Annotated in this window: 54 protein-coding genes (2 of these 54 cut by a window edge); 12 read left to right on the top strand and 42 right to left on the bottom strand. The window is 39.2% G+C overall.

The genetic code is table 11. The annotated features are described in order from the left end of the window. The 7 genes from A5816_RS00295 to A5816_RS00265 all read right to left on the bottom strand — a co-directional run. Nucleotides 1-51: the beginning of a pilin N-terminal domain-containing protein gene (locus A5816_RS00295; protein ID WP_086310439.1), read on the bottom strand. Its footprint begins 1,263 nt before the window's first position; 51 of the gene's 1,314 nt are visible here — the first part of the coding sequence; the start codon lies at nt 49-51; its stop codon lies beyond the left edge, outside the window. Continuing rightward, the gene (locus A5816_RS00290; protein ID WP_086310438.1) at nt 51-4,559 is read right to left on the bottom strand and encodes a SpaA isopeptide-forming pilin-related protein; all 4,509 of its coding nucleotides are present in this window, start codon (nt 4,557-4,559) and stop codon (nt 51-53) included. The genes A5816_RS00295 and A5816_RS00290 overlap by 1 nt, the downstream gene beginning before the upstream one ends. A gap of 300 nt (nt 4,560-4,859) precedes the next feature. Then, entirely contained in the window at nt 4,860-5,378 is a 519-nt protein-coding gene (locus A5816_RS00285) for a phosphatase PAP2 family protein (RefSeq protein WP_086310437.1), read from the bottom strand. Nucleotide 5,379: 1 nt separating this feature from the next. Next, entirely contained in the window at nt 5,380-6,000 is a 621-nt protein-coding gene (locus A5816_RS00280; RefSeq protein WP_086310436.1) for a YesL family protein, read from the bottom strand. After that, complete coding sequence (locus tag A5816_RS00275; RefSeq protein WP_002329578.1) at nt 5,997-6,851, bottom strand: carbohydrate ABC transporter permease; 855 nt, start codon at nt 6,849-6,851, stop codon at nt 5,997-5,999. The genes A5816_RS00280 and A5816_RS00275 overlap by 4 nt, the downstream gene beginning before the upstream one ends. Then, nucleotides 6,848-7,759, bottom strand: a complete 912-nt coding sequence (locus tag A5816_RS00270; RefSeq protein WP_086310435.1) for a carbohydrate ABC transporter permease — start codon at nt 7,757-7,759, stop codon at nt 6,848-6,850. The genes A5816_RS00275 and A5816_RS00270 overlap by 4 nt, the downstream gene beginning before the upstream one ends. Nucleotides 7,760-7,799: 40 nt before the next feature. Next, a complete protein-coding gene (locus A5816_RS00265) occupies nt 7,800-9,134 on the bottom strand; it encodes an ABC transporter substrate-binding protein (RefSeq protein ID WP_086310434.1) in 1,335 nt (444 codons plus the stop codon). A 207-nt stretch (nt 9,135-9,341) separates the two neighbouring features. On the opposite strand from A5816_RS00265, the gene A5816_RS00260 reads away from it, so the two are divergent. Next, nucleotides 9,342-10,172: a manganese catalase family protein gene (locus A5816_RS00260; protein ID WP_002286789.1), complete on the top strand. Its 831-nt coding sequence runs from the start codon at nt 9,342-9,344 to the stop codon at nt 10,170-10,172. 61 nt (nt 10,173-10,233) lie between these two features. On the opposite strand, the gene A5816_RS00255 is transcribed toward A5816_RS00260, so the two are convergent. After that, nucleotides 10,234-10,917 (bottom strand): helix-turn-helix transcriptional regulator, encoded by a 684-nt coding sequence (locus tag A5816_RS00255; protein ID WP_086310433.1) that lies wholly within the window; start codon nt 10,915-10,917, stop codon nt 10,234-10,236. Nucleotides 10,918-10,990: 73 nt separating this feature from the next. Between A5816_RS00255 and A5816_RS00250 the strand changes: the two genes are divergently transcribed. Further along, nucleotides 10,991-11,593 (top strand): flavin reductase, encoded by a 603-nt coding sequence (locus tag A5816_RS00250; protein ID WP_086310432.1) that lies wholly within the window; start codon nt 10,991-10,993, stop codon nt 11,591-11,593. Nucleotides 11,594-11,800: 207 nt separating this feature from the next. Here A5816_RS00250 and A5816_RS00245 read toward each other — a convergent pair whose 3' ends face one another. From A5816_RS00245 to A5816_RS00200, 9 genes are all read right to left on the bottom strand, one after another. Then, nucleotides 11,801-12,376 (bottom strand): SOS response-associated peptidase, encoded by a 576-nt coding sequence (locus A5816_RS00245; protein WP_010731963.1) that lies wholly within the window; start codon nt 12,374-12,376, stop codon nt 11,801-11,803. Between the two features lie 725 nt (nt 12,377-13,101). Then, nucleotides 13,102-13,683, bottom strand: a complete 582-nt coding sequence (locus tag A5816_RS00235; RefSeq protein ID WP_002314525.1) for a TetR/AcrR family transcriptional regulator — start codon at nt 13,681-13,683, stop codon at nt 13,102-13,104. Between the two features lie 182 nt (nt 13,684-13,865). Then, nucleotides 13,866-14,492, bottom strand: coding sequence for a cysteine hydrolase (locus A5816_RS00230; RefSeq protein ID WP_002286816.1), 627 nt, complete (start codon nt 14,490-14,492; stop codon nt 13,866-13,868). A 21-nt stretch (nt 14,493-14,513) separates the two neighbouring features. Then, a complete protein-coding gene (locus tag A5816_RS00225; protein ID WP_086310431.1) occupies nt 14,514-15,842 on the bottom strand; it encodes an FAD-containing oxidoreductase in 1,329 nt (442 codons plus the stop codon). Nucleotides 15,843-15,998: 156 nt separating this feature from the next. After that, nucleotides 15,999-16,400: an organic hydroperoxide resistance protein gene (locus A5816_RS00220; protein ID WP_002286825.1), complete on the bottom strand. Its 402-nt coding sequence runs from the start codon at nt 16,398-16,400 to the stop codon at nt 15,999-16,001. An 84-nt stretch (nt 16,401-16,484) separates the two neighbouring features. After that, nucleotides 16,485-16,691: a hypothetical protein gene (locus A5816_RS00215; RefSeq protein ID WP_002308156.1), complete on the bottom strand. Its 207-nt coding sequence runs from the start codon at nt 16,689-16,691 to the stop codon at nt 16,485-16,487. A 94-nt stretch (nt 16,692-16,785) separates the two neighbouring features. Beyond that, complete coding sequence (locus A5816_RS00210; protein WP_086310430.1) at nt 16,786-18,288, bottom strand: phosphomannomutase/phosphoglucomutase; 1,503 nt, start codon at nt 18,286-18,288, stop codon at nt 16,786-16,788. Between the two features lie 17 nt (nt 18,289-18,305). After that, nucleotides 18,306-18,761 carry an arginine repressor gene (locus tag A5816_RS00205; RefSeq protein ID WP_086310429.1) on the bottom strand — a complete coding sequence of 152 codons (456 nt, stop codon included), beginning with the start codon at nt 18,759-18,761 and terminating at the stop codon, nt 18,306-18,308. 97 nt (nt 18,762-18,858) lie between these two features. Further along, entirely contained in the window at nt 18,859-19,479 is a 621-nt protein-coding gene (locus tag A5816_RS00200) for a GyrI-like domain-containing protein (protein ID WP_086310428.1), read from the bottom strand. Nucleotides 19,480-19,699: 220 nt separating this feature from the next. Here A5816_RS00200 and A5816_RS00195 point away from each other — a divergent pair, with 220 nt between their 5' ends. Then, complete coding sequence (locus A5816_RS00195) at nt 19,700-21,073, top strand: MFS transporter (protein ID WP_086310427.1); 1,374 nt, start codon at nt 19,700-19,702, stop codon at nt 21,071-21,073. A 74-nt stretch (nt 21,074-21,147) separates the two neighbouring features. Then, on the top strand, nt 21,148-22,260 hold the full coding sequence (locus tag A5816_RS00190) for an FAD-binding oxidoreductase (protein ID WP_086310426.1): 1,113 nt from the start codon (nt 21,148-21,150) through the stop codon (nt 22,258-22,260). Between the two features lie 71 nt (nt 22,261-22,331). On the opposite strand, the gene A5816_RS00185 is transcribed toward A5816_RS00190, so the two are convergent. The 7 genes from A5816_RS00185 to A5816_RS00155 form a co-directional block, all read right to left on the bottom strand. Continuing rightward, on the bottom strand, nt 22,332-23,969 hold the full coding sequence (locus tag A5816_RS00185) for a phosphoenolpyruvate carboxykinase (ATP) (protein WP_086310425.1): 1,638 nt from the start codon (nt 23,967-23,969) through the stop codon (nt 22,332-22,334). Nucleotides 23,970-24,136: 167 nt separating this feature from the next. Beyond that, on the bottom strand, nt 24,137-24,745 hold the full coding sequence (locus A5816_RS00180) for a LysM peptidoglycan-binding domain-containing protein (protein WP_002314516.1): 609 nt from the start codon (nt 24,743-24,745) through the stop codon (nt 24,137-24,139). A 384-nt stretch (nt 24,746-25,129) separates the two neighbouring features. Next, nucleotides 25,130-26,281: a tRNA epoxyqueuosine(34) reductase QueG gene (gene queG / locus A5816_RS00175; protein ID WP_002374907.1), complete on the bottom strand. Its 1,152-nt coding sequence runs from the start codon at nt 26,279-26,281 to the stop codon at nt 25,130-25,132. 18 nt (nt 26,282-26,299) lie between these two features. Then, nucleotides 26,300-27,055 carry a hypothetical protein gene (locus A5816_RS00170; protein WP_086310424.1) on the bottom strand — a complete coding sequence of 252 codons (756 nt, stop codon included), beginning with the start codon at nt 27,053-27,055 and terminating at the stop codon, nt 26,300-26,302. A gap of 139 nt (nt 27,056-27,194) precedes the next feature. Beyond that, nucleotides 27,195-28,145 carry a metal ABC transporter substrate-binding protein gene (locus A5816_RS00165; protein WP_002374903.1) on the bottom strand — a complete coding sequence of 317 codons (951 nt, stop codon included), beginning with the start codon at nt 28,143-28,145 and terminating at the stop codon, nt 27,195-27,197. Beyond that, nucleotides 28,146-28,985, bottom strand: coding sequence for a metal ABC transporter permease (locus A5816_RS00160; protein ID WP_002308137.1), 840 nt, complete (start codon nt 28,983-28,985; stop codon nt 28,146-28,148). Continuing rightward, nucleotides 28,982-29,728: a metal ABC transporter ATP-binding protein gene (locus A5816_RS00155; RefSeq protein WP_010731952.1), complete on the bottom strand. Its 747-nt coding sequence runs from the start codon at nt 29,726-29,728 to the stop codon at nt 28,982-28,984. The genes A5816_RS00160 and A5816_RS00155 overlap by 4 nt, the downstream gene beginning before the upstream one ends. Nucleotides 29,729-29,966: 238 nt before the next feature. On the opposite strand from A5816_RS00155, the gene A5816_RS00150 reads away from it, so the two are divergent. Then, nucleotides 29,967-31,337, top strand: coding sequence for an amino acid permease (locus A5816_RS00150; protein ID WP_002314512.1), 1,371 nt, complete (start codon nt 29,967-29,969; stop codon nt 31,335-31,337). Nucleotides 31,338-31,387: 50 nt separating this feature from the next. Here A5816_RS00150 and A5816_RS00145 read toward each other — a convergent pair whose 3' ends face one another. The 4 genes from A5816_RS00145 to A5816_RS00135 form a co-directional block, all read right to left on the bottom strand. Further along, nucleotides 31,388-32,284, bottom strand: a complete 897-nt coding sequence (locus A5816_RS00145) for a LysM domain-containing protein (protein ID WP_086310423.1) — start codon at nt 32,282-32,284, stop codon at nt 31,388-31,390. Nucleotides 32,285-32,397: 113 nt separating this feature from the next. Beyond that, a complete protein-coding gene (locus A5816_RS16150) occupies nt 32,398-32,568 on the bottom strand; it encodes a hypothetical protein (protein ID WP_002291423.1) in 171 nt (56 codons plus the stop codon). Continuing rightward, complete coding sequence (locus A5816_RS00140; protein ID WP_086310422.1) at nt 32,565-33,242, bottom strand: NAD(P)H-dependent oxidoreductase; 678 nt, start codon at nt 33,240-33,242, stop codon at nt 32,565-32,567. The genes A5816_RS16150 and A5816_RS00140 overlap by 4 nt, the downstream gene beginning before the upstream one ends. Before the next feature lie 91 nt (nt 33,243-33,333). Next, entirely contained in the window at nt 33,334-34,239 is a 906-nt protein-coding gene (locus A5816_RS00135) for an AraC family transcriptional regulator (RefSeq protein ID WP_002312019.1), read from the bottom strand. Nucleotides 34,240-34,413: 174 nt separating this feature from the next. Between A5816_RS00135 and A5816_RS00130 the strand changes: the two genes are divergently transcribed. From A5816_RS00130 to A5816_RS00110, 5 genes are all read left to right on the top strand, one after another. Further along, complete coding sequence (locus A5816_RS00130; RefSeq protein ID WP_002374893.1) at nt 34,414-35,868, top strand: glycoside-pentoside-hexuronide (GPH):cation symporter; 1,455 nt, start codon at nt 34,414-34,416, stop codon at nt 35,866-35,868. A gap of 15 nt (nt 35,869-35,883) precedes the next feature. Beyond that, nucleotides 35,884-36,915 carry an aldose epimerase family protein gene (locus A5816_RS00125; RefSeq protein WP_086310421.1) on the top strand — a complete coding sequence of 344 codons (1,032 nt, stop codon included), beginning with the start codon at nt 35,884-35,886 and terminating at the stop codon, nt 36,913-36,915. 6 nt (nt 36,916-36,921) lie between these two features. Continuing rightward, entirely contained in the window at nt 36,922-38,109 is a 1,188-nt protein-coding gene (locus A5816_RS00120) for a galactokinase (RefSeq protein WP_002314506.1), read from the top strand. 153 nt (nt 38,110-38,262) lie between these two features. After that, nucleotides 38,263-39,645, top strand: coding sequence for a Y-family DNA polymerase (locus tag A5816_RS00115; RefSeq protein WP_086310420.1), 1,383 nt, complete (start codon nt 38,263-38,265; stop codon nt 39,643-39,645). Then, complete coding sequence (locus A5816_RS00110) at nt 39,617-40,003, top strand: hypothetical protein (protein ID WP_002314505.1); 387 nt, start codon at nt 39,617-39,619, stop codon at nt 40,001-40,003. The genes A5816_RS00115 and A5816_RS00110 overlap by 29 nt, the downstream gene beginning before the upstream one ends. A gap of 121 nt (nt 40,004-40,124) precedes the next feature. Here the strand turns inward: A5816_RS00110 and A5816_RS00105 are convergent, their stop codons facing one another. From A5816_RS00105 to efp, 14 genes are all read right to left on the bottom strand, one after another. Beyond that, nucleotides 40,125-40,793 carry a DUF421 domain-containing protein gene (locus A5816_RS00105; RefSeq protein WP_002308119.1) on the bottom strand — a complete coding sequence of 223 codons (669 nt, stop codon included), beginning with the start codon at nt 40,791-40,793 and terminating at the stop codon, nt 40,125-40,127. Nucleotides 40,794-41,314: 521 nt separating this feature from the next. Then, on the bottom strand, nt 41,315-42,694 hold the full coding sequence (locus tag A5816_RS00100; protein WP_002291406.1) for an FAD-dependent oxidoreductase: 1,380 nt from the start codon (nt 42,692-42,694) through the stop codon (nt 41,315-41,317). Nucleotides 42,695-42,867: 173 nt separating this feature from the next. Beyond that, nucleotides 42,868-44,037, bottom strand: a complete 1,170-nt coding sequence (locus tag A5816_RS00095) for a pyridoxal phosphate-dependent aminotransferase (protein WP_010731944.1) — start codon at nt 44,035-44,037, stop codon at nt 42,868-42,870. After that, nucleotides 44,012-45,163 carry a M20 family metallopeptidase gene (locus A5816_RS00090; RefSeq protein WP_086310419.1) on the bottom strand — a complete coding sequence of 384 codons (1,152 nt, stop codon included), beginning with the start codon at nt 45,161-45,163 and terminating at the stop codon, nt 44,012-44,014. The genes A5816_RS00095 and A5816_RS00090 overlap by 26 nt, the downstream gene beginning before the upstream one ends. Next, nucleotides 45,123-46,484 carry an aspartate kinase gene (locus A5816_RS00085; RefSeq protein WP_086310418.1) on the bottom strand — a complete coding sequence of 454 codons (1,362 nt, stop codon included), beginning with the start codon at nt 46,482-46,484 and terminating at the stop codon, nt 45,123-45,125. Before A5816_RS00085 ends, A5816_RS00090 begins: the two co-directional genes overlap by 41 nt. Further along, the gene (locus A5816_RS00080) at nt 46,481-47,482 is read right to left on the bottom strand and encodes an aspartate-semialdehyde dehydrogenase (RefSeq protein WP_010731941.1); all 1,002 of its coding nucleotides are present in this window, start codon (nt 47,480-47,482) and stop codon (nt 46,481-46,483) included. Before A5816_RS00080 ends, A5816_RS00085 begins: the two co-directional genes overlap by 4 nt. A gap of 15 nt (nt 47,483-47,497) precedes the next feature. Next, on the bottom strand, nt 47,498-48,193 hold the full coding sequence (dapD, locus tag A5816_RS00075; protein ID WP_010731940.1) for a 2,3,4,5-tetrahydropyridine-2,6-dicarboxylate N-acetyltransferase: 696 nt from the start codon (nt 48,191-48,193) through the stop codon (nt 47,498-47,500). Between the two features lie 5 nt (nt 48,194-48,198). Then, on the bottom strand, nt 48,199-48,915 hold the full coding sequence (gene dapB, locus A5816_RS00070; RefSeq protein ID WP_086310417.1) for a 4-hydroxy-tetrahydrodipicolinate reductase: 717 nt from the start codon (nt 48,913-48,915) through the stop codon (nt 48,199-48,201). Beyond that, nucleotides 48,912-49,793: a 4-hydroxy-tetrahydrodipicolinate synthase gene (dapA, locus tag A5816_RS00065; protein ID WP_086310416.1), complete on the bottom strand. Its 882-nt coding sequence runs from the start codon at nt 49,791-49,793 to the stop codon at nt 48,912-48,914. The genes dapB and dapA overlap by 4 nt, the downstream gene beginning before the upstream one ends. A gap of 2 nt (nt 49,794-49,795) precedes the next feature. Further along, nucleotides 49,796-50,596, bottom strand: a complete 801-nt coding sequence (gene dapF / locus A5816_RS00060; RefSeq protein ID WP_086310415.1) for a diaminopimelate epimerase — start codon at nt 50,594-50,596, stop codon at nt 49,796-49,798. Further along, complete coding sequence (lysA, locus tag A5816_RS00055; RefSeq protein ID WP_086310414.1) at nt 50,583-51,842, bottom strand: diaminopimelate decarboxylase; 1,260 nt, start codon at nt 51,840-51,842, stop codon at nt 50,583-50,585. The genes dapF and lysA overlap by 14 nt, the downstream gene beginning before the upstream one ends. Nucleotides 51,843-52,129: 287 nt before the next feature. Further along, nucleotides 52,130-54,025, bottom strand: coding sequence for an alkyl/aryl-sulfatase (locus tag A5816_RS00050; RefSeq protein WP_086310413.1), 1,896 nt, complete (start codon nt 54,023-54,025; stop codon nt 52,130-52,132). A gap of 127 nt (nt 54,026-54,152) precedes the next feature. Continuing rightward, nucleotides 54,153-54,920 carry a J domain-containing protein gene (locus A5816_RS00045; RefSeq protein WP_086310412.1) on the bottom strand — a complete coding sequence of 256 codons (768 nt, stop codon included), beginning with the start codon at nt 54,918-54,920 and terminating at the stop codon, nt 54,153-54,155. A 197-nt stretch (nt 54,921-55,117) separates the two neighbouring features. Then, on the bottom strand, nt 55,118-55,681 hold the full coding sequence (efp, locus tag A5816_RS00040) for an elongation factor P (RefSeq protein WP_002289434.1): 564 nt from the start codon (nt 55,679-55,681) through the stop codon (nt 55,118-55,120). A gap of 427 nt (nt 55,682-56,108) precedes the next feature. Between efp and A5816_RS00030 the strand changes: the two genes are divergently transcribed. Then, nucleotides 56,109-57,026 (top strand): PLP-dependent cysteine synthase family protein, encoded by a 918-nt coding sequence (locus tag A5816_RS00030; protein ID WP_086310411.1) that lies wholly within the window; start codon nt 56,109-56,111, stop codon nt 57,024-57,026. 12 nt (nt 57,027-57,038) lie between these two features. Next, nucleotides 57,039-57,671, top strand: the 5' portion of a protein-coding gene (locus A5816_RS00025) for a cystathionine gamma-synthase (protein WP_086310410.1). It continues 513 nt past the right edge of the window; only the first 633 of its 1,146 coding nucleotides appear in the window; it begins with the start codon at nt 57,039-57,041; the stop codon falls past the right edge of the window.

The following is a 57,671-nucleotide window of genomic DNA, read 5'->3' as shown; positions in this document are numbered from 1 at the left end:
AAATGGCAGTAAAACAAGTAATTGAAGCATCAAACACAACAGCTTTTTCATTACCTTGCCCCCTCCTTTTTAGATTGTCTGACATACAAACCATAGGCTGCACCGGCAAGTGCCACGAAGAATGCAGCAAGCAGGATATAGAATAATCGTCCGGATCCCCCTGTAGCAGGCAATGGATTTTCAGGATCATTCCCGACACTAAGCTGTAGCCTGATTCGGTTCGTATCCAAAAGTTCATATTCTAACTCTTGCTGCAGATCAGGAGTCTCTGCTTCTTCGTTTGGATAATAAGAGACCTCAACTTTTAGTGTCCCGGCTTCTTTTCCTGGAACGACCCGATCATTTTCCACTTCTGGTTCTTCTCGATAACTAATTTCTAAAATAAAGTAGCCTGGAAGTTTCCTGTAGCCGTCCGGCGACTTCACTTCCTTGATCCGATAGAATCCTTCCGTCAAATCCAAAGCATTGAATAGGGAAGAATCGTTTGGATCTGGTGCCAAGCCTCCGTCGATGAGTTCATAGTCTCCTGCATTATTTTGTTTCTCAATTGAAAATTCTGCGCCTTCAAGACGTCGACTACTCATACTGTCAACTTTCAAAAGTTCCAGATCGATTGGTGCTAGTTCATCTTCTAAGGTTACTTGTAATACACCATCGATGATGTCATAACCCTCCGGTAATGGAGCAGTTTCGTCTTCGATGACTGTCTCTCCAATAACAAATTTCCCTTCTTCGTTCAGGGCAAACTGGAATACTTGATCAGACAATTGATACCCATTTGGTGCAACAGATTCTGAGACCTCATATTCACCGATAGACAAGCGTAAAGGTTGACTGTATTCTAAATCGACATATTTCTCTACACCGACTGTATAAAGATAGAAGTAACCGATTCCAGATAAACGTTTCGATTCTTCGGGTTCTAACAGGTTGCCTGTGTATGCTCGGTACAGCGGGAAGGAAGAATCCCCTATTTTCCTGATATCAAAACCTGCACCATCTAAAGGATTGCCTTCATGATCTAATTTTCTAACTCGGATCTCCCGGTAATCAAACGTATTGTAAGCAGTGAATACCACCCATAATCGTCCCTCTTCGTCTGTTGAATAAGTGAGATATTGCCAGTTTGCTTCACCTGTTTGTCTAAGCTGGATGGTACCTGTCTCATTATCGTACAGTCGCAAGATCCATGTGTCGTTTTCGTCAGGTTCTTTGAAACCTTCTGGGCTTTTGTTTTCAACGATTTTGTATTCTGCATAGTTGGCATTTTCTTCATTGTCTATATGAATAAATGAATCTGGTTCTCCAATAGGATGAATGACTTTCTCACCCTCCACGAGCAAATATTCTCCATTTTCATTTACTGAATAGAACGTGAGCATTCCTTTCTCTTCGTCTGCTTCATTCGCACCAGAGATTCCTTTAGCTACCGGCGTTCCAATTTCAAGTCCGCTTCCATCGGTTTGATAAAGTTCAAACTCTGCCCCATTGATTGGCGTAGTGCTTCCTTCAATTAATTTATTGATGTTCATGTGGACTGGCTTGAATTCATTCCGCATTTCCAATTTGACATACAGCTCATCATAATCTGTTCCGTCTATGTTGGGCACTTGTACAACAGAAAGCTTGTGATACTCTCCTTCATAATAGGAATCTTGGTCTGTTCCTTCTGGTCCGCCAAACCTCGTTCCAGTTGTATTTTCGTCCACAAGCTCATAGTGCCCTAGCATCTCATCTTCGGAGGCTGCATATTTTTTGATCTGGAATTGATATGTCTCATCTACCAACTGATAACGTGGCGGTCCAGCGATCTCTCTGATCCAGAAAATATCACTGACAGCACCTGTTTCATCCCCCAGCACAGGGATCTTCGTTTCGAAGATTGCCATTCCATCCGCTGTAGTTCTACTTGTTTCGATTGGTTCGACCTCTCCAGCATCCGGATTTTGATCGTATAATGCAAATTCGACTCCTGCTAAAGGTTCCCCATTTTGCCCTGTTTTGCTAACTTGGAAATTACGGTCTTTGTGTTCATAACGAATAGAGGACGTTGGGAAATACATTCGACCAGAGGTGATATCGTTATCATAATCTTCCAGATTTTGGATATATGCCTGATTATTTACAGCATAGAAATTCCCGTCTTGTGCTCCTGCATCCAATTTTACTTGATAATTGATTCTGACCATTTCTCCTTCACCTAACGAGATTGGAGAAAATTTATAGGCTTGGTTTTCTCGCCCAACGTACGTTGTTGGTGTCGCTACTACTTCTGGTGGTGCTTGTCCATGACGCGCTTCATCCCATATTTCTGGCTCTTGGTACTTCATGCCGTTTTCTCCTGGATCTAGATGGTAAAACTGGATATCCGCCGATCTGCCAGCTCCAAACGGTGAAACATTAAATCCAGTTTCATCATAAAGTGTGGCTTGCTGGATCGTTTTCTTGAAGGTAGAGGAGATATCCTCTAAGGCTGTAATGATGTCATTCTTGTTGTTCGCATCGTAATAACGCGGTGTTGTGCCATCATCATTTAAATCAGCAATGTTTTTTAATACATTTCGTCCGATTGCATCGAGTCTCTGTCTGCCGGCAATACTTCCGTCGATTCCTAACCCAATGGAGAAAATACTAGGTGGGTTCTCTTGGTACTTGTTTTTCAGCCAATGATGATATGCAACAGTATTGATGGCTGACGACTTTTCTTGTGAAGTTGGACTACCGTTAGTATCATTGCTTGCGCTTCCTGTACCAACCCAGTGAATCGCTTTATTATCACCTTCTTTTACTTCTCCGTAACGGTATTCCACATTTGTCCCATTAACAGGACGGTCAAAGTCAGATGCGTAGGTAAGTGGATAAGCAAATCCAGCATTAGATGTATTCCCAGAAAAGGTTTCAAAGTTTTTGAACAAATCACCACGATCTACGGCAATCTTATCCCCCATGACACTCCAACTGCTCCAAGCTCCCCAAATACTTGTACGAGATCTTGTTTGGATCGGTGCATAACTGAAGGTGGGTGTTCCGTCTCCTACGACGATCAGGATCTTTTCTGGATTTCTATTTTCTCCGCCGTTATCCGCATACAATGTTTCATAACCATTTTTAAGTCCTAGTGTAAGCGGCGTTCCTCCGATTGGTGTACGATTCAGTGCTGTATTCTCACTACCTGTTAGACGATTGATGTCATTTGTCAACGGAAAGATGTCCGAACTGATTTGTTCCTGGTTATTGATGACTGTACTATTATGATAAAAATTCACCATACCGATCCGAATATCCATATTTGGGTCGGATAGCAGATTTTCACTAATTTCATTTACAGCTTCTATCAGTGCCGCATTTTTACTTTGTCCTCCGCCTTCCAGTGTCCCTTCATTCATACTAGCTGATTTATCTAGAACAAAAACGATATCGATTGGACTGATTTCTTGTTTCTCACTTCCAATCACATCTAGATAAACGTTATAAAGTGTCGTTGCATCTTCAGGATGTAAGTCAGCCGTTGGATTGTTAGAGGGAACTGGTTCTACCCATTTTTTGATATATGCCCCGTTATAATCCAAGTAACTGTTTTCAAAATTCCGTTCATCTCCCCAAAGCTGAACAGTTTGCGCTGGAACATTTACATCTTCTTCGCTTGCAGTTGATCCATTATCAGCCGCATAGTCGTAATTTCGCCAGTTCGCTCCCCCGATTGTGTAATCACTATCATCGATTAAGTTCTCTCCATCATATGGTGAGCCTTTTTCTCCCTGATAGCGTTCATTGCTTTGTGACCAATTTCCTAATACTTTCGTATAGTCATTCGTTGTAAATCGTGGATAGCGGTGCTGATCGTTTTCATCTATTCCGCTAGGATAGATATATTCATACGGATCTTGCGTAGCTGTTGGTCCAAGACGCTCTAAAATACCGTTGAATAACCGGCGTTGAATGCGTTGGAGTGCTTGACCGCTGGGCACGATTGGTGCGTCCAGCTCTTCCGTTTCATTTTCTTCGCTACGTTGATTTTCAGCGGAATCCTCTGTATCTGTTTCATTTTCTTGTAATTCTTGATTAGCTATTCTTTCATCGACCACCACTTGAAGAGGTAGTTCCCCTTCATTTACATCTGGAATCTTTTCTGTTTCAAAAACCAATGTGCCGGTCTCAGCTTCTTTTGAATAAAATTTTCCGACATACCATTCTTGACCATCGATTGTCTCGACTTTTAAGTCTTCTCCATCTTCATCGTAAGAGGAGAGACCTGTTCCCCGAGCGTTTTTTACAGTACCAATTCCGGCAGCAGCTGTATCGATTGCTAAACGTATTCTACCTTCGTTCGCACTCTCTTTCTTTTCAAAAGCCAGATGCCATTCAAACGTTTCTTCTTTTTCGATATACCTCCCTTCGATTTTTGCATAGTCCTCATCTAGAAATACCTCATCCTCCTTCACTTCTGTTGACTCAGCAGCTACATCCAATGCTGTCATATGATAGACAGACTGGAAATACGGTCCAAATAGCAGGCTGACAGCTGCTAACTGCAAAAGCTTCAATTTTACCCCTTTCACATTCTTATACTCCTTTCTAAACCATGTGCCTTCGTTCACAACAAACACCAAAAACAGCATCTATCTAATTATAATCTAATTTAATTTTAACTTTAAATCAAACGATATCCATTTTAGTTAAAAAACACCAATTATACAACACTTATTATCAAAATTAGATTATAAAGTTTTATAACGTTCTCATTTAACAGAACTTAAGTTATTAAGACAGGGAAATAATCCCCGACTGTTTACTTGAAAAACAAAAAAATAAAGCACGAATGCGTATTTACGCACTCATGCTTTATTCATGCAATTGATTCAGATAACGGCAGCACACAAGATACCGATAACACTACCTAAAATAGCTCCTCCTAAAACATCAGTAGGATAATGTAAAAGTAAAAAAATTCTTGAATAAGCGATCAAACAAGCAAATAGAAAAGCTAGTATTCCTGCAATACGACTTAACTCGAACAACGCTGCTACAGATAAAAAAGCAAGTGCCGTATGCCCTGAAGGAAAAGAAGAAGTCTTCGGTTTACTTGTGTAAAGGACAAGCCGACGATTTTTTTCATAGGGTCGTTTCCGCCTTGTCGTTTTTTTAATGAGAAGTAGTCCAACAAAAAAATAGATTAGACTGCCTATAAGAATAGCTAGACCATATTCTCTTGTATCAGGTACCAAAACTAAAACTGCAGCAAGGAGTAGCCAAATAAAACCGCCATTAGAGATATTACTGATAAACTTCAAAAAATTGATTTTCCGATTGTCCGTTTCTCGTTGTTTAGCAAACTTATTGATAATACTATCATCGATTTTAGCAATCAAACGCAGCATGTTATTCCTCCTTTTTAAGACCCTTTTCTTGCGTACGATGGATAAAAAGCAGGACTTGAAAATAAAACAAGAAGCTGAAACCTAATAAAGCAAGGTAGATTGGTCCTGCAAACCATAATGCAACCAGAAGTATCGACGTACCTGCTAAATAGAAAAGTGCACTTTTAAAATCATTAAAAAACAAGAAAAATGCTGCAATCCAAGAGACTTCTTTTTGATTTTCCAGTTGAAGCAAGATTTTGTAACTAAAAAGAACAGCACTTAATAGAAGCAAAAACAACGTAGTATACATCAATGTATAGCCAATTCCCCCACCCAAATAATGGAAAATCCGATAATCGATGAATAAAAGAAGAAAATAACTACTTGCTAAACTATCTTGCTTTCCATAAAGAGAAATATTCTCACGAAACTTCTTCCAGTATAATGAACTGAGCTTTTTCTCTTCATTTTTTTTGTAATAATAAATCATATACAGAACTGTTCGACCTGCTGTTCCTAATGTGAAAACAGGCAAGACGCACAGGAACCACAGTAGCTGTAACTGGATAAGACGTGGAATCCATTCAATGATTTCTAAGAAATAATCATTGGCTCTTTTACCAATCGACCGATTCATCATCCTTTTGATCCTCCTGTCAAATCCATTCCTTCAATGAAATAACGCTGTGCAAAAAAGAACAGCAAGATCGTCGGGATCAAGACAAGTGTTGCTCCTGCCATCAGATAATTCCATTGTGTCGTCGCTTGGTTCTGAAAAACTTGCAAGCCAATCTGCAACGTGTATTTTTCTTGATCTTGGATATATAACAGAGGACCTAAGAAATCATTCCAAGCCGCGTTGAAGGAATTGATTGCAATCGTGATCAAAGCAGGTTTCGTCAATGGAAGCATCAAATGACTCCAAATGTACAAATGATTCGCTCCGTCGATTTCAGCAGCTTCGATCAATTCATTATTGATCGATAAGTAAAATTGACGCATCAGAAATATATTGAACGCATTGCCGAAGAACGATGGAACGATCAGAGGCAAATAAGTACCTACCCAGCCGATCTTGGAGAATAATACATATTGAGGAATCATCGTTACAAACCCCGGGATCATCATCGTAGAAAGAACCAAAGCAAACATCAGCTTTTTCCCAGGAAAATCAAGCTTCGCAAATCCATAAGCAATAAAAGAATTCGAAAGGACATTACCGATCACTACCAACACAGTGATGAATAATGTATTTCTTGCATATCGCCAAAAAGGAAATGCGGCAATCGTATCCAGATAGTTTTCCCATACGATTTTTTCTGGGAAAAAGGTCGGAGGATAACGAACGATTTCTTCCATTGGTTTCAATGAAGTAAATACCATCCAAAGCAATGGAATGAGCAAAATAATTCCTATTATCGTCATAAGCACATAGCTTAGCATCTTTTTTGATTGCCGATTCACACTGGTCTTTTTAAAATAATCCATCATTTGCCGTCACCTCCAGAATAATAGACCCATTTAGGTGCAAGCTTCAAATTGACGAAGGTCAGAACCAAAACGATCAGAAATAGGATCATCGACATAGCCATCGCATATCCCATATCAAAAGCGACGAACGCCTTGTTCCACATATGCAGATTATAAAAAAGCAAGGAATTTGCAGGTCCACCTGTTCCATTCTTCGTCATGACATAAGCTTCTTGAAAAATTTGGAAAGAACCGATCGTAGAGGTGATCACATCGTAAAAAATAATAGGAGTGATTAATGGCAAAGTAATACTTTTGAACTTTCCCCAAACGCCTGCTCCATCGATTTCTGCTGATTCATATAAAGATCTAGGAACATTTTGTAATGTAGCTAAGTAAAGTAGCATTGCTCCTCCAGAGCTCCATATTTTCATCAAAATCAACGCAGGTTTCGTCCATTGTGGATCAAACAACCAAGCTGGTCCAGCGATATGGAACCAGCCCAGAAATGTGTTGATCAATCCTGCAGATGGAGAAAGCAGCTGCATCCATAAGATGTAGACTGCTACTCCTGATAAGACTGCCGGTAAATAGAAAACTGTACGGAATACACTGATTCCTTTGATTTTTTGATTGAGTACTGTGGCAAAAAACACACTGAAAATCGTCGTCAGCGGTACATTGAAGATGACGAAATAAACGGTGTTGTATAACGATTTCCAAAATAAATCATCATGAACGAACATTCTTTTGAAATTTGCTAGACCAATAAAATTCATCTTGGATGTCAAATTATAATCGGTGAAACTACCAATAACTGAAAAAAGCATAGGCCCTAGCATAAAGATTAAAAAACCGATAATAAAAGGCGAGATAAATAAATAGGCCCATCTTGCTTCTTTTTTCTTTCGGATAGATAAACGCTTCAAATTTTCTTGCCTCCTCTGTACCTAGACAGTCAAAAACGGATTATTGATTTTGCTTGACTAAGTTCTCTACTGCTTTTTGTGCATCTGCCAATCCTTCTTTTGCTGATTTTGTTCCTAAAAGAATCTGGTCGATCTGTTCATTCACTAATGTCGTATAATCCGGTGCATCTAAAGGAACTGGTGTGATCACCGTATTTTCAAAATTTTCGTCCGCCATTTGATAGATCATTTTCCCTTTGTCCGTTAGGTTGTCATTATTCACTAATTTCTCATTAGCTGTCTTGCTTGCCATGATATCAAAACTTTTTTCGCCGAATTTTTCTTGTACTTCTGGAGAAGAAAGATATTTGATGAATTCATAAGAGGCTTCAGGATCTTTTGCTCCGTATGGTACTTCTAAGACGAATCCGCCACCCCATGACCAATGACCTGAACCTTTCTCTTTTTCTGGAAGCTGCATCACGCCAAAATCAAAATCATCCGGTGCGTTTTCCATCAAGCTAGAGTAATAATTGATGTTTTGGGCGCGCATGGCTACTAATCCAGAAATAAATGGATCAGACACACCAGAACCAAATTCTGCTTCTAATTTGTTGATTGTATTTTTTCCATAATAATCTTGCCAGTCTTGGATCCATTCCAAGGCTTCCACTTTGTTTTTAGTATCAATCTTGACCTTTTCGTCCTTATCAAACCAACTAGTCCCGTTGTCTGCGTTTAATGCCCATACATCAGCACCTAAATTCCATAATGGATAAAAACCGATACGCGTAAACTCTTTTCCTTCTTTTTTATCTAGTTTACGTGCTGTTTCTTCTAATTCATCCCAAGTTGTCGGTAGATTTTGTTCGCTGATCCCAGCTTCTTTAAATAACTTTTTATTATAAAAAATGACTTGTGTATCTGTATTGAATGGGATGGCGTAAGGATCACCTTTATATTCTACTGTGTCCCAAAGCTGGGGATAAAAATCCTTAGAAGTGTCTTTATCTACATACTCGGAGAGATTAGTTGCTTGCTGTGCTTCTGCTCTTTGGGCAACGGAATTTATATCCTGTACAATAACATCAGGTGCATTTCCAGCCGTTATTGCAGATAAAGATTTGGTCCAAATATCCCCCCATGGCTGATACTTATAATTTACATGGATCTCGTCTTGTGATTGGTTGAAATCCTCAATGATTTCTTCGATGGCTTCTTTTCGTGCGCCCGACCCCCAAAAGGACCAGAAATCAATATTTTTTCTTCCATCACTTGTTTTTTCAGAAGAATTTGCTGCACTTGAGCTAGCATCGCTTGTATTACTTGATCCGCATCCTCCTAATAAAAACAATGCTGAACTTGCCAGCAATCCTGTAAACAATAATTTTTTCATATTTTACCTCCAAATTTTAATGTAACCGATGTCGGTTTTAATATAACGATATCATTTTGTTCTGAAAATAACAATTTATAAGGTATGATTCTCGAAAAATTATTAATGATACCAACACTTCATATAATTCGCGAGCGTTTTCTTTGAATTTTTTAATCTTTCGTAGCAGAATGAGAATGTATTAAAAATAGATTAGGAGGAATTTTGATGTTTAGACACCAGAAAGAATTGCAGTTTGAAGCAAAACCAGATCGTCCGAATCCATTAATCGCGAAATATCTGCAGGAGCTGATCGGCGGCCAATATGGCGAGATGAGTGTAGCTATGCAGTACCTGTTCCAAGGTTGGAGCTGCCGAGGAGAAGAAAAATATAAAGATATGCTGATGGACATTGCAACAGAAGAAATCGGCCACGTGGAAATGTTGGCGACAATGGTTGCTCGTTTATTAGAGGGTGCGCCTGTTGAAGATCAAGAAGCAGCGATGCAAAAAGATCCAACAATCGGTGCCATTATCTCTGGAATGAATCCACAGCACGCGATCGTAGCTGGCTTAGGACCTCGTCCTGCTGACAGCGTGGGCAATCCATGGAGCGGTGCCTATATCATTGCGAGTGGCAACTTGTTAGCAGACTTTAGAGCTAATTTAAATGCCGAATCACAAGGAAGACTTCAAGTAGCACGTATTTACGAAATGATCGATGATCGTGGCGTAAAAGATATGCTGTCTGTTCTCCTTGCAAGAGATAGTTATCATCAAAACCTATGGGAATGTGCAGTGAAAGAATTAGAAGAAAAAGAAGGTTCGATCTTAGTCCCAAGTACTTTCCCGCGTGACAAAGAACGAAAAGACATTGCTTATGACTTCTATAACTTCTCAGAGGGAGACCAAAGTAGTGAAGGTTCTTGGGCTAGTGGCAAAGCACTGGATGGCGAAGGCGAATATCAATGGTTGAAAGAGCCTAAGATCGAAGGCGCTGCACCAAAATTAGAACCAGTAACACCAAAAATGTATGGGACACCTCCATTCAAGAAATAAGAAAAAAAGGTTGTGACAAGATTTTTGTCACAACCTTTTTATTGTATTAGAAACGACTTTCCTATTGGCTCGATTCAAATTTCTTGAAAAATAAATTCCCTTCAGCAGTTAAGCGAACACCTCTGTTTTCTGGATTCAATGTGATATATTCTTTCTCTTTACACCATCGGAAAAACGCGTTCCCGAGATTTCCTCCTAAATGAAATGTTCGTTCTGTCCAATCTAAGCAAGGCTTCACAAGTGCGCCAGATTGTTTTTTCAGTGCGTCAATATCTATTCCTAAGTCTTTGAAATAACAAACGCCTTCTTCTGTAAGTTCCACATGATGGTTTTCCATCACAAGATAGTTGTTTCGAAGGAGAAAGTTGAAAAAAACTACACCTATCACACCGGCTAAATGCCGATAACAAGATCTTCCTGCTTTTAATTCACTATATTCTTTGTTTTCATTAAATGATTTGATCGGTTTAACCGGACTAACTACCATAAGATTTTCTAACAAATCAGCGATTTCCAGAGATGATAATCGATAATAGACATTTCTTCCCTGTTTATAAGACATCACCCAATCAAGAGAAAGAAGTTTTTTTATATGATAAGATGCCGTGTGATCTTTTATTTTTGCTTTCTTTGCTAGTTCATGCACGGTATGGAACCTTCCATCCATCAATAAAGTAAGGATCTCAAGTCGCGAATGATCTGCTAAGAGTTTAGTCGTTTGCTGAAGATCAGGAAATCCAGCCATTTTTTTCTCTCCTTTCACACATCGATGAGCATCGAGGAATAAGCTTAGTATACTATATTCAGAGGTGAGGATTATGTTTAAAAAAATGGAAAAAGAAAGTTTCTATTACGGATTTCCCGTCGTGCTGATGACGACTAAGGATGAAATGACTGGTAATGACAACCTTACGCCAATCAGCTCCACTTGGACACTTGGCAAAACGATTGTCATTGGGATCAGTATGCACAGTAAAGGGTATACAAATTTAAAAGTGGGACATGCCGCTACCTTCAATCTTGCAGATAAAACGCTTTGGGAAAAAATCGAGAAAATCGCAAAGACGACAGGCCATCCTATCATGCCCGATTATAAACAAAAAGCTGGCTATTCCTTTTGCTCTAACAAATTTCGATTGGGAAAGTTCACAAAACTAGCAGGTGAAGAAGTTGCAACTGTTCGGATCAAAGAATGCCCGATTCAAATAGAAACGTTGGTTCAACGAATTTCAACTAGAGAAGACTTTGCTATTGTAGAATGTGAGATCGTAGCTATTTTTGTAGAAGAAGGGATTTTACATGATCCAACTCATATCAATGTGGATAAATGGCAACCTCTTATCTATAAATTCAGAGAATATACAACTGCCAACCAGTCGTTAAGTTTGAATTTTAGATTCCAAGAATTCAAAGAGTCATAATGATAAACATCGTTAGGTATAAACAAAAAAAGACTCGCAGCACGAGTAAAAAACAAATAGAAGCTATACACCTTAGAAAGGTCGATTTTGACTCTATAGATGCAGTATATGCAGCTTATGAGCATTTCTTCTGTTCTCTTTGTTTTTGGGATCTGTGCTGAAGTCTTTTTTGTTTTTTGCCGCTCTTTCTTTGAAAAATCGATTATGTTATACCTTCTCCATTACTAATTCAGGTATCTGCTGAGTAATGATTTTTCGCGCAAAAGAAATATCTGTTATCCAAGGTTCGATTTGTTCTTCAGTCAAGACAAGCGGCATTCGGTCATGGATTGGTGCAACTGTGCGATTAGGTTCAGTAGTCATTATGATCGATTCTGCCGTTTTTTCATCGTGATGGCTACGATAAAAGCCGCCAATATACACTATTTTTTCCTTATTTGAAAACATAAATTTGTCTTTTTCTTCATTCCACTCATAAAAGCCGCTCATTGGGAAAACACAACGATTTTGCAAAAATGGTTGATGAAAGGTCTTTTTTTCTTCTACTGTCTCTGCTCGGGCATTGATCATCAATTGTCCTTTTTTAAATCCGGTAAATCCCCACTTCATGATTTCCGGAGTGAGATTGTTTTCTTCCTCTTTTCTTAATGTCACAACAAGATTTGACGGAAAAATTTCTCCAGCTGCTAATTTTGCTGCCTGTTCCGGTTGTTTCTTCTGGGCTTCTCGATAATAGTTCTGAAGGAGCTCCGACTCTAGATCAAAAAAATAACGACCACACATCCTAATACCTCCCCCCTCTTTTTTTCTATCATACACTGCAACAAGAAGTTCACACCAACAAAACGCTTTCAATGAATGGAGAATTAAAAAAGTTGTGACAAACTCTCCAGTAAACGTTTTTCTCCTGCCAACTCCTCGGTCACAAGTCACAATATCCATCAAACATGAGAAGCTGTTTTTTTGAAATTGCTCCTTGTGACTCAGAGTGAAACGGCAGGTTCACGACCTCTGGGTAAACGGTGTTCAAAAGCCAGTTTCTCGGTATTAAGCCAAATTTATGCAAAAATGTAGAAAGCCATTTTCACAAAATTTTTCTTAATACTCGAAACTAAGCGACTTTTTTACAATCTCTTCCTTAAACGGTGTTCAATCAGCTAACCTTCGGTAATAAGCCCAACCAAACGAAAAATATGAGGAGCTATTTTTATTTGGCTGTTCTTATTACTTGATGCAGGGCAGCTTTTTCACAACCTCTCCACTAAACGGTGTTCAATCAGCTAACCTTCGGTATTAGCTCAAAAAACGGCAAAATATGAGGAACTATTTTGCCGTTTGTTTCTCTAATACTCAGGTCAAAGCGCTGATTTCACAGCCTCTTATACACGGTGTTCCAGAAGTAGCTTCTTCGAAAAATAAGCCGAAATTTCACAAAAATTTGAGAAGCAATTTTCGTAAATTCCTTCTTATTTCTTGAAGCTGACCACTTCTATCACAACCTCTAATTATTAAAGAACCTTTTGCGAAGTTAACAATCTTTCTTTGATCAATTGGAAATTCTGTCTAAGTAGTGATAGATCTTGTGTGACTTTCAACAATAAGATACTGCCCTGGATTTCAGCAATCAACGCTTTGGCTTGACGGTCTGCCTCTGCATCGGACAGTTTTTCTTCAGAAAGTGCCAAGATATTTTGTTTCGTATACTTGACCCATTGATTGACTAATTCTAGTAGCAATAGACGGAATTCTTCATCCACTGTACTCAACTCAATAATCAAATTCCCCACAGGACAGCCATGATAAGTGATTTGTGCCTCATGATCAGCGAAAATCCAATCCAACATTTCTTCTAATGCTTCTTCTGGCTGTTTTCCAGCATTTAAGATGTCTTCAAACAATTCTGTCTGCCACACGTCCATATGCGCATGGATCACCGCTAGACAAACTTCTTTTTTTGAAGAAAAGTAATAATAAAATTGCCCTTTCCCCGTATCAGAAGCTGCTAGAATATCCCGGATCGACGTTTCATGATAGCCTTTTTTATAAATAAGATCTTTGGTCGCTTCCAAGATCTTTTCCTTTGTTTTCAATGATATTCTCCTTTTTCATCTCTCATAGTCCTATATTATACAATAAATTCATCATTTTATCTTCCTAATCGTTTAAAAAAGACTGTGCCAAATTATCTGACACAGCCCTCACTATAAAACTGTTCTCTTGTAGCTAGATGTTCATTGATTCAAGAACTGCGAGGACAAAAGCAGTTCCTATCTTATGATAGTTGCTCTAATACTTCCTCTGTTGTCATCACTTGGTCTGCAATAAAACCAAAGTTCGTCAACGCTGCGTCCATTGCTTCTTGGCCAGGAGCACCAATTGCATCTGTCGCTACAACAACATTGAATCCACTCTCTACTAATTCACGCATATGGGAATCGCTACACAAGTTTCCGTTCATTCCACCGAGAATTACTGTGTCGATTCCATTTTTTCTCAATTGGAGCGCCAAATCATTGCTTTCTGGTCCAAAGATTTTATGAGGAGAGCTGATGATCGTATTTTCATCCAAATAAGGTTTCAATTCTTCGATAAAATCGGCTCCTGAACCTTCTTCCACTGATTCATATTGACTTTTTCTAGCAAACATCTGCTGCTCAAGCATCATATGTTCTCCTGCACCGCCAAATTGCCATTTATGGTCATGTGGATAAAAATAATGAGGAGAAATAAAGAGTTTGTATCCTTTTTCTTTTGCTTGTTTTACCATTTCAATCATATTTTCGATCGTATTGTATTTTTCTAAGATATCTTTTGTCAAACCAAAGCCACCGCCTGCTGGTTTCAAGAACTCGACTTGCGGGTCAGTTAGAACTACTGCTGTATTTTTGTTGTTGAACATGATAAATTCTCCATTCGTTATTTATTTTAATACATCATTTAGAGCTTCACTCATTGTTGGATGAGAATAGATTTGATCTCTCAATAACGTATAAGGAAGTTTTCCATTCATAGCTAGCGAAATCAAGTTGATGACTTCATGAGAATCTTCCGCATAGATACTTGCACCTAGAATCAAGTCAGTTTCAGGATCAACTAAAACTTTGAATACCCCTTTAGGATCTTCTAATACTTGTGCTTTAGGAACACCGCTTGTCATATACTTGAATAATTTGTAATTGACGCCTTGAGCTTTGGCTTGTTTTTCTGTTAATCCTACATTGGATAAAGTTGGAGTGATAAATACACTGTAAGGCACAGCTTTCCGGTTATTCGTTGTTCGTGTATTCTCGCCTTTCAACTGATCCATGATAATTCGATAATCATCTAGAGAAATATAAGTGAACTGCAGTCCGCCTTTTACATCTCCAATCGCCCAAATGTTTTCCGCATCTGTACGAAGGTATTCATCTACAGCGATTGCTCCGCGATCGGTCAGTTTAACATCTGTATTTTCTAATCCAAGAGAAGCTGTATTAGCTTTTCGACCAGTTGCAGCCAAAACTTTTGACGCTTGGATTGTTATTTCTTGTCCATCTTCTGTAAAGGTAACGGCAGCTGTTGATTCTTGGTCTGCTACTTCATCGACAGTCACACCTAAGTGGAACTCGATCCCTGCATTCGTCAAATCTTCTAAAATCATTTGTGCGATGTCTTCATCTTCACGAGGAAGAAATTCAGGATGGGCATCAAGAACGACAACTTTAGATCCGTATTCATTGAACATTGATGCAAATTCCAGACCAATATATCCAGCCCCAATGATCACTAATTTTTCCGGTAATTGTTCCTGATCCATTGCTTGCGTAGAATCAATCAAGTAGCGACTTGTATTCAATCCCTTGATTGGTAAAATGATTGGTTCAGAACCAGTATTGATGAAAATCCGTTCGCCTTCAACAATTACTTTTTCACCATTATTCGTCACTTCGATTTGATGGTTAGAAAGAAAACGTGCTGTACCGTCCATCACTGTCCCAGTCGCCTCATCGCTGATCATATGATAATTTTTGGCACGAAGCATGCCCGTCAATTTTTCTTTCCGAGCAACAGCCTCTGTAAAGTCGATTCCTCTTTCTCCATTGAAAATCAATGATTTAGAAGGAATACAGCCGATGTTGATACATGTTCCGCCATACATACGTGTTGACTTTTCAACGACTAAAACCGATTCGCCTTTTGAGGCTAACGCCTTCGCTAAAGTCTTACCGCCCTTTCCAAAACCGATCACAATATTTTGATATTTTTCCATCCTTTTTCCCTCGCTTCTTTTTTACCTACCGATTGGTACAAAAATATGATAACCGATAATCGTCTATTTTCCAAATCATCTGCTTTGTTTGTCAAAAAAACCAGACAAAAAGCGGTCCTTTCACGTTTTTAGTCTGGTTCGATTTCCTTTATTCTTCTAAACAATCGTTACTTCTACATCGATATTTCCTCTAGTTGCTTTGGAGTAAGGGCAGAATTCATGCGCATCTTCTGCAATTTTTTGGGCTTCTTCTTCGCTGATGCCATCGATATGCACTTCTAATACTACACCGATCTGATAGCCGCCATCATCTAAATTATAAAGAGAGACACGTGCTTTTACTGTGGACTCTGCTGTCATTCCTGCTTCTTTGATCATATGTTGTACCGCCCCATTGAAACAAGAAGCATACCCTGCTGCAAATAATTGTTCTGGATTTGTTCCTTCTGCATGGATTCCCGGAGGAGTGATTTTCATATGCATCGAGCCATTGGGTGCCTCGACCTCTCCATTGCGCCCGCCATGGTTGATCATTGCTGTTTCGTATGCTTTTTTCATTGTACTGCTCCTTTCGATTGACCATTTGCTACTTGCTATAATTATAGTGTATGACAAGTAAGGCGCTTTCTACAAAAATTCTGCTTATTCAAATACCAGAATACCGTCTTCTACTATTTTTCCAAAAAACAAAAAGATGCCACTCGTGAATAACAGAGTCATATTCGTTCCAAAATAAATAGCAATCTTTTCTAAATAATCTTTTATATGATTGATTTTAAGATACATATATACCAGAAAGTTGACCCCATAGACCAATACTGTTAAAAAAATAACCATATTCGTTACCATTTTTTTCCTCCTTTTGCTGGACACCCTACCAGCACTCGGTTTAACCTTACCACTTTTTTTGTTGTCCAAGCAACTACCTTTCAAGAAGTTTGGTTTATTCTGCTGATAATGATTCAAGATCAGAAAAATGCCCGAATAACTTTGCTAGTTTTTCTACCACTAGCTGGTTCTTTCCGCTCTCGTCATTTTCTACCTGCAATACTAACAACGGCTCATGTAAGCTTAAACGAATCAAAAACCAACCGCTTCCATAAGGTTCTTGCAGATTATACCGAATACCTTCTTCATTTGCCGGGTCGAAGTTCATCCCTTTTTCTTCTTCTAGCAGTCGCTTCATGTCTTCTAATATCTTGTTTCCTTGTTCGCGTGGTTCATCGCTGAACAATTTTAGTCGGATTTCTTGTACTTCTACAGGCTGTTTCAACTCTTTGATTTGTTCATCCAATGTGATACCTTTTCTTTTTAATTCTGGCAAAAGCATCAGGATCTTTGCGATGACGTATGCTCCATCATCCAGAAAATAATTTTCCTTGAATGCAGCGTGGCCGCTTGTTTCGATGGCTAGCTGTGTATCTTTCCCAAGACGATTAAGTTCTAATGCTTTATTGATCACATTTCGATAGCCGGAAATATAACGAATTTGGGTGCCTCCTTTTTCTTCAATGAATTTTTGTAGATGAGAAGAAGTAGGAGAATTCGTTACGATCCTTGTTTCTGGATGCTCTTTTAATACGATCGTACTTAATACTGCGATCAAATTATTTCGATTGATGACTGTTCCAGAAGCACTGACCACAGCTGAACGATCCACATCTGTATCAAAAATGATCCCAAGATCTGCTTCATTTGCTAAAACAGCCTGCTTGATACTTTCCATCGCTTCTTTGTTATCAGGATTGGGGATGTGATTAGGAAATCGACCATCTGGTTCCAAAAATTGAGATCCTGTTGTATCAGCGCCTAAGCTATTCAATACTTTTTCAGCAAAGAATCCTCCAGCACCATTTCCAGCATCCACGATGATTTTCCAACCTTTTAGTGGTTTGTCATCTTGTGTTCCCATCCCTTTTTTGATTTTTGTGACTAGGTCTTGCGCATAAGGTGTCAAAAGGTCTGCTTTTTCCACACTTCCCGCTTGTTCACTTTTTACTTTTTGCTGTTGTGACAGGATATAAGCAATATCTTCTTTTTCTGCCCCTCCTTCTGAGGTGAAAAATTTTATTCCGTTGTAATAATAGGGAAGATGGCTAGCAGTCAGCATGACCGCAGCGTCGCATGAGAATTGTTCAAATTGAGTGGACATAAACATAGCTGGCGTAGTAGCTAATTCGAAATCAATAACATGTATCCCTTGTTCTTTCAGACTTTGGATCAACGCCTCTTTTAGTGCTGGTCCGCTGATCCTGCTGTCATGACCAATCCCAATCGTCCATTTTCTAGTTGGGTTAGTTGACTTCTTCTTTTTCTTTAGCCAGTTTGCTAGTCCCCAGCCGATCTTTTCTACCCTGTCTGTCGTCAAATTGACTTCATGACCTTCAACTGGTAATGCAATCCCTCGAATATCCGATCCGTTTTGTAGCGCTTTCATATTTTCCATATAAAAGTCCTCCTCAGTTATTCCCTCATTTTTTCTAATTTTTCCGCAAATCGCTGTGCTTCTTCTTCTGAGCGGCAAATAATAATGAATGTATCTACACCTGCCATCGTTCCAACAACTTCGGGATAAGCAACTTCGTCTAACCAATTCGTTACCACATCAGCGCCATTTCGTTCAGTCAATACGATAACCATGAATTGAACATACTGTATACGTAAAACCTCACGCCGAATTGCCGTACGCAAACGTTCTTCATTTAAAGAAACAGATGGTTGGTTAAATAATGTATAGCGTACTATTTTATTTTCATTTTGGCTTTTTACTAACTTCATTTCTCTGATGTCTCGAGAAATCGTAGCTTGAGTCACATCGGCACCTGCTTCATGCAACCGTGTAAGCAGCTCTTCCTGTGTCCCAATCGGTTGTTCTGTAATCATTTGGCGGATCAATGCTTGTCGCTGTTTCTTTTTCATATTAGACACCTCTCAATATTGATTATAGCAAAAGACAAGTAATATTTCTTCTTATTTTGGTATTTTTTACTTTTATTTTTCGATTTTATTCAGGTTGCTATCTTTTTTCTATTTTGACACGCAAAATCGTCTTCATTTTTTCAGGTGCAGATTTTCGTGGATCACTGATATAGATTTCTTTGTGTTCTTTAGAAGTTTTTTGATAGCCTTCTTCTGCAATGAATGCTTCTAATTTCTTAAAGGATTCTGGTTCTTCATCATAGGAACCGATGTGTAAGATTTGGGCACAAAGACCTTCTTCCATCTTTCCGAATGCTACTTGTTCTCTCAAGTCTTCCGGAAGTTTGCTCAAAGAACGCTGAATGGCTTCTTGTGCTATCGCTTCTGTAACAAAGTCAGGCTGTCGGATCATCAATTGATAAGAAAAATGTTCTTTTTTCATCACTGGTTCATGCAAATACTTTTCTTGTAGTCCCCATTGTCCTTCCAACGGATAGACAGTATACATCTGATAATCAGGAATCAGCCAATTTTTTTTAGGCGACATGCGTATTGCATAGCTGACTGCATATAGACAGGCTACTCTTCGTTTAAAGTCTTCCTGATTCGGGTCGCCGATCCCTCTGATGCTAAAGAATGGTTTTTTAGGAACCTCTAGTATTTGCGGGCTTTTTTTCATACTATAGTTCTTGTCTTTACGCCATTCGATTTTTTCCATTTTTCTTCCTCCGCGAAATTCCATTTAGTTATTTATTATCATACCTCTTTTTGAGTGACTTGGCTAATCGTGTTGACACTATTTTTCAGTTTGTGCTAGAATAAGTTAAGTAAATAAATCGTACAGATAACACGTTTCGGCGTGTCGAGAGAGAGGCGGTTTCTATTTTTATAATAGAAATCACTCTCTTTTTTTACGAAATTTTTTAGAGGTGATGTAAATGACAAAACAAAAACAGCTGCTTTTAGTACCTGCAGTAATTGCAACAGGGATGATGTCTTTTGCGGGCGTATTGATCGAGACGGCCATGAATGTAACTTTCCCCACGCTTATCAGACAGTTTGATTTAACGACCGCACAAGTCCAATGGGTAACAACGATTTATCTTTTGATGATTTCGATCATTGTTCCGCTGTCTACTTATTTGAATCGCAATTTTAGTCTCAAAAAACTCTTTTTAGCTTCAAATCTGCTTTTCTTGGCAGGTATAATGATCGATTTCTTCTCTCCTACCTTCATGGTCCTATTGTTTGGTCGATTGCTCCAAGGGGCAGCGACAGGTATCGCTCTTCCGTTGATGTTCCATATTATCTTGACATTTGCCCCCCTCAATCGACGAGGCGCGATGATGGGTGTCGGTACTTTGACAACGGCCATTGCTCCAGCGATTGGACCCACTTACGGAGGCATTATGACTTCACATTTTACATGGAATCATATTTTCCTGTTTCTTGTGCCCATTTTGATCCTTTCTTTGATTATCGGCTGGTTTGCTATTCCCGAGATGGCAGTACAAAAAAATAGTTATTTGGATTGGTGGAGCGTTTTAGGAATCTGTCTTTTGTTTAGTGGAAGTCTGACATTTTTGAGTACGTTGGGAACACTTTCTAGTTGGATTGCTTTGATCATCGGCGGGATCGGCTGGTTCCTATTTTACTATCGAAGTAAAAAAGTGGAACATCCGCTGATTCGGCTGTCCATTCTTTCAAATAAAACATTCCGTTTGTTTTTAATTGGCTTCTTGGTTTATCAGTTTTTATTACTTGGTGTGTCTTTTGTCTTACCGAATTTCCTTCAGATCGTTCAAGGAAGCAGTCCTTTTGTCGCTGGATTAGCCATGCTTCCCGGTGCAGCGGTTGGTGCGTTGCTTTCTCCTTTTTCTGGTAAAATGCTGGATCAATATGGTCCGAAGAAGCCAATTTTTGCTGGATTGATCCTTTCTTTGATTGGTTGGCTAGCATTATTCCTATTTATCGGACACGCTTCATTGGGTGTATTGATTGCCTGTCATGTTTTTTATATGGTCGGTATCGGTTTGTCTTACAGCAATATGATGACGACTGGAATGAATGCGCTGAATGAAGAACTGCAAGGAGACGGGAATGCAATGTTCAATACCTTGCAACAGTTTTCTGGTGCTGTGGCTACTTCATTAGTAGCGGTTATTATCAATTATGTTCAGCATCATACTTCCCATAATTACGAAGTGTCTACTACATTAGGATCAAAAGCGGCATTGGGCGTCTTATTGCTGTTACTTCTTATCAGCTTTGCTCGATTCGTCTATTCTCTGTTTTTTGCTAAAAAAGCGTAGTTTCCATATACGGCAGGTGTTGCATCTGCCGTTTTTTTGTGTGAAAATGGTTGTTTGTAAAAGGAGGCTTTTTTATGGAAAAAATTGCCATTATCGGTGGTGGAATCATTGGTATGACCCTAGCCAATTACTTGGATACATCAACATTCGATGTTGCTTTGTTTGATGAAGGGACAGGACAGGCAACTAAAGCAAGCGCTGGGATCATCTCCCCCTGGTTGTCAAAACGCAGAAACAAACAATGGTATCGTCTGGCTAAAGACGGCGCTGCTTTTTTCCCTAAACTTATAAAAGATTTCCAACTTGATCAAACGATTTATGCACAATCAGGGACACTTTTGCTTCGGCCTGAACAAGATTTAGCTGAATTAGCTGTTCTTGCGGAGAAACGAAAAGAAGAAGCGCCAGAAATTGGAAACATCGAATGGCTTTCACCTGAACAGACATCCCAAGCTCTTCCGTTATTGAAGCCAGCAGTTTCACTGCGTATCAGTGGTGGTGGTCGTCTGGATGGAAAAGCATATTTAGAATATCTTGGTCAGCGTTTAGTACAAAAACAAATCGAGCAGATCCAGGCAAAAGTCACCTTGCACAAGAATAACGATTCTTGGCTCATCAAGGGATCATTTGGAGAATACACAGCTGACCGCGTAATCTTGACACCTGGTCCTGCACTTAAGCCTCTATTGAAAAAATTAGGCTATTCTGCAGATATACGTCCGCAAAAAGGGCAGCTCTTAGCATTTCAGACATCTTATAAGATGAGTCAAGACTGGCCTGTTGCTATGCTTGACGGAGAAGCTGATTTCATTCCTTTCATGGATGGAAAGATCCTTTTAGGTGCTACCCATGAGAACGATCAAGGCTGGGATTTGGCTCCTACTAGCGAAGCTTATAAGGGATTGACTAAGAGTACAGAACAGTTCTTGGCCGATCCAAATCAGATAAAAAACTGGCCATACGAGTTCCGTGTAGGTACCCGTGCTTATACGTCAGATTTTTCCCCATTTTTCGGCGTATTGCCAGATGACCCAAGTCTACTGGCTGCTAGCGGTCTAGGCTCTTCTGGTTTGACGACAGGCCCTTATATCGGCTATCTATTAGCCAACTTCTTAAATACTGGTCATTGGCCTACGGAAGATTATCAAAAGGACATCTCCACCTATATTACGAAAAATCCATTATAGAAAAACAGCTTTTTCAAGTAAGGATTCCGAGCGATATAGCGCATGGATTACTTCTTGAAAAAGCTGTTATTTTAGTTCAATTTCTGAATCAAATTCTCCAAACTTTCTTTTGCTTCATCTGGCAAGAGATCTTTTCCTATCTGAGCTTCAATGAATCGTAAACGACTATCAAGTCGTTGTTTCACCAGATTTTTATAAGACGTATCCTCAAAAGAAACAGGAAAATCTGGTATAGGTAAATAGTGGATGTCTTCAAACGGACCAAACGACTTGAATTCTGCCGTTTGTTGCACGATTCTTTCAACGATTGACAATGTCGTTTCAGGTTTGATTTTTTTATCATCGAAATATCCAGTATTCAGGACATAGCAGGCTGTTTGCTGTTTCAAAAACAACTCTCGAAAAGCTTGATAGTCTTCCCTAAGAGGATAGACACGGAAAGGATTAGCAAATGGTTCAATGACTAGCTCATCTAGCTGTCTTTTTGTAGTGATATTTTCCGCGTCTGATCGTTTTGTTGCTAATGTTGCACCAAAAGACGCTGCTAAAACCGGGTCATTGATCTTGATAATTGGCGGAAGTGAATCATCTTTCATGATCCAAAAAACAGCATCGATCTTTTCGCTAAGATGATCGACTCGGTCTGGTGTCGCATAACGTGATTTGACTGTCCGCCCATTTCCGTTTCGTATATCTCCTGTCACTAGGACTTTTTCTCCTTTACTTGTACATGTCACGCCCACATTCTGACAAGTAAGGAAAGAAGAAATGGCCGGATCATCAGACGGATAGTCTTGTGTTTTATCAAAGTAAGAAGGTTCCAAGGCAGTAGCAAAACCATTTTTTCTAGAAATAACAAAAGCATCGTCATGTAGGATCGTAACAGAGTGCCCTTCCGAATGTTTTGCTAAGGTGATCGTTGATTTTCCAGAACCGGACAACCCAAATACAGCCATCGTATAAGTCTGATCATTACTAGTATATTGTTTCATCCCGCCATGGCAGGCAATAAAACCATTGCGATTCCCCAATGCCCAAGCAAGCGTCAAAGTCGCTTTTTTTAATTCCCCAAAGTAACGTAATCCTAGCACAGCAGCTGTATTATGGAGAGAATCAAATAAAACGAGTCCATTGGGAAAGGCTTCATGCGTCCATTCGGGATCACAAAAGATATAAAGATCTCCCTCGTCAAAGGACGCAGATTTTTGATAAGTAGCCAAGGTCTTCGCATTCGCTAGCTGAAAATTCAGTATATAAGAATACAAATTGTTCTCAAACCCTTCTGGAATCAACAAATGACTTTGTACAGAAAATTCTTCAGATAGACCAACGATTACTTTTGTATGATAAAATTGTCGCTTTCGACTTTGATACACGGCTTCTCTTAAAATCTTCTCGTATTTACTTTGCTCCTTGTCCAAGTCCTCAAAGATACGCCGAGCACTTGCTGTTCTTCCTACAATACTTCCATCATTGAATACTAGTGTCCTAGCATCAGCTGGTAAATCTAGTTCTTCAGCATGTGAGACCGTTATATCTGTGATGATCGTTCCTGGACTCCCTTTTGCTAGTTGATAAGCTGTCTTCCTGTCAAAAACTTCTTGAACATTATTACCGTAGAATGCCGTTTCAACAATGGATCGAATACTGGATAACAGTGGATTTTCACTTGTGATTTCCTCTAATTCGAGACTCTCTTTTGTACTCATGGCTCCTCCTCATCCCCTAAACAAAAAAAGCGTTTTCTTTATTATACATTATCCGAGTTTTTATTTGTACTGCTGTGCTGAGGGAAACAAATCATTTATTTCTCATAAAAAAAACCGAGAACTTGAATAAACAAGACTCTCGGTTTCATCATTTTTCTTTTATCGGCTTAGTACCAACCGTTTGCTAACCAGAATGTTTTAGCAGCATCCCATGAACCATAACGAGATGTTACGTATTGTTCTGCTACACGTTCTTGATTGGCAGCTGAATAGTCGCCGTTTAAGTATGAAGCATCTAATTGGTAACGGCCAATGTAACGTCCGTTAGTAGCTGTGTATGAACCGCCTGATTCTTTTTGTGCGATCCATTCTTTTGCAGAGCTTGAAGTTGGCGCCGTTGCAGCAGCTGGGGCAGCAGGAGCTACTTCAACTGTTTCAACAGGTGCAACGTATGTATGTTCTTGCGTTGCTGTTTCAGTTGTAGATGCTGTATTTTCTGTTGTGTTGCTTTCTGTTGTTGCTGAAGAATCATTTGAAGTTGGGATTGTTAATTGTTCACCAACATAAATGCGGTTGATGTCTGCAATTGAATTCTTTTCAGCAATTGCATCGATCATTGAGTTGTCTCCTGCAAATTTTTGTGAAATCTTAGATAATGAATCACCTGATTTTACTGTGTAAACTTCATCAGCGTGAGCATTTGTAGTTCCTACAAACATTGCAGTAGCACCAGCAGCAAAAGTTGTACCTAAAACAATTTTCTTAAATGAATTCATATTAAACTCCTTTTTTTCTCCGTTTTTTATTCTTTCGACGCTATTAACTTTATCATTTAGAAATATTTCATAGGTAAAAGAATCATGACATTTAATGACAAAATGACGGATTATTTAATATTTGTAACATTTGGAGCAAATAAAAAATCAGACTAAAGTCGTAGAACCTAATGAAATCAACAAAGGAAACGATTTTTCATGTTTTTTTATATTCCATGAAAAACACATGTTTTTGTAACATTTCTCCTCATTTCTTGTAAAAAAACTAGAATTTTTTTATTTGTATCTCTCATAATTTATTAAAAAAGTGTAAAAAATAAAAAAAATCCAGTAATTGTTACAACAATTACTGGACAAAAACAATGAATAATGCTTGCTATTTTTTTATTTTAACTTTCTCCGCAACAATTTTTGTGCATGTTCTAGTTCATTTATGACGACTTCTTCCGATTCTTTAGCTAATGTTTCATCTAATACATCAAGCCATTTTTCTGGCTCTTTTGTTCCGAGACGTCCAATAGCCCAAGCTGCTGTTCCTCTGATGACAGGGCGGACATCCGTTAAACATTCTGAAATCTCAGGCAATGCCGTTCGATCTCCTAGATTAGCTAAAGCGATCAATGCGTTTCTCTGCAAAGGTTTTTTTCCACGCCACGAACCGGCTAAATGCCCAAATTGCTGCTTGAAGTCTTTATTCGACATCGACAGCATCGGCTTTAATTTTGGATATACTTCATCTACTTTTGGTTCCATCTCTTCATGAAAATGAAAATCTTTTCCTTGATTGTAAGGGCAGACTAACTGGCAGATATCGCATCCATAAATGACATTTCGCATTTTTTTCCGATATTCTTCGGGCATCATCCCTTTTGTCTGCGTTTGATAAGATAAACATCGCTGTGCATTCATTCTGCCATCACCAAGCAATGCTTTCGTCGGACAAGCAGTCACACAGCGCATACAGTCACCGCAACCAAACTCTCCTGGTTTATCCGGCTCAAATACGATATTAGTGACAATCTCACCAAGATAGACAAATGAACCGAACTCTTCGGTGATCAACAATCCATTTCGGCCGATAAATCCTAATCCAGCTCGCTGTGCTACAGCGACATCGATCAGTTCCCCAGTGTCTACTTGCGGAGCTAGACGCCATTCCTCTTCTTTTTGCCATTTTTCTGCTCTTGTTTGGATGAATTCGATCAATCGATTCAATCGGTCTCTCAGTATATCATGATAGTCGATTCCCCATGAGGCACGAGCAAATTGCCCACGTTTTTCATCCCTAGGTACTTCTTCATGGATCCTAGTAGGATACGCAAGAGCAATGGAAATGATTGATTTTGGCTGATCAAATGTCATTTCTGGATAAAGACGCTCATCGATATTTGGGTGTTCGAAACCAGAAGTGTGGCCGGCTGCTTTTTGCTCTTCCAACGATTCTTTTAATGAATCAAAAGGCTCCGCCGTCGTAAACCCGATCTTGTCAATTCCTAATCGTTTGCTTTCTAGTATGATTTCTTCTTTTAATGTCATGGTCTTCCTCGCTTGTTGTTAACGGCTGTATAATCCATAATATAGTTTTTCTTTTTTCAGTTGGACAAACTGGATCTGCTGATCAGCAATCTTCTTTTCTTCCATCCATTTTTTTCTTGCAGCAAATACTTCCCAATAATTTGTCGAAATCAATTTTCTTTTGTTATCCAATGCGTTGAAAAAATTCAAAGAAACTGGTTTTGTACTTAACAATTCATGGAGCCTTACCTCTTCCCATGGTGAAAACTCAGACAGATCGCGGGAATACAGTACTTCTTCATAGAGATTTTTTTGCTGCGTATACGTGAATGTTTGCGGGATCTTTCCGGGTCTGGCAATTTCTACTAGACGGTTATAAAACATATTCATTAATTTGCTGTTGGCAATAAATTGACTTTTATAATAGGCCGACTGGATCTTTTTGATTACTCCTTCTGCTTTGATTACTGAAAACAAAGCAGGCCATGCTTTGACGGTTATTTCGTCGTTTTGTTTAACTAATACGCCAGGTGTGAAGCCGACTGGAGAAAGGAACACAAAATAACCGATACCGGTATTTTCATCTAAAGGCTGAAATTCATCAAACAACCATTTGCCTATGTACAGCTGCTCTTCATCTGGTTCTGTTGTCTCGTTTTGATTTGCTATGAATAATTTAGCTAATTCTGCTTCAAGAAATTGAAGGGCTTGATCCTTGTCGGTATTTTCTTGCTGACTGATCAATCGAAATACTTCTTCTTTAATCGTATATTTATCTTTACGTGTAAAATTCATAGCCACACCTTCCTTCCTTACTCTAACTATAACGGAATTTTCTCAAAAAGGGTATCTGTACGCCGAAAAACATCATAATTTTTTCCGGTTTCTTGTAAAAAAACGCAAGGTCCGCTCCTTAAGCCAGACCTTGCGTTTTTCAGCTCTCTTTTGTTTGGGATAAACCTTCATGGATTGTTTCGATGTTCCATTTCATCATCTGATAGTAAGAATCTCCTTGTTCCCCTTCTTTGGCTATAGAATCAGTGAACAATTTATCATAAATTTCCAAACCCGTTTCTTTTGCTACTCGCTCCATACTTCTTGGATCTACACTGGTTTCCACGAATAAAACTGGCACTTCTTTTGCTCTTACCTGATCAATAATTGCTTTCATTTGGTCAGGCGTGCCTTGGCTTTCTGTATTGATTTCCCATATATATGCTGCTGGCAAATCATAAGCCCTTGAAAAATATTTGAATGCTCCTTCACTTGTTACTAATAATTTTTTGTTCTCTTCGATAGAAGCAAAACTTTCCTTCGCTTGTGTATCTAATTCTTTTAGTTTTTCCACATATGTTTCTGCATTTTTCTTATAATGTGTCGCATTTTCTGCATCTTTTTCAGAGAATATACGTGCGATTTCCTGCACATATTTTATTCCGTTAGACAGGTCTAGCCAAGCATGAGGATCCGCTTTTGTATTTTCTTCACCGCTAGTTAAATAAAGAGGTTCTACATTTTTGCTAACTGCAAAATAATCTTTTCCTTCTTCTTTCTTAGCTGTTTCCATCAAGTTATCGAACCAGCTGTTACCTGTTTCAAGATTCAATCCGTTGTATAAAATGACATCTGCGTCGCTTGCCTTTTTGATGTCTTCTGGTAGTACTTCATATTCATGCGGATCTGTTCCGACTGGTACGATACTGTGGATATCTATTTTATCTGTTCCAACCTCTTTTGCCATATCCGCCAAAATCGAATTGGTTGCTACGACTGACAGCTTTTCTTTACTTACTTCGTCTGCTTGATCTGAAGTTTGCTTTCCGCAACCAACTAACGTTAATAAACTAATTGCCAGGATCAAAAAAAGTGATTTCTTTGTTTTCATCTATCTGCTTCCTTTCTGAAATAAAATTCCTTTTGTTGGTGAGAATAAAAAAGCAAGAATAAAAAATGCGGTACATGCTAAAACAATCGTAGCTCCTGATGGCCAATTGTAACTATAACTGAAAAATACGCCGACAACGGCACTGAACATACCGATCCCTGCAGCCGTGATAATCATTTTTAATAAATGGTTCGTCAACAAGTAAGCTGTGGCAGCTGGTGTGATCAACATGGCAATCACCAAGATCGTTCCTACCGTCTGCAAACTAACTACAGCGACTAATGTCAAAAAGAACATCAAAAGATAATGGATCAGTGACGTATTCAGCCCATAAGCTTTTGCCATTGTTGGATCGAATGATGTGATCTTCAATTCTTTATAAAAGAAAAAAACAAATATCAAGACGATTCCGCTGACTAGTGCTGTCAGCAGCAGATCGCTCTCCCTAACAGCTAAGACATTCCCAAATAAAATATGATACAGGTCTGTCGCACTTTGAGCATATGAAATCAAGATGATCCCTAATGCAAAAAACGAACTAAAGACAATCCCGATCGCTGTATCATTTTTCAATCGGCTCCGCTGTGTCACGAAACCAATCACCGCTGCTGTCAACATCCCAAAAGCAGTGGCTCCAAAAATGTAACTAAAACCAAACATATAAGAAATGGCTACACCTGGAAGAACTGCGTGAGAGATAGCATCTCCCATCAAAGACATCCCACGTAAAATAATAAAGGAACCGATGACTCCAGAAGCAAGTCCTACAAGCATGGAAGTAACCAAGGCATATTGTAGAAATTGATAATTCATCAGTCCATCAATAAAAGATTGGATCATTTTTTCTCTCCTCCTTTTACTAAATGTCCGATGATCTCACCATAGGCCAGTTGAAGATTCTTTGATGTAAAGACTTCTTGTACTGGACCAGAAGCAATTAGCTGTTTATTTAAAAGAACAACTTCATCGAAATATTCTTCTACTTTATGAAGATCATGATGGACGATCAGAATCGTTTTTCCTGAATTCTTCAATTCTTGCAAGATGTCAAAGATTTTTCGTTCACTCAATGCATCGATTCCTACGAATGGTTCATCTAAAAAGATCCACTCTGCGCCTTGAGCTAGAGCTCGTGCAATAAAAACTCTCTGAAGCTGACCACCCGATAGTTCGCTGATCTGTCTTTTGGCATAGTCTTCCATCCCTACTTTTTTTAATGCTTGTCTTGCTCGTTCTTTTTCTTTTTTCCCGGGCCGCTGTCCGATTCGTAAAGAAGGATACGTCCCTAAAAGTACAACGCCTAACACATCGATTGGAAAGGAAAGATCCAATTCGCTTCGCTGCTCCACATAGGCTATTTTTTTACGGACTGATTTTACTGGCTGTCCGGAAAAAGCGACTTTACCAGTAGAAGCTGGTATCAACTCTAGCAATGCTTTCATGAATGTTGATTTTCCTGCGCCATTTGGTCCGATGATACCAGTGATTTTTTGTGGCTTTATTGTTAAATTGATGGTTTTCAAAACAGTTTTCCCTTGATAAGCGGCTGAAAGGTCTTGAATTTCAATGGCCGTTCGTTCCAAATCCTACACTCCTTTTTAGGTTTCCCTAACTTTTTATTTAAATATAGTTTAACTAAAAAGGAAAGCATTTACAAGTAGAAAGATGAAAAAGTTTTTTTCGAATTTTCCTCGCATTTTATGAAAATTTTCTGTAGAATCACATCAAGAGTTCAATAAGGCTAACCTAAAAATAATACAACTATCTATTGAAACGTTTAATTATTTTTCCTGTTGACTCAACAACGAAAGGAGTTTTTGTATGGAAGAAGAAAAGTTAACTCGAAGTCTTAGTGCCCGTCATATCCAAATGATCGCACTAGGTGGAACGATCGGTGTCGGTCTGTTTATGGGTGCCTCCTCAACCATACGCTGGACAGGGCCCTCAGTGATGGGAGCTTATGCGATTGCAGGATTCTTTTTGTATTTGATTATGCGTGCTTTAGGCGAAATGCTTTACGTCGATCCTTCGACTGGTTCTTTTGCAAATTACGCGAGCGAGTACATCCATCCTGTGGCTGGCTACTTGACCGCTTGGAGTAATATTTTTCAATATATTGTCGTAGGGATAAGTGAAGTAATCGCTGTAGGATCTTATATGAATTATTGGTGGCCCAATCTGCCAGCAATTATTCCAGGCATCATTGTCGTCTTATTTCTTATGTTGGCAAATCTTATTTCTGTCAAGGCGTTTGGCGAATTAGAATTTTGGTTTTCGATCATCAAAGTCATAACAATCATTTTGATGATCATTGCAGGTCTTGGGGTGATTTTATTTGGATTTGGTAATCATGGCCAGGCGGTAGGAATTTCAAATCTTTGGAAAAACGGTGGATTCTTCACTGGCGGTGTCAAAGGCTTTTTCTTTGCATTATCGATCGTCGTTGCTTCCTATCAAGGGATCGAACTGATCGGAATGACTGCTGGCGAAGCAGAAAATCCAAAAAAGACGATCATTGAAGCTGTTCAATCCACTATCGGTCGAATCTTGATTTTTTATATTGGTGCCATTTTTATCATCGTGAGTATTTATCCGTGGAATCAATTGAGTGAGATTGGCTCGCCTTTTGTCCAAACTTTTTCTAAAATCGGCATTACATTTGCTGCAGGGTTGATCAATTTTGTCGTGATTACAGCGGCATTATCAGGTTGCAATTCAGGTATTTTCAGTGCAAGCCGTATGGTCTATACACTTGCGATGAATGGAAAGATGTCTAAAAAGTTTCTGAAATTATCTCGTCATGGTGCGCCTTTTTACCCTGTCGTAGCCATCTCAGGCGGAATCTTGATTGGTTTGATCTTAAATTATCTTCTGCCAATGTTCATCAACCAGTCAGAAAATATCTTTGTCTTCGTATACAGCTCAAGTATTTTACCTGGTATGGTTCCTTGGGTGGTGATTTTGATCAGTGAGATTCGCTTCAAAAAGACTCACGCAGATAAAATGCATGATCATCCTTTTAAAATGCCGCTGTCTCCCTACACGAATTATGCAACACTTGCTTTTTTAGCTATCGTGTTGATTTTCATGTTTATCAATCCTGAAACAAGGATTTCTTTGATCATTGGTCTCGTTTTCTTGCTTTACATGACGATCCATTACTTTATACGTGAAAAAAGAACCGCCAAATAAAAAGAACGAAGCTTCCGTCAAGGGAGTCTTCGTTCTTTTTATTGCTTTTATCAATTCAATTTTAGTGTCTCACCGGGAGTCAGGAAATAATCGTCCATACTCATCCCATTCAGTGACAAAATCGTTTCTACTGGTACGCCAGTTCGCTCAGCTATTTGATTTGGACCTTCTCCTTCCAAAACAACAGTTGTCGCAGCCTGTGACGTCGTACTGCTAGTAGTCGTTTCAGTGTTTTCTGTTGTGTCTTGCGTTGTTCGAGCTTGCATTCCAGAAGCTTCTGTTGATTCTATCGTCTCAGACTCAGAAGATGCTGTTTCTTGTGTGCTTGTTGACTCTGCTTGAACAGAAGCGCTCGTCTGCAAATATATGTCGGAAATCTTAGCGACATGATTCGTATAGTTAGCCGATAGCTGATTGATCAAGGTATCTAAGGCTACACCGTCTTTATTATCTGCTGACTGATACGCTGCACGTAATTTTCCGATTCCTTCGTCGGAGATTGCTTGGAGCTCACGTGCTTTTTGGTTAGCAACTGCGGATAAACCAGCTATGCCCTCTTGATTTCCCTGGATTTCTGTTTGGTATTCTTCAATCAACACAGGTGTCTTTTCTTCCATCTTTTTCGAATAATCATTGACGATTGCTTGGAGTTGCTCTGGCAAATCATCTGCTGTTTTTTCTTCAGAAGTTTGTGTTTCTTTTGTTTCAGTCGATGCCTCACTTGTTTGTTTCGCATCTGTTTTCTTTGTCGTTGTTTCCGTTACGGTCATGCTTTTTGCATCTGACGAATTTTTCCCGTGAAAATACAGCCCTGCTACTCCTCCTGCTATGATCAAAAAAACGGCAACTGCTGCCCCAATCATGATCATCCGCTTACGTGCTGCCTGTTTTTGCTGTCTTCTTCGGGTCATCCGAACATTTTCTCCCCACTCATTTTCATCATACATTTTTTTCACCACCAATTTTTATGTATAACAGCGTTATCAAACGCTTCATATTCTTATTGTAGCAAATAATTGTCATTGTGCACATTTTTATCCTTGTTATTTATAAGAAAATTTCACCAGTTGAGATGATTCCAAGATCGTCCGTCGATTTCTCCTTGCAACTGTGTTGTTCGTTCATCTATCTCAGCCATCAGTTTCTTTATCTCATATAAGAGTGCACGGTCTTGATATTCTGATTTTTCACTTAATTCATCTAATTGTTGGATCAACCATTCATTTGTCATAATGAAGTTCCTTTCATTTCTTGCAGTGTAAAGGACAAGTCTTCGATCTGCTCTTTTGCGTCAGTCAGTGCTTCTATGATATATGTTTGTTTTTCCGAATCTTCTTCCTGCATTTTCTGATTTTCCTGTACTCTTTGAATAAACCAGTCAATCCGTTGAGTAAGCGATGGCTTCCCTTCCAATGAGAGATACTGCTGATAAGCAATTAGCTTCTCCCAACGTTTTTCTTGGGATAAATACATAAATTGTGCTAAAACGAATGGCGGAAGATAGGTCATATGGAATTTGTTTGCGATTCGCTGATATGGTCTCAAAAATTCGGAGATCGTATATTCTTCTTTCCCTCCAGCTTGATATTCCTTTTCCGCCACACCTGTTGTCAATACGATCCCTAATTCTTTTCCTTCTAATACATGTGCTGCTTGTTCCAAAACATTATCTTGCCAAATTTTTAAATGAGCAGGGGAACTATACCAGTAAAATGGAAACTGGAAAATGATTCGATCATGCTGTGCCAGGAGCTGTAGCTCAGCCTTTACATCTATCTTTCCATCTGGATAACTTGATTCTAAATGATGCCAAGTAACGGATAAACCGGAAGAAGCTTCTTTGAAAAATTGCTGATTCAGAGATTCCTCCATCGTTGGATGGCTGATGATGATAAGTGTACGCATCCCTTCTCCTCCTTTTTTAGTCTTCGTTTTACAGTGTAGCATAACCGCCACAAGTTTCTTTTGCCGACGCTTGTCCTTTTGTCCAAGCAAATTAGGTCGTCCAAGAGACTGCAGTTTGTTTTTCCAACTGTTTTTTCAAAGTATCCAAAGCAATATTCTTGAAATTTTCGTTTTTCATCCGTTTACGATAGTTCGTAGCCGTTTCTCCGGTACTCTTTTTGAACATTCGGCTAAATACGACTAGACTATTGAACCCTACTTGATAGGCAATGCTTTCCACGGATTCATCCGTCAGGGAAAGAAGAAATGCCCCTCGATTAATCCGTACCCCGATCAAATATTCCTTGATACTAGTACCCATATGATTTTTGAATACTCGTGACAAGTGACTCCGGTTGACAGCTAAATGCTGGGCGATTTCCTCAACAGATAAATTTTCCGCATAATGTGCCTCGATATATTTGACTGTCTCAACAGCTAAGGAGGAATGAACTTTTTGTACGCCACCGCTGATCTTTCCGCCGTCTTTTAAAAGGACTGATAAAAAACGGTAGGTTAGTGCTGTTAACTGTAATTCATTTTCCAAGGTTTCTTCCGTATCTTTCATGCATTCTAAAATAATGTCGATATATTTTTGTATATCGGAAGAGACCATCGTGTACTGGTCTTCTCTGAAAAGCGACTGCCGGATGATTTCTTCTGCCGCATGTCCACCGAAAGAAAGCCAACAATACATCCATGGATCTTCTCCATCTGATAAGTAAAATGTCGAGTCTCCTGGACGAATCAAGAATAGATCTCCTTTTTTCAATTGAAACTGTTGATTTTTCACATGATAAGATCCTTTGCCTTCCATCACGACGTGTAAGATGTAATCATTGCGAATAGCAGGACCAAAAGAATGAAACGGCATCGTTTTAGAGAAGCCGCAAAAATCAAAATACAATTCTTTTTCTACTTGTTGATGTTCCTTTTTTAAAAAAATCGATTGCTCCATTTCTTCCCCTCCTTACTTCTTTAGTATAATGCAACAAAAAGTTAAATAAAAGTCACAGAAATATATTAAAAAGGAAGCGATTTCTTGTTAAGTTTAAGTCATTAAAAGATCTTTGTTATTCGTTGTAACCGGTTTACTTAGTATTATATATTGAACAGGAGAGGAATACAGATTATGAAAAGCAAAATGATCCAACGTGTGTCCTACGCTTTAGGCGCTTTTGGACACGACACATTCTATGTTACATTAAGCACTTATTTTATGGTATTCGTGACAAGCCAGATGTTTGCAGGAACAGATAAGGCAACGAATGCAAAAATGATTGCTACAGTTACAAGCTTAGTTGTAGGTATCCGCTTAGTTGAAATTATTTTTGATCCTTTGATTGGTGGCGTTATTGATAATACCCGTACAAAATATGGTAAATTCAAACCATGGTTAGTTATCGGTGGTATTGTTAGTTCTGTACTCTTGGTAGCAATATTTACCAATTTCTTTGGCTTAGCTACTCATAATACAACTTTATTTATCATATTATTTGCAATCGTTTTCATCTTGCTGGATAGTTTTTATTCATTCAAGGATATCGCTTTTTGGTCAATGATTCCTGCTTTGAGCACGGAAACAAAGGAACGTGAAAAATTTGCTACGTTTGCTCGTTTCGGCTCTTCTCTAGGTGCAAATGGTACTACACTAGTCGTTGTCCCTATCGTTACTTTCTTTACCTATCTTGTTACTCATAAACATATTGAAGGCGCTTCAGGTTGGTTCTGGTTCGGTGTGATTGCTGCTGTTATTTCAGGCGGTACTGCGATTATCACTGCCTTGGGAACAAAAGAAGTCGATACTGCGATCCGTCAACAAAATGAAAAAGCCGGAATCAAAGATGTGTTCAAAGCAGTTGCTCAAAATGATCAATTGATGTGGCTTGCCCTTGCTTATATCGCTTATGCGATTGCTAATGTAGCAACGACTGCTGTATTGTTCTACTTCTTCAAATATGTACTTGGCCAACCAACTGAATTTTGGATCGTTGGTCTAGTTGCTGCCTTACTTGGTTTAGTAGCTGTTCCACTATTCCCAATGCTTACACGCGTCATCTCTCGTCGCTACGTTTACCTTGGCGGAATCACAATGATGATTTCTTCCTACTTTTTCTTTACGATCGCAGGTTCAAGTTTGCCAATCGTTATCATCGGGTTAGTATTGTTCTACTTCCCTCAACAATTGATTTTCTTATCCGCTTTGATGACAATCACAGACTCTGTTGAATATGGTCAATGGAAAAATGGTATCCGTAATGAAGCTGTTACTCTCTCTATTCGTCCTTTACTAGATAAAATCGCTGGTGCTTTGTCTAACGGAATCGTAGGTTTTGTCGCTATCGCTTCTGGGATGACTGGTAATGCTACTGCTGCTGATATCACTGCTCATGGCGTAACGACCTTCAAAGCTTATGCATTCTATGCTCCTGCTGCTTTAATGATTTTCTCCGCTATTATTTTTGCTTGGAAGATTACATTGACAGAGAAAAAACATGCACAAATCGTTGAGGAATTAGAAAACAAGTTGGCTCCAGCTGATACAATGGAAGATGAACTTCACGATGCAGTAGTTCCTTCACATTAAGAAAGGATCTTGAAAATGAAGATTACAGAAAAAGATTTCGGCCAAGGTTATCATTTGATAACCTTGGAGAATAAAAACAAGCTAGTACTTTCTGTCTCTGATTTAGGTGCTAGGATCGTTTGTTTAAAAACAAATGATCAAGAATTAGTTTTGGGATTTGACACCGCTGAAGAATATATCGAAAAAGACCCGTATATCGGCGCGTCTATCGGTCGCACCGCAGGGAGGATCGAAAATGGCCGCTTTTCTCTCAATGGAAAAACTTACCAATTAGCTACAGATCCAAAAACTGGGCATAATCTGCATGGTGGTTCTCCTGGATTTGAATTAAAAAAATGGTCTTATGTCATTTTGAATGGCGAAAATGAAGCTTCTGTCATTTTTACTACTACAAGTCCCGACGGAGAACATGGTTTTCCAGGTACATTGGATGTGGAAGTCCGTTATACTTTGACACAAGATAATATCTGGCGGGTGACCACTCGCGGCATCAGCGATCAAGATACTTTATTCAATCCGACAAATCATGTCTACTTCAACTTGACGGGAGATGCTTCTCAAACGATCGATCAACATGAGCTTTGGCTCAATAGTGAAGCTTACGCTCCTTTACGAGCAGACAGTATTCCTATAGGAGTAAAAGAAAATACTGCAAGGAATGCTTTCGATTTTCAAACGCCTAAAAAACTAGCGTCCGTTTTTGCTAGTGATTTGGATCAAAAAGAACTCGTTGACGGAATCGACCATCCATTTTTCTTAAAAGAATCTGGCTTGGATAAAGAAGCTGCTCGCTTAACTAGTCCGGATAAAAAAATCCAAGTAGATATCGCTACAGATGCTTCTAGTATGGTTATTTTCACTGCAAATTTCGGTCCAGAAACACCAGAAATGCGTGGTCGAAAACTGGCACATCACGGCGGCATCACATTTGAGACTCAAACAGCTCCAGGGGCAGAGCGCTTCTCAGCATTTGGTTCGATTCATTTAAAAGCCGGAACAGCATTTGAAACAGTGACAGAATTCAAAATCAAAACAAGAGAGGAATAACTCATCATGGAGATCAAAAGAAGCTTAAACACAAAATTTGCCGAAACATTCGGCCCTAAAAAAACTACACAATACTTCTCGCCAGGTCGCATCAATTTGATTGGTGAACACACAGATTACAATGGCGGTCATGTCTTCCCTGCTTCTATCACTTATGGAACGCAAGGTGTCGCCGCACCTAGAGACGATAATAAAATATTAGTTTATTCCACAAACTTTGATGATATCGGTGTCATCAGTTTTACTTTAGACGAGCTAGAATATGATAAAAAAGCAAATTGGGCAAACTACGTAAAAGGAATGGTCCTTAAATTAAAAGAAGCTGGACACCCAATTGATCATGGATTTGAGTTGTTGGTGGAAGGAACAATTCCTAACGGTGCAGGACTTTCCAGTAGTGCTTCATTAGAATTATTGGTAGGTGTTGTATTAGAAGATCTGTTTGATTTAAAAACGGATCGTTTGGAACTAGTCCAAACGGGTAAAAAAGTAGAAAATGAATTCATCGGTGTCAATTCAGGTATCATGGATCAGTTTGCCATCGGCTTCGGTGAGCTAGATCATGCGATTTTGTTAGATACAAATACGCTGAAATATGAAATGGTCCCAGTGAAACTAGATGGTTATGCAATCGTCATCATGAATACGAATAAACGTCGGGAATTGGCAGATTCAAAATACAATGAACGCCGCAGCGAATGCGAAGAAGCCTTGGCACGTCTGCAAAAAACTTTGCCTATCTCTTCTTTAGGAGACTTAGATGAAGAAGAATTTGAATCAACTATTGACCAAATCGGTGATGATACATTGATACGCAGAGCTCGTCATGCTGTTTATGAAAATCAACGTACTTTGAAAGCAAAAGCTGAATTAGAAGCTGGAAACTTGGAAGCATTTGGACAACTGCTAAATGATTCTCACCACTCTCTTCGCTATGATTATGAAGTGACTGGGATCGAGTTAGATACACTAGTGGACGCTGCTCAAAAACAAGAAGGTGTCTTAGGTGCACGAATGACAGGAGCTGGATTTGGTGGCTGTGCGATTGCTCTTGTCAAAGAAGAAAATATACCTGCCTTCAAAAACAATGTCTATGATGAATATATGAAAGTTGTCGGCTATGCTCCAGAATTTTATGTTGCACACATTGGAAATGGGACAACAAAGATCGATCCAGAAGCCGTTCATGTTTGATAGAAAAACCAATGAACACAGCTAAATAAATAGGTACAAATAACCTCTCAGCAATTTTCAAACATGAGCAAAAGGCTCACATTTGAAAATTGCTGTTTTTTATTGACACAAAAAGGGAACATGTGTTCTAATTGTGTAAAAGAGGTGATTGTTATGTGGGCGAATCAAAATCCAGTATTTGTTTATGAAAAAGAACCTTCACGAGATATTTTATGTATTGACTGCAAATCTTTTTACGCCTCCGTAGAGTGCGTGGAAATGGATCTTGATCCCATTACAACTAAATTAGTAGTAATGTCCTATCCGTCTGATTCGACAGAAACACGGGGTAGCGGATTAATCTTGGCTTCCAGTCCTGCAGCAAAAAAAGCATACGGCATCACCAATATCAGCCGCGCCAGAGATTTACCCTTTCCCTATCCAAGTGATTTATATATTGTTGCTCCAAGGATGGCCTATTATATGGAAAAAAACAGAGAAATCAATACTATCTATAAAAAATATGCAGATGAAGCGAACCATCATGTCTATTCCGTTGATGAAAGCTTCCTTGATGTAACAAATAGCATGGCACTCTTTGGTAAAACGAATGCGTACGACATGGCTAAGCTGATCCATAAAGATGTATTTGAACAGACCGGAATCTACACGACTATAGGAATCGGCGATAACCCACTACTTGCTAAACTAGCCTTAGATAATGGCTCAAAAGACGGAAAACAAATGATTGCTGAATGGCGTTATGAAGATGTCCCAGAAAAGTTATGGACAATCTCAGATATCACTGACTTTTGGGGAATCGGCAAACGAACAGCAAAACGACTGAAACAAATGGGTATACATTCGGTTTATGATTTAGCTCACGCGGATTATTATCACTTGAAAAGCACGTTAGGGATCATCGGTACTCAGCTTTATGCCCATGCTTGGGGAATCGATCGAAGTTTTTTAGGGCAAGAATATATACCGAAATCAAAAAGTATCGGAAATAGTCAAATTCTAGATAGAGATTATACGAGGCAAGAAGAAATCGAGATTGTTATCAAAGAAATGGCCGATCAAGTCGGCACCCGCTTGAGACGATCTGCAGCAAAAGCACAAGTAGTCAGCTTATGGGTAGGATACTCCTTAGGTTATCTTGATCCAAATGGTAAGACCGGTTTTCACCAGCAAATAAAAATCGAAGCGACAAATGCTAGCAGAGATCTAGCAGATGCTTTATTGACCATTTTCCACCAGCATTACCGCTGTCAGGATATTCGACGTATAGGCGTGAACTGTTCCAACCTCGTATACGCGACAGGTTTACAGCTTAACCTTTTTGAAGATCCTGAGAAGCAGATAAATGAAGCAAAAGTTGATTTTGTAGTCGATACGATCAGAAAAAAATACGGCTTTAAATCAATCATCCATGCGCATAGTCTCTTGCAAGGAGGACGCGCCATTGCACGTAGCTCTCTCGTTGGTGGGCATGCAGGTGGTATGAGTGGATTAGAAGGTGGAAAAGATGAGACGGACAGCAAAAAAATTCATTGACTATAACGAGTATCGAGATCGTCCATTTGGATTAAAATGGGGAACCGCTTTTGCGATGGAAGAACTAGTCAACGGTATCAAAAAAAATGAAGAAGAAGCACGCAAACAACCTATCCCTAAACAACAAATGACATTACAAGAAATCGATAGTATACTGACAGAAGCTTTTTTATCTCGTAAAGCAGTAATCATCCAGCTCAATTTAACAGATGAATTTGGAAGACTCTTAGATGAGGTTGAAGGTCATTTCATTGGTGAAGCCTATGAAGATTATTTTATGATCGACCATCAGCCGATAGTTTGGGAAGACGTACGGCATATTGAGTTAAAAGAAACAAAAAAATGGTTTGTGACATGAGAGGCTGTTCAATCAGCGTTTTGATCTTATTATTAGCTGATTGAACATCGTTTAGTGGAGGTTGCGAAAAAGTCGCTTAGTTTTGAGTATCAAGTCAAAGAGCTGATTTCACAACCTCTCTCTATCCATCTATCCGGTAAGATTCATGCATCACGTCTTCTTTGTTTAGTACGTAGAACCCTTTTTCTTCTGACCATTCGACATAAATCAGCTGTTTTACGTCTGCATAGCCTTCTTTCTTCAAATTCTCCAGAAGCCACGATTCATCTAGTTGATTGGATTGAAGTACTTTATGCTGGATTTGTCCTTCGTCCACTAGCAGGATCGACAAAGCTTTGTCATCATCTGATTTTTTCAATACACTCATTTGACCGGCATTCTCTAGGATAACATGTTTGGCATTTTCAAGAGAAAAGCATTCCTGCTGTCTTAAGATTGCTCGCAATTGCTCCATCTCGATATGGTTATTTGCCAACTCTGTCATGTTGATGACGCCGTCTTTGATTAAAACAGAGGGCTCGCCTTTAACCCAGCGATTGACTTTTTCATTTTTTTGGACGATACGTTCGATACCATAAATCATTACTGCCCAAAGCGCAATGGCAAATAGGACATGACCTACATGGACATTGTCATCATAGGTTGATTCTTCTAAGATCCCCCCTAAAACAAGCGTATAGACTAAATCAAATGGTGTGATTTCCGACATGGATTTCTTCCCAAGCAAACGCACCACTAATAACAAGCCGATCAACCCGAATACCAGTTTCATTGTGATTGAAAAAACCATTCTTTCTCCCCCTAACTATCTGTTAATTAAATTATATATGCTTTCTCTCAAACACGCATGGAATATACAAGGAAGAAATGTATCCTTTCACTAAAAAAAGGACTGTGACACGAGTCGTGTCACAGTTCCTTATTCCGAACAAAGGGTGTTCAATCAGCTGACCCTCGATATTCGCTCAAAAAACGGCAAAATATGAGGAACTATTTTGCCGTTTGTTTCTCTAATACTCAGTTCAAAACACTGATTTTACAACCTCTTGGTAAACGGTGTTCAAAAGCTTGCATCTGCGGTAATAAGTCCAACCAAGTTAAAAACATAAGAAGCTGTTTTTACTTGACTGTTCTTATTACTTGATGCAGGGCAGCTTTTTCACAACCTCTGATACACGGTGTTCCAGAAGTAGCTTCTACGGAAATAAGCCGAAATTTCACAAAAATTTGAGAAACAATTTTCGTCAATTCCTTCTTATTTCTTGAAGCTGACCACTTCTGTCACAACCTCTTTTCAAATATTTCGTTTCCTTATTCTACAAATGGTTCTTCTCCTAGTGCTTGTTGAGCGGCTAGATTCAACATGCTCCATTGTCGGTCAAAACCTGGTTGGAAGAAGAAGTCGGCTTCTGCCAGTTCTTCTAAAGTCAGTTTATTTTGTATCGCTAATGCCAACACATTTCCTTGACCTGTAACATCATAGGTAGATAATACTGCTCCTCCTAGCAATTGATGGGTCATTGGATCTGAGAATAATTGGATGGACACTTTTGGATTTCCTTGTTCTTCTGGTACATATTTTGGTCGTAACGTATCTTCATAATAAGACACTCGTACATCTACTCCTGCTTTTGCTGCAGTGAAGCTATTCAATCCGCTTGCTGCAAAATGGTAGTCGAAGACACTTAATGCGGAGGAACCTACGACTCCGCCGAACGGTTTATTTGGTACTTCTTCAAAAAGATGTTTTACTACATAACGTGCTTCTCTACGTGCAACAGTCGCTAAAGCAATCGGCATTTTTTTGCGTGCTGGGATAGAATAAGCAAGTGTAGCATCTCCTACTGCATACACATCTGGAAGATTTGTTTGCAAGTATTCATTCGTTTGGATCCAGCCACGTTCATCTAAGTCGACGATCCCTTTTAACCATTCAGTATTTGCCTTCACACCAGCAGCTTGGATGACTAGATCTGCTGGGATTTCTTTTTCACTTGTTTTGATTGCTTCCACTTTTCCGTTTCCGGTAAAGGCTTCGATTTTGGCGTTTGTCAAAACTTCAATACCGTTTTCATTTAGGTGTTGTTCTAAAATGTCTGTCATCTCAGCATCTAAATAAGTGCCTAAGGGTCTGTCGATCACATCAAGCAAGACGACTTCTTTCCCAGCTTTTCGGCTTGCTTCTGCTGCTTCGATCCCAATGTAACCAGCACCTACGACAGCGATTTTTTTAATAGCCGGATCATTTAATTTTTCTTTGATTTTGGTTGCCCAATTGTATCCACGCATCAAGTAGACATTTTCTAAATCTGCCCCTGGTACTGGCAAATTGTTTGGTTTGACACCAGAACTCAAGATCAATTTATCATAAGGATATTCTTTTGTTTCGTTATCTGATGCGCTAGTAACCGTTACTGTTTTTTTATCTGCATCGATCGTTTTTACTTCGTGATTATTTAAAATATGAACATTGGATTGCGGAAAGTTTTCTGGTCTGAAATTACGTACATCATTTACATCTGTTACCTTGTCTTCTAGATACAGCTCCATACCGCATGACATGAAGGAAACATAGTCTCCTGCTTCAAATAGCGTGATATCTACATTTTCACCGTATCGTGTCAATAGTTCCAAGATCGATTGATGCCCTCCATGAGATGCACCTACAATGACAACTTTGATTTTTTCCATTGATGAAACCTCCTTGAATATTCTTTTAAAATCATTCTAAACAATTTAAACTTAACATTACATCAGTTATGAATCAAAAGAAACGCGTTCATTTGAACCAAATTTAAAAAACAATCGGCAGCTTGCAGAATATACCGCAAAGATGCCGATTGTTTTTTGAGAAAATTCATGAATCACTGTTCTGTTAAAAAGTCTTTGATTCTTTTGCAAGCTTCATGTAAGTTTTCCATACTGCTAGCATAAGAAATCCGTATATAGCCTTCTCCTTCTGGGCCAAATGCAATGCCCGGGATACACGCAACTTTTGCCTGCTCCGCTAAGTCTACACAAAACTGCCAAGAGTCGGTTTGAATGACAGCTGGGAGTTTGCAAAATAAGTAAAATGCACCGTTTGGCTGAGTCACTTCAAATCCTAAAGGCGCCAATTGCTGGACCAGATAGTCTCTTCGTGTTTGATATTGCTCTTTCATATTCTCGCTATCTTTTACTCCATTTATTAGCGCTTCAGCCGCAGCTTTTTGCGACATCGTTGTAGCCGCAGTCACCAGATATTGATGGACTTTAATTAGTTCGTCAATAAGGGCTTTTTGAGCAAAAATAAACCCCACTCGCCAACCAGTCATCGCATGTGACTTGGATAACCCGCTTATCACGATTGTTTGTTCCGGAAGATAAGAAGCTATGGACATATGCGTTCCAGTGTAAGTCAATTCAGCATATACTTCATCACTTATAACAAATACCGGATATTTTTTTAAAACTTCAGCAATTGCCTCCAACTGGCTTGCAGACAATGTCGTCCCAGTTGGATTGTTAGGATAATTTAAAATGACTGCTTTGATAGCTGATCCATATTGTTCAAATGCTCGTTCAAATTGTTCCGGCTGACAGACAAACCCTGTGTCAGAAGTATCTATCGGGATCAATTCAGCACCAGCTAGTTCCACTAATGGCTGATATCCTGAATAAGCAGGCGCTGGAATAAGAACCTTGTCTCCTTCTTCTAAAACAGATAACAATGCAGAGGCAATCGCTTCCGTTGCACCAACCGTCGTCAAAACTTCCGTTTGCGGATCATAAGTTAATCCATAACGCTGCTGCTGAAACATACAAGCAGCTTCCCGCAGTTCCTCCAGTCCTCTCATTCCGGTATAGTGAGAAAAGTCTTCTTCAATCGCTGCTATTCCGGCTTGTTTGACATGTTCGGGAGTCGGAAAATCCGGTTCTCCCAAGGTGAGCTTGATCACATCTGGTATCGACGATATTTGCTGATCGAATTGCCGTATTTTAGATACTTCTATTCTAGAAAGTCTGGGATTAAATCGATTGGATAAATTCATCATTATTTACTCGCTCCTCTTTTGAACTGCTGTCGATTTTTTCAAGAAGATTTTCTGTAAAAAGAATCGTTTTGTACCATTCTACACCATTTTCTAAAACATCCATATCAAAATCGAACGTCGGATCATGTAAAGCAGGGGTATCACCGACACCTAAAAAGAAAAATACACATGGATATTGTTGCGTATATATGCCAAAATCTTCGGCTTGAAGAACTGGATCCTCTAATTCATGTAGTTTGTTTGAATCCGACAATGCTGCATATAAGCCTCTATGATTGATCACAGCTGGATAGCCGTCATTATAGCGGAAAGAAATAGTAGCTGCAGAGTGAAACTGTTCTGCTAAATGAGCTAATCCCCTCTTCAAATAATTTTGCATATCTGAACTGTAAGAACGGATACTTCCGGATACAATAACTTCTCCAGCTAAAACATTCCGGATCGTTCCACCTTGGATTTGACCAAATTTCATTAGATGATTCCACTCTGCCGGTAATTGCCGATCAAAATCATAAACATTCTTCAAAAATCGTACAGCTGCCTCCAGACTATCGATTCCTTTTTCACTAGAAGCAATATGCGCGGACTGGCCCTTGATGATAATGTCTGTTTCACTGCTTTGTGCCATCAAAGGTCCTGGTCGAGAAAAAACTTCTCCTTTCGCTAGTCCAGGCCATAGATGAAAGCCAAATATTGCTTGTACTTCATATTTATCTAACAATCCTGACTGAATAACACTTTGTGCGCCGCCGGAAATTTCTTCTGATGGCTGATAGATCAGTACTACATTATAAATAAGCTCCTCGATGTGTTCAGTTATAAAGTCGGTCAACCCTAAAAGCATCGCCATATGTCCGTCATGACCACATGCATGCATATACCCTTCATGCTTAGAAGCAAAAGAGAGATTCGTTTCTTCTTTGACTGGCAGTGCATCGATATCTGTTCGAAAAGCAATTGTTTCTTCTTGTTGATTATCAAAATAAAGAAGCAGTCCTGTTTCGCCGATTTCATGGATAACGGCTCCACTATTTTTTACTTGTTCATATAAATATTTTTTTGTCTTGAATTCATGAAACCCGATTTCAGGAATTTGATGGAGTGCCATTCGATATTCTTTCAGCATCCGTATTCACCATCCCTTCATAGATACCCTTCACTACGGTTTCATACTGATCATTCGGTACACCGATGATTAGATTCAACTCCTGTGCTCCTTGTGATAAGATCGATGTGCGAATTTCTAATTTGTTCAATATCGATAACACTTTCCCAGATAAACCGATCAATTCTTTATGCGGTCCGCCAACGACAGAGATCAAAGCTAAGTCTTCAATCACGACGATTTCTTCCACGCCAAGTGTTTCTTTTAATTCTTTCGTGATGAGAAATAATTTATCGGCAATCGCTTCTGCTGAGACGATCACTCCGATATTGTCGATCCCTGAAGGAATATGTTCGATTGATATCTCATGTTTAGCAAAAATGCTCATTGCTTTCCAGATAAACCCGATTTCATCGGACATATGACGTTTGAATAAAGTGATCGAAAGAAAATCCTTGCGTCCAGCTATTCCTGTCAGTCCATTTTCCTTTTCCACTTCGTGATTCGATATTTTTGTTCCTTGAGCGAAAGGATCATTGGTATTTTTTATTTGGATGGGGATATCCGCCTCTTGAACTGGGAAAACAGCTGCTTCATGAAGAACATTAGCCCCCATATAAGCCATCTCTCTCAGCTCTCTAAAAGAGATTTCCTCGATGATTTTAGGATGATCGATGATTCGCGGATCAGCCATCATGATTCCTGAAACATCTGTCCAATTCTCATAACTCGCCGCTTGTAGCATCTTCGCCAGTATCGCGCCAGTAATGTCGCTTCCCCCACGTCCCAATAATTTTTCTTTGCCTGCAGGGTTTGCCCCGTAAAATCCTGGAACAACCATTTTCGGATATCTTTTAAATGCTTTTGTGATTTCCTGTGCTGTTTTTTCCTCATCGATTTTTCCATCATAGTCAAAGAACAGCAGGTCCTTTGCATCAATGAACTGGTAACCAAGATACTCAGCCATCAGTCGAGCAGTCAGATATTCACCTCTGCTTACTAAATAATCTTCAGTTATCTTTTCATCTTCCAGTTGTTTTTGTATGCGTGCCAGTTCCTCTTCCACAGGTAACTGCAGGTCAAGAAGGTCCCTTACTTGAATGAAACGTTCACAGATCCTTTCCCAAAGGGGGGTCCAATCAACATGATGCTGAAGGTAGGCATAAATCAAATAAAGTAAGTCTGTTACTTTGTCATCATCTGACGTACGTTTGCCTAAAGCAGAAACAACGATCACTTGACGATTGGGATCTGAAAGAACAATTGTACGGACTTTTTTGAATTGTTCTTCATGAGACATCGATGTTCCGCCGAATTTTGCTATTTTCAGCGTATTACTCATCTTGCCACCTCCGCTATTTTCTGCATTAAAGCTGCAGCAATCTGTACGGCATTCGCAGCGGCTCCTTTGCGTATGTTATCGGCAGTTGTATAGAACAACAGTCCGTTCTCTAAAGAGGTGTCTTTTCTGATCCTCCCAGCATAAACCGTATCTGTTCCTCTAGCAAGAATGCTCGTCGGATATTTATGTGCTGCTAGATCATCTTCTAATTGGATCCCTGGAAACTGACTGAGACACTCTCTAACTTCTTCAATCGTAAACTCTTTTTGCAACTGAACGGCCACCGAGACTCCGTGTCCATTCTCGATTGGCACACGTACACAGGTTGCTGATACTGGCAAATCAGGCTGATGCAGAATCTTACGGGTCTCATTTATCATTTTCTGTTCTTCTTTGGTATAGCCATTTTCCAAAGGCTGATCGATTTCTGGAATCACCGTTTGACTAATATTATAAGGATACAAAGCTGGTTCCTCGTCATTTTGCGTGCGGTAAAGATCTTGGATACCTTTCTGTCCAGAACCAGAAACTGCTTGATAGGTCGAATAGTTGACTCGTTGGATTCCAAAGGCTTCTTGTAAAGCTTTAAGCGGTAGTACCGCTTGAATGGTTGAACAATTTGGATTCGCAATCAGCCGATTCAATGTATAGTCTTCGAGATTGACCTCTGGAACGATCAATGGAATATCCGAATCTTCTCGCCATGCCGAGGAATTATCTATAACAAATAATCCTTGACTTCTTGCGATTGGCGCAAACTCTTTGGATACAGAAGCACCTGCAGAAAATAGCGCTAAATCATATCCTTCAAATGAAGTTTCTGTCAATTCCTGTACAGTGTGTTTCTTCCCCTTGAATACACAAACTTTGCCAGCTGAACGTTTTGACGCTAATAATTTCAATCGTCCTACTGGAAAATCATATTCTTCTAACACTTTGAGCATCGTTTGTCCGACTAATCCGGTTGCCCCCACAATACAGGTATCTATTTCGCGCATTTTTCTCCATCTCCTCTATAATTCGCGTAACGCAGCAATCAATGCTGTATTTTCTTTTGTCTGATCATCACTTATTTTCAAGACACGTGCAGGTATTCCACCGACAACAGTGCCTGCTGCCACATCTTCTAAAACCACTGCTCCTGCTGCCACGACTGCATCTTTTCCGATATGGACACCTTCAACAATCACTGCATTCGCACCTACCAGCACGCCGTCTTCTACGATAACCGGTTTAGCCGATGCGGGTTCGATTACACCTGCTAAGACAGCTCCTGCACCAATATGGCAGTTTTTGCCCACTGTCGCTCGTCCACCTAAGACAGCACCCATATCAATCATCGTGTTTTCACCGATTACTGCACCGATATTGATAATCGCTCCCATCATGATCACGGCATTGTTGCCGATGGACACTTGATCTCTGATAATAGCACCTGGTTCGATACGGGCATTGATTTTTTTGATATCCAGCAAAGGAACTGCACTGTATCTTGCAGCAGTTTCGATTTCGATTTCAATGATTTTTTCCGCTTCAGCTTCTAAAACCGGAGCAATCGACTCATAGTCACCAAAAACAACGAAGCTGTTTCCTTCACCAAAAACTTTGCTGTCTTTAAATTCGATTGGCTCGGTTACATTCAGATAGACTTTCACAGGCGTCTTTTTAGATGCCGTTTGAATGTAGCGGATGATTTCTTGAGCTTCCACGTTTCTTACACCCCTTTATCCATTAATAAATCTTCTAATTTGTAATAACCTGGTGGCTGATTTTTCAACCAGTCCGCTGCTTCTACTGCACCTGCAGCAAAGATTCGATTAGAAAAAGATTCATGTTTGACCGTAAATACTTCATCGGGAGCTGCAAACATTACCTCATGTTCACCAGGTAAAGAACCTGCACGAATACTGTGTACACCAATTTGATTTTCTTCTCTTTTTTGTCCTTGCCAGTTGTATACAGGCTGAAGCTTTTGTACTTCTTGGATTGTTTGAAGCAGCATATTCGCGGTACCAGATGGTGCATCTTTTTTACGACTATGATGTTTTTCAATCAGTTCGATCTGCCAGCCTTGCAACATTGCAGCTGCTTGCTTGATCAGTTGGTTCATCACCATGATGCCTAACGAAAAATTAGCACTATACATCACAGGTACCTGCTTGGCATGTTCTTCCATTTCTTGGAACTGTGATTGTGTATAACCTGTCGTGCCAATGACTAACGGAAGTTGATAAGACAAGCTATACGAAAGGATCATCTCTAAATTATCTGGATGAGAAAAATCAATAAGCAGTTCTGGCAGTTCCGTAAAAGCAAACGTAGTTGCTTCTTTAGGTGCCGTCCGTAAAAGAAGGACCGTATCTCCTCTTTCTTGTGCAACTTCTTCGACTCTATTTCCCATCTGTCCACTGCCAATCAGTCCGATTTTCATTTTTCAACCGTCCTTTCCCTTAGCAAAAGCTGAGCTAATTGTTTCTTTTTCTCTTCCGAAAGGGACACTAAAGGCAGGCGTAGAGGTCCTGAAGGTAAATTTAATAATGACATAGCTGCTTTGACAGGAATAGGATTGGTCTCACTGAACAAGGCATGGATCAGTTCAAGTGCATTTAATTGTTTTTCTTTTGCTTGCTGCCATCTTCCGTCCATCGTATCTTTTACTAACTCATGGACTATTTTAGGCTGGATATTTGCCCATACACTGATTACACCGCTCCCTCCTACACTCATTACTGGCAGGATCAAATCATCATTTCCGCTGTAAAGGCTGAATTTTTCGCTAATCAATCGAGCGGCATCCATCACATAAGCCATATCTCCTGAGGCTTCTTTCAAACCAATGATATTAGGATGTTCTGCTAAATTTACTAGTACATGGATTGGAATCGACATGACTGTTCTAGAAGGGACATTATATAAAATAAGCGGGATTGGTGAAGCTTCTGCAATTGCTGTGAAATGAGCAGCTAATCCTGCATCACTTGTTTTGTTGTAGTAAGGAGTGATGACCAAAAGTGCATCTGCGCCCAAAGAAGCAAAATGCTTCGCTTTTTCAATCGTTTCTTTCGTATTATTCGTTCCAGCTCCTGCAATCACCGGCACACGGCCAGCCACTTTCTTTACTGTCAGTTGAAGGATCTTCTCCTCCTCAGATTGTGTGAGTGTAGAAGATTCTCCTGTTGTACCCAAAACTAATAATCCGTCTGTTTGTTCATCTAAATGGAATTGGATCAATTTTTCCAAACCAGCGTAATCTACCGATTCCTCTTCATTCATCGGCGTGATCAGCGCCACGATCGAACCTTTTATCATCTTCATTCCTCCAATATTCTTGTCCATTCATGAACTGCTGGACCAGCCATTTGTATCGTATCCTCACCAGAGATCATCAAGTCTCCTTGTTCCAAGTGAACGACTACCTGATCTGCTGAAATCTTCCCAGTTTCCTTCGCAGCCGCATAAGAGGCACAGCAACCTGTACCGCAAGCAAGTGTCCAACCTACTCCTCTTTCATAGGTACGGACAGTCAATTCTTGTTCATTGACTACTTCTACAAAGTTGACATTGGTTTTTTCTTTGAATAAAGGATGATGACAGATCAGTTCGCCTCTTTTTTTCCAGACTTCCTCACGCGCATTTTCAACAAAAACAACGGTATGGATCGTCCCTAAAAATAAACTAGTGATCGTTACTTTTTCGCCACCAATCTCTATTTCCTGGTTTTTTATTGGATAAGATTGTGCAGCTTTGATTTTTTCTGGAGAATTATCTGGCACTCCCATATCTACGCTGCAATAAAAAGGTGAGGGATCCAACACCGTAATTTTTCTTGTGCCTGCTAACGTCTCTACATTGAATTCCTGTTCATCCACCCTATTTTGATCATTCACATATCGAGCAAAACAGCGAATACCATTTCCGCACATAGGGGCACGGCTACCATCTTTGTTGTAATAGATCATTTCCAACGGATCGGTTTTTACGGCGATCAATCCGTCTGTGTCATATTTTTCTTTTGCGCATAAAGAAGCGGCTAATTGACTATAATCCGTATCCTCTGTGTAATCTAATAAGATAAAATCATTTCCACAGCCATTATATTTATGAAGGATCATAAGAAACTTCCCCCCTTAGTAGATCAGAAAATGCTTGTCTGCGAACAACCAGTCTTGATTGACCATTATTGACAAAAACAACTGCTGGTCGTGTCGCTCGATTGTAGTTGCTACTCATCGAATATCCGTAAGCCCCCGTGGAATAAACAGCTAAAAGATCACCCGATTTTGCTTTCGGTAAATAAGTTTCTTTGATTACCACATCACCTGATTCACACATTTTTCCTGCAATCGTCACTTTTTCTGTTTTTTCTTCCGACAGTTTTTCTGCTAAATCACAATCGTATGCTGCCTGATACAGAGCTGGGCGGATATTATCTGTCATCCCGCCATCTACAAAGTAATATTTTTTATGTGGTGTCTTTTTGATGAAGCCAATCGTGTATAGTGTTGTACCAGCTTCCCCAACAATACTTCTTCCTGGTTCGATCAGTAGTTGACGAATCGTCAGTTTTCGTTTGTCCAAAGCTTCTTCCGTATATTCAATCAGCTTTTTTAGTGCCTCTTCGATTGGGATTGGCTGATCATTTTGTGTATAACGAATCCCGAATCCTCCCCCGAGATTCAAGGAAAGTGGTTGGTCAAAATCGGTTAAGTAACTCGTCAATTTGTCGATTTCAGCTAGCCAAGCAGTAACATCAAAAATTTGTGACCCAATATGGGCATGAAAACCTTCTAACTCTAGATAACTGCTTTCTTTTATCAATTGGAGAGCTTGCTGACACTCTTTACTTTCATAGCTCATGCCGAATTTTGAATCAATATGTGCAGTGACGATATATTCATGAGTATGGGCTTCTACACCGACATTCAACCGAAGCATGACATCGACTTTTTTAGAATAGCGTTGGCTTAATTCTTCTAATAACTCGACTTCCATCAAGTTATCGGCAACAACATGCAACAACTCATTTTCAAGTGCATAGATCAGTTCTTCTGGGGTCTTGTTATTACCATGGAAATAAATAGCATCTCTAGGAAAACCAGCTTGCAAAGCGGTATAGATTTCCCCACCGCTGACAACATCCAGCCCAAATCCATATTCATGGACTAAACGCAGCATCTCAATCGTTTGGAATGCTTTAGAGGCGTAAAGCACTTTTGTATCAAAATGCTTCGATACAAAGCCTCGCTTGAATGACAGCATCGTTTGTCTCATCTTTTCTTCGTCATACACATACAGAGGTGTCTTATACTTTTCTGCTAATGTGCTTGCTGTGACTCCGCCAATTATCAATTCTGTCATTTTTTCATTCCTCTTTTCACATTTTTTCCGTTTTTATTGGAATTTCATTTGATAAAGATTTGAATTTTATTGGAATAATATTATACAAAATTTTCTGAATTGTCTAGTATATTTCGAAACATTTTTTTAAAACAAAAATAAAAATGGGTACAAAAAATAAAATATCCGAACCATCAGAAGAATATTCCTGCATACCAGCAGAGGTTTATCGCTGTTTAGCGTTGATAAACCCTTCTTACTTCCATATCGTTCGGATATTTTAAATTTATGAGTTATTTCAACTATTTTCACGGTTCCATGATATTGAAATAGTTGTTTGTATCTGCTTTAAAAAGCATGGACCAGTTTCGTGGTTCACCTGAGGAATCAAGCATTTGCTGGAGGAATGCTAATCTTTTTCCTTCATAAATAAGCGTGACCTCCTCTTTGTCTGAAGAAATAGGATAATAAGTCAAAATTCCTTGCCAATAATCAATGAAATAAGTCGTTGGCAATGAATGGATTTGACCATTTGAAAGTTGCCAGTCATCTGTGAACTTTACCATGCCCGTCTGTTGTTTTTTGGTCGAAATAGTATGGATGCTTAAATAATCCAGCAACATTTCTCCATTCATCTGTGCCGATAGCTCTGACGAATCAGCCGATTCAATTGAAACCAAATCCACATCTTCCTTTAATTCCAGTGCCCCAGTCAAGTACTCATTTCGCCAAGCCCCAGATTCCGTTTGATACCCTAGTTGTGTCAACGATCGCCGGCAAAGCGCTCTTGCTTCTTTATTTTCAGGATCTGCGTAAATGACCAAATTCGTAACTTTTGCCGCCCATTGATAATTTCCTTTTTCATAATCTTCATGCGCTTTTTCTAAGATAGCCTCTGCTCCACCCATGTACTTTACCATTTGTTTCGCTTCACGTTCAGGAGGAAGCGGATTTAAATTCACCGGATTTGAATCATACCAACCGATATACTTTTGATAAACCGCCTTGCTATTATGAGCAATCGTTCCGTAATATGGTCTTAGATACCACTGGTTTATCAGTTCTTCTGGCAAAGCGACTTGTTCTGCTAATTCGTTTATGGTATACCCGGCATTGACAGCTTTAAGTGATTCATCATGAATTCCTTTATATAACCGTGCTTGGTCTAGTAAATACCTGTTAATAGCATCTGGTTCCTCCTCAGTGGCGTACCGCGGCCAAGTATGCGCATGGAACAATACTTTTGTTTTTGGTCCATAGCGCCGTTGTGCTTCACTAAGGTATCTCGACCAGCTTTTTCCATCTCGTATCTGTGCCCCTCGCAGAGTATAAAGATTATGCATCGTACAAGTGCAGTTTTCTGCCATCCAAAGCGCTTGATATGCTGGAATATACGTATTCATTTCGGCAGGGGCTTCTGTGCCAGGGGTCAATTGGGACTCCAGATCTAATCCATCGATAGCGATTATTTTATTTTCAGTGATCTCACAAGTAGGAAGCTCAAAACTGATCGTGCCTGTAGATTGTCCTTGTCCAATCCCAACAGATAAGGAACCAAATGGACTTTTTTCTAAGGAAGAGCCATATTGAAAGACTGCTCTTCTTCCCATGGCCTTCCCTACCATAAGGTTCTCAGAAATAGCAGCTTCCGTAAATCCTTCAGGTACATAAATCGGAACAGAAGGATCTACTTCGAAGTCTTTAAACAAACCGCGTATGCCACCAAAATGATCGACATGGGAATGACTGATAATGATTCCTGCAAGATTCCCCTCCACTTCTGGATACCCGTTTTCATTAAACCAGCGATCCGCAAACTCAATCGCTGCTCTTGAACATTCGATACTCATCAATGTATCAAAGACAATCCATTTATTGTTTGGAGTAAGAACCAGTGTGAGGTTGGCCATATCAAATCCCCGCAACTGAAAGATTTGCTCAGTGACACGAAAGAGACCCGTTTGATGGTTACATCGCGCATTTTCCCAAAGACTTGGATTCGCACAGTTTGGACATTCCTCTTCTAAAAATGCATAAGCTTTCTGGCTCCATATAACTTTTCCGTCTTGAATAATCTCTAAATGGTTAAAGGGAGCGACACAATTCTGGCTAGCTAACATAAATTCATGATTATCCGCAAAGTTCAATTGTTTTTTTACGTTGTTATTTTCTTTCTGTGTCTCTTTCGTCGTATGCTTCTCCATTATTCAGCCTCCGTTTTCTCTTTTTAAACTAATTTAATTATAATATTATTTTAATATAAAGAGAAAGAAAACGCTGTCTTGGTTATACAAGCAGTAGGAAAATAAAAGGAAACATGGCAATTTGAAACTATTTCAAATATTTATAGGCTTCGATAATCTCTTCGTACTTTTCTTTCGCATTTTCTTCTACGGATTTATCTGGATGATACTTCATGACTTTTTGTCGATAGGCATGTTTGATCTCTTCTTTTGTTGCCTGTTCATCTACACCTAAGATCAGCCTAAAATAAGCTTCCAGTTCAAAAGGCTCGTTGATTACTAAAGAAGTTTTTTCGTTGTTCCTATTTTGATTAGATGATTGTTGCGTATGCTCAGAAGTATCTTTCTTTTCATTTTTTTCTTTGAGTAAAAAAGTGAATAAATACGTACACTTATGAAAATACTTATTCAAAGAATGATAAACAACTAAACGGATACCAATCGCTACGAGAGAGATCGGAACTGTCAGCAAAATATTCCAAATCAAAGCTAATTGAAAAATAACATTTAATAAATAAAAAACAGTAATTATCGTCATACATGATCCTATGATCTGCAATGGATAAATACCAAAAAATTGCAATAGACTAGACAACAGCAGGTAACTCAGTGGAATGCTTAAAAGAATAAATAATTTTACAGATAGATGCGCTTCTGTAAATCGTTGAAAATAATGGATGATAGGCTGAAAAAGTTCCAATAATTCAATATATCGCCCACCTATTTCATTCGGAAGGAACATCGAAAACAAACCAACAATTATGTACAAAGCCACTTCTGGAAATGCAAGCGTTACAATTATTGCCCATAACAAAAAAATCAAAAGATAAAAAAACAGTAATAGGATGAATCCCATAAAGATTCCTCTCTTTCAAAATATTCGACAGATCACATCTTTCAATTAAATTGTATTTCAAAGTGTAAATAAAACAAATACTTTTTTATTTTTCAATCGGCTGATTCTACAAAAAACCTCTTGAAAGGCAGATCGGATGATCCACTTTTCAAGAGGTCAAGCTATGTTTTTCAACTTCTTATCAATTCGTCAGCTCATTATTTTGATGCACGTTTTACATAAGAACCTTCTGCTGTATTAATTTCCAATAATTCATCTGTTTCGATGAAGTCAGGAACATTGACCACTAAGCCAGTTTCCATTGTCGCTGGTTTACCTGAACCAGTAACTGTTGCACCTTTGATTGAAGGTTGTGTTTCCACGACACGCAACACGACAGTTGTTGGTAATTGAACACCGATAACTTCGCTACCGAAGAATTGGATTTTTACTTCCATGTTTTCTAGGATATATTTCATTTCTTCTTCTACTGTTTCTACAGGAATTTCATATTGTTCATATGTTTCCAAATCCATGAAGAAAGCTGTATCGTCCATCGTGTACAAATATTGCACAGGTTTTGTGTCGATATGTGCTTTTTCAAATTTTTCTTCTGGTCTGAACGTTGTGTCGTATGTTGCGCCTGAACGGACATCTTTCAGTTTCATACGCATAACTGTATTTCCTTTACCAGGTTTATGGTGGCTTGCATCCAGAACTTTAATCAATTTACCGTCTTGAACGAACGTCATACCGGCTCTTAAATCACTTGCTGAGATCATTATTTTTGCTCCTTCTTTTCTTTATCATAATCAACTTTATTGTATCAGACAACCGGTCAGAAAACTAGAGTATTCTCTATCTTTTAAGGTTTCATGACTATTTGACAAAAAAAAGTAAATACGGGTAAACGATACTATCGAAAAATTTTTCCTTTCAAGCCTTTGACTTTTATTTTTTTTCATGCTATCGTTAATAAAAATTTTACTTGGAGGGATACACATGACAGTCAGCAACCAAAAACAATGGAATCGTTGCTGTTGTATGGTGCGTAAAAGCAGCATACTATTTGTCATGTCTATTAATTGCCCTTCATAGAATGAGTACTAGGTAACTTACCTTTTTGTCTACTCAATTTTTCTCTATGTCTTTCAAGGAGCTGATTTAATAGTCAGCTCCTTTTTTTATTATCTTTTTTAGGAGGTCCATATGATTATCTCGACAATTACAGAAGCTATTGGTTCTACACCGCTTTATCGCTTTGACAATCAGCACTATTCTATGCCTAAAGGTTCTTCTATTTATGCAAAACTGGAATATTTAAATCCAGGAGGAAGTATCAAAGATCGATTGGGCAGTTATTTGATCAAAGAAGGACTTGCCCAAGGAAAAATCAATGAAAAAACGACGATCATCGAACCGACTGCCGGAAACACAGGGATTGGGATTGCTCTGGCCGCACTCACACATCGGTTAAGAACGATTTTTGTTGTTCCAGAGAAGTTCAGCTTAGAAAAACAACAATTGATGAAAGCATTGGGAGCAAAGATCATCCATTCTCCTAGTGAGAAAGGAATCGTCGGTGCCATCAGCAAAAGTAAAAAACTTGCAGAAGAGATATCGAACAGCTATCTGCCTCTTCAATTTGAAAATAAAGATAATCCCGCTGCTTACTATCATACGTTAGGACCAGAAATCTTTCATGAAATCAAAGAAGATATCCATAGTTTTGTGGCAGGGATCGGTAGCGGTGGAACCTTTGCTGGAACTTCTACCTTTTTGAAAGAAAAATATCCCGACATTCGAATAATCGGTGTAGAACCAGAGGGCTCTGTGTTAAATGGCGGAGATCCAGCCCCTCATGAAATTGAGGGTATCGGTGTAGAATTCATTCCGCCGTTTCTTTCTCCCCTTTCAATCGATCAGATCGAAACAATCTCTGATGGAGAAGGGTTTAACTATACTAGGCAATTAGCACGAGAACAAGGACTATTAGTCGGGAGTTCGAGTGGTGCGGCTTTTGCAGCAGCATTAAGAGAAATTCGTCGTTTACCACCTGGTCATCGTGTCGTTACGATTTTTCCAGACGCAGCAGACCGCTATTTATCAAAAAACATTTACTTATAGGAGGAAAGAAACATGCACATTCAAACAAAATTGATCCACGGAGGCATCAGTGAAGATCCCACAACAGGAGCTGTCAGTGTACCTATTTATCAAACATCCACTTATCGGCAAGATGGAGTCGGTCATCCTAAACAATATGAATATTCAAGATCTGGTAATCCTACTCGTTTTGCATTGGAAGAACTGATTGCTGATTTGGAAGGGGGTGTTCGAGGATTCGCTTTTTCTTCTGGTCTTTCTGGGATTCATGCCGTTTTTTCTCTTTTTGAAGCTGGCGATCATATCTTATTAGGAGATGATGTCTATGGAGGAACATTCCGTCTATTTGACAAGGTTCTTACTAAAAATGGTCTCGAGTACACGATCATAGATACGAGCAATCTTGATAAAATAGAACAATCCATCCAACCCAATACAAAAGCACTTTATCTTGAAACACCCAGCAATCCGCTTCTAAAGATTACTGATTTAGAAAAAAGTGCCACTCTGGCTCATCGACATGGATTGATAGTTATTGCTGACAATACATTTGCTACTCCTTATTTTCAAAGACCATTAGATCTTGGTTCTGATATCGTTGTCCACAGCGGCACCAAATATCTAGGCGGACACAGCGATGTAGTAGCTGGTTTAGTGACTACTAGA

Source organism: Enterococcus sp. 3G1_DIV0629 (assembly GCF_002141285.1).
GTDB lineage: Bacteria > Bacillota > Bacilli > Lactobacillales > Enterococcaceae > Enterococcus_B > Enterococcus_B lactis.
Note: the sequence above shows the minus strand (reverse complement) of the source record. Positions and strands in the feature narration are given on the sequence as shown.

Excerpts from the sequence above, each read along its gene's own strand:
- A5816_RS00250 (WP_086310432.1), top strand. The coding sequence starts at position 10,991 with ATGTTTAAAAAAATGGAAAAAGAAAGTTTCTATTACGGATTTCCCGTC.
- dapB (WP_086310417.1), bottom strand. The coding sequence starts at position 48,915 with ATGAAAATCGGACTGATTGGCAGTGGACAGATGGGAAATAGAGTCGAA.
- A5816_RS00145 (WP_086310423.1), bottom strand. The coding sequence starts at position 32,284 with ATGTATGATGAAAATGAGTGGGGAGAAAATGTTCGGATGACCCGAAGA.
- A5816_RS00125 (WP_086310421.1), top strand. The coding sequence starts at position 35,884 with ATGAAGATTACAGAAAAAGATTTCGGCCAAGGTTATCATTTGATAACC.
- A5816_RS00110 (WP_002314505.1), top strand. The coding sequence starts at position 39,617 with ATGAGACGGACAGCAAAAAAATTCATTGACTATAACGAGTATCGAGAT.
- A5816_RS00160 (WP_002308137.1), bottom strand. The coding sequence starts at position 28,985 with ATGATCCAATCTTTTATTGATGGACTGATGAATTATCAATTTCTACAA.
- A5816_RS00190 (WP_086310426.1), top strand. The coding sequence starts at position 21,148 with ATGGAAAAAATTGCCATTATCGGTGGTGGAATCATTGGTATGACCCTA.
- A5816_RS00115 (WP_086310420.1), top strand. The coding sequence starts at position 38,263 with ATGTGGGCGAATCAAAATCCAGTATTTGTTTATGAAAAAGAACCTTCA.
- A5816_RS00275 (WP_002329578.1), bottom strand. The coding sequence starts at position 6,851 with ATGATGGATTATTTTAAAAAGACCAGTGTGAATCGGCAATCAAAAAAG.
- A5816_RS00280 (WP_086310436.1), bottom strand. The coding sequence starts at position 6,000 with ATGATGAATCGGTCGATTGGTAAAAGAGCCAATGATTATTTCTTAGAA.
- A5816_RS00085 (WP_086310418.1), bottom strand. The coding sequence starts at position 46,484 with ATGAGTAATACGCTGAAAATAGCAAAATTCGGCGGAACATCGATGTCT.
- A5816_RS00225 (WP_086310431.1), bottom strand. The coding sequence starts at position 15,842 with ATGGAAAAATATCAAAATATTGTGATCGGTTTTGGAAAGGGCGGTAAG.
- A5816_RS00255 (WP_086310433.1), bottom strand. The coding sequence starts at position 10,917 with ATGGCTGGATTTCCTGATCTTCAGCAAACGACTAAACTCTTAGCAGAT.
- A5816_RS00195 (WP_086310427.1), top strand. The coding sequence starts at position 19,700 with ATGACAAAACAAAAACAGCTGCTTTTAGTACCTGCAGTAATTGCAACA.
- A5816_RS00200 (WP_086310428.1), bottom strand. The coding sequence starts at position 19,479 with ATGGAAAAAATCGAATGGCGTAAAGACAAGAACTATAGTATGAAAAAA.
- A5816_RS00135 (WP_002312019.1), bottom strand. The coding sequence starts at position 34,239 with ATGGAGCAATCGATTTTTTTAAAAAAGGAACATCAACAAGTAGAAAAA.
- lysA (WP_086310414.1), bottom strand. The coding sequence starts at position 51,842 with ATGACAGAATTGATAATTGGCGGAGTCACAGCAAGCACATTAGCAGAA.
- A5816_RS00205 (WP_086310429.1), bottom strand. The coding sequence starts at position 18,761 with ATGAAAAAGAAACAGCGACAAGCATTGATCCGCCAAATGATTACAGAA.
- dapA (WP_086310416.1), bottom strand. The coding sequence starts at position 49,793 with ATGATAAAAGGTTCGATCGTGGCGCTGATCACGCCGATGAATGAAGAG.
- A5816_RS00045 (WP_086310412.1), bottom strand. The coding sequence starts at position 54,920 with ATGGGATTCATCCTATTACTGTTTTTTTATCTTTTGATTTTTTTGTTA.
- A5816_RS00130 (WP_002374893.1), top strand. The coding sequence starts at position 34,414 with ATGAAAAGCAAAATGATCCAACGTGTGTCCTACGCTTTAGGCGCTTTT.
- A5816_RS00220 (WP_002286825.1), bottom strand. The coding sequence starts at position 16,400 with ATGAAAAAAGCATACGAAACAGCAATGATCAACCATGGCGGGCGCAAT.
- A5816_RS00230 (WP_002286816.1), bottom strand. The coding sequence starts at position 14,492 with ATGTTCAACAACAAAAATACAGCAGTAGTTCTAACTGACCCGCAAGTC.
- dapF (WP_086310415.1), bottom strand. The coding sequence starts at position 50,596 with ATGATCCTTCATAAATATAATGGCTGTGGAAATGATTTTATCTTATTA.
- A5816_RS00105 (WP_002308119.1), bottom strand. The coding sequence starts at position 40,793 with ATGGTTTTTTCAATCACAATGAAACTGGTATTCGGGTTGATCGGCTTG.
- A5816_RS00215 (WP_002308156.1), bottom strand. The coding sequence starts at position 16,691 with ATGGTAACGAATATGGTTATTTTTTTAACAGTATTGGTCTATGGGGTC.
- A5816_RS00050 (WP_086310413.1), bottom strand. The coding sequence starts at position 54,025 with ATGGAGAAGCATACGACGAAAGAGACACAGAAAGAAAATAACAACGTA.
- A5816_RS00165 (WP_002374903.1), bottom strand. The coding sequence starts at position 28,145 with ATGAAAACAAAGAAATCACTTTTTTTGATCCTGGCAATTAGTTTATTA.
- A5816_RS00260 (WP_002286789.1), top strand. The coding sequence starts at position 9,342 with ATGTTTAGACACCAGAAAGAATTGCAGTTTGAAGCAAAACCAGATCGT.
- efp (WP_002289434.1), bottom strand. The coding sequence starts at position 55,681 with ATGATCTCAGCAAGTGATTTAAGAGCCGGTATGACGTTCGTTCAAGAC.
- A5816_RS00030 (WP_086310411.1), top strand. The coding sequence starts at position 56,109 with ATGATTATCTCGACAATTACAGAAGCTATTGGTTCTACACCGCTTTAT.
- A5816_RS00095 (WP_010731944.1), bottom strand. The coding sequence starts at position 44,037 with ATGATGAATTTATCCAATCGATTTAATCCCAGACTTTCTAGAATAGAA.
- A5816_RS00265 (WP_086310434.1), bottom strand. The coding sequence starts at position 9,134 with ATGAAAAAATTATTGTTTACAGGATTGCTGGCAAGTTCAGCATTGTTT.
- A5816_RS00140 (WP_086310422.1), bottom strand. The coding sequence starts at position 33,242 with ATGCGTACACTTATCATCATCAGCCATCCAACGATGGAGGAATCTCTG.
- A5816_RS16150 (WP_002291423.1), bottom strand. The coding sequence starts at position 32,568 with ATGACAAATGAATGGTTGATCCAACAATTAGATGAATTAAGTGAAAAA.
- A5816_RS00245 (WP_010731963.1), bottom strand. The coding sequence starts at position 12,376 with ATGTGTGGTCGTTATTTTTTTGATCTAGAGTCGGAGCTCCTTCAGAAC.
- A5816_RS00090 (WP_086310419.1), bottom strand. The coding sequence starts at position 45,163 with ATGCTGAAAGAATATCGAATGGCACTCCATCAAATTCCTGAAATCGGG.
- A5816_RS00180 (WP_002314516.1), bottom strand. The coding sequence starts at position 24,745 with ATGAATTCATTTAAGAAAATTGTTTTAGGTACAACTTTTGCTGCTGGT.
- A5816_RS00210 (WP_086310430.1), bottom strand. The coding sequence starts at position 18,288 with ATGGAAAATATGAAAGCGCTACAAAACGGATCGGATATTCGAGGGATT.
- queG (WP_002374907.1), bottom strand. The coding sequence starts at position 26,281 with ATGACATTAAAAGAAGAAATCATACTAGAAAGCAAACGATTAGGAATT.
- A5816_RS00285 (WP_086310437.1), bottom strand. The coding sequence starts at position 5,378 with ATGCTGCGTTTGATTGCTAAAATCGATGATAGTATTATCAATAAGTTT.
- A5816_RS00100 (WP_002291406.1), bottom strand. The coding sequence starts at position 42,694 with ATGGAAAAAATCAAAGTTGTCATTGTAGGTGCATCTCATGGAGGGCAT.
- A5816_RS00120 (WP_002314506.1), top strand. The coding sequence starts at position 36,922 with ATGGAGATCAAAAGAAGCTTAAACACAAAATTTGCCGAAACATTCGGC.
- A5816_RS00080 (WP_010731941.1), bottom strand. The coding sequence starts at position 47,482 with ATGCGCGAAATAGATACCTGTATTGTGGGGGCAACCGGATTAGTCGGA.
- A5816_RS00170 (WP_086310424.1), bottom strand. The coding sequence starts at position 27,055 with ATGAATTTTACACGTAAAGATAAATATACGATTAAAGAAGAAGTATTT.
- A5816_RS00185 (WP_086310425.1), bottom strand. The coding sequence starts at position 23,969 with ATGAGTACAAAAGAGAGTCTCGAATTAGAGGAAATCACAAGTGAAAAT.
- A5816_RS00150 (WP_002314512.1), top strand. The coding sequence starts at position 29,967 with ATGGAAGAAGAAAAGTTAACTCGAAGTCTTAGTGCCCGTCATATCCAA.